Raw genomic sequence first — 57,671 nt, 5'->3', positions numbered from 1 at the left:
GCCCACCGGGGTCTTGCCCGCGGCCAGCACCTGGGCGTTCACCTGCCGGACGAACTCCGCGTACTCGTCCTCGGAGATCTTCTTCACCTCGTCGCCGCCGATGTGCAGGTACGGGCCGGGGGTGATCCGGGCCAGCTCGGTGATCACGTCCCGGGTGAAGGCGAGGACGGCGTCGCCGGTCGGGCAGAGCGTCGAGAAGCCGACCTCGATCCCGGTGTACGGCCAGGGGCGGGCACTGCGCTTGCAGTCCAGTTCGGGGTACGAGGCGAGGACGGCGTTGCTGTGGCCGGGCAGGTCGATCTCGGGGACGACGGTCAGGTAGCGCTCCTGCGCGTACCGGACGATCTCCTGGTAGTCGGCGGCGGTGTAGAAGCCTCCGGGGGTGCCGTCCACCTCGCTGACGGCGCCGACCCGGGTGAGGGCGGGCCGGGACGGCACCTCGATCCGCCAGCCCTGGTCGTCGGTCAGGTGCAGGTGCAGGTGGTTGACCTTGTAGAGGGCGAGCCGGTCGATGAACCCCTTGACCTCGGCGGGGGTGAAGAAGTGCCGGGCCACGTCGAGCATCGCGCCGCGGTAGGCGTAGCGCGGGCGGTCCTCGACGGTGACCGGCGCGACCGTCCAGTCGGTGCCGTCGGCGGCCCGGACCGGGGTCTCGATCTGCGGCGGGAGCAGTTGCCGGAGCGTCTGGGTGCCGCGGTAGAGGCCCTCGGGGGTGCGGGCGGCGATCCGGACGCCGGCGGTGCCGGCGGTCAGCCGGTACCCCTCGGCTCCGGTCTCGGCGGGGAGCGCGGGGTCGAGCACGAGACTGATGCCGTCGGCCGCGGCGGCGTCGGCGGCGGTCGTCGTCTCGACCGGGAAGCCGGTCGGGCGGCGCAGCGCCCCGGCGAGCTGCCCGGCGATCCGCCGCACCTCGGCCGTCTGCTCGGCCGGGGCGTCCGGGCCGGGGGTGACGGCGCGGACGACGGTGCGCTCGGTGAGCCGGTAGCCGGGGCCGGAGCCGGGGGTGGCGGAGAGCGGCACCGGGACGATCCGGTCGGCGGTGCGGGGGCCGGTGGGGACGGCGGCCGGCTCACCGCGGCCGCCGCCTCCCGGCCCGGCGTCGTCGCCGCCGCCGATCGCCCGCTGGACCCCGAAGCCGACTGCCGCGAGGAGCAGCACGGCTGCGAGGACGAGCAGTCTGCGGGCCCGGGCGGAGAGCCCGGCTGTTCGAATCGGCACGGCCGCTCCCGGTGTCGTCGCGCGGTCGACCGGCCCGCGTTCACGGCCGGTTCACCGGAATGGTCTCAACCAATTCCCCGCTTGTCCCGCGCTTCGTGCGAATTCGCTCCACCGCGGCGCCGCACCGACCGGCGCGGCTACGAGAACAGCACCGAGCGGACGTGCAGCCGCCGACCGGCCGAGGCGCCCGGGTCCAGCACCCTGTAGACGTCTCCGACGCAGCCGAACTCCAGGAAGGCGACGGCCGTCCCGTTGGTGTGGTTCACGGGCGAGAAGGCCGCGTCGGCCTCGGTGGCCCCCGGGAGGTCGACGCACTCCTCGGCCTTCGGATCGACCACCTCGCCGGAGTGCTCGACCCGGCCCTCCCGGTAGGTGTAGCGGAACACGCCGTCGGCGGCGTTGGCGGACACCGGGACGGCGATGACGAGCCCGATGGCGCTGGTGACGGCGAGCAGGGTGTTGCGGAGGCGCATGGCGGGTGGCCCTTTCAGGGCGGTACTCGGTGGTACCTGATGAATTGGTGCGAGATCACCCTATGAGGCGCAAAATCCGGCGAAACGATTCTTCCAATCCATCCTTTCGGGTGGTTTATGGCAAATTCCCGCGACCTTTCTTTCGATCGGGGCAATTCACCCCGGCGGCGCGGTGAAGTAGTAGCCGGAGTCGATCAGCACCGGCAGGTACGTCTTCAGCGCCGCCACCGTCTGCGAACGGTCCCCGCCGCCGTCGTGGTTGAGCACGATCGCCCCGGGCCGGACGTCGGTCAGGATCCGGTCGGTGATCACGCCCGTCCCGGGCCTGGCCCAGTCCCGGGGGTCCACCGACCACGCCATCGGCCGCATGCCCAGGTCGGCGCTCACCTTCAGCGACGTCGAGGACCAGTCGCCGCCGGGGGCGCGGAACCAGGTCGGCGCCTTGCCGGTGGTCCGGTGGAGCAGTTCGGAGGTGCGTTCCAGTTCCTCCCGCACCTTCGCCTCGGAGAGGCTGCGCAGGTCGGGGTGGGTCCAGGTGTGGTTGGCGATGTGGTGGCCCCGGGCGGCGATCTCCCGGACCAGCCCAGGGTGTTCGACCGCGTTCTCGCCGATCAGGAAGAAGGTGGCCCGGATCCCGTACTGCTCCAGCAGCGCCAGCACGGTCGGGGTGTGCCGGGGGTCGGGGCCGTCGTCGATGGTCAGCGCGACCACCCGCCGCTCGGCGTCCAGCTCGTACACGGGCCGGGTCTCGGCCACCGTCGGCTCCCGCGCGGCCGACGGCACCGACGGCGCTGCGGCGGAGGGCGGGGAGGAGGCGGTGGTCGGGGCGGGGGTGGCGGACGGCGACCGGGTGGCGGCCGGCGTGGAGGTCGGGGACGGGGAGGAGGACGGGGGTGGGGTGGCCGACGAGGGGGCGGCGTCCGGGCCGGGCGAGCCGCCGGCGGCCTCCGCACCGCCCGGCGCTCCCCCGCCCCCGCCCCCGCCCCCGTCCCCGTCCGACACCGGACCCCGGCAGCCGGCGACCCCGAGCAGCGACATCCCCGCCGCGACCAGCAGCAATCTTCGCGAAGTAATCTGACGATCAGACAGCATGACGAATGTCTCCCCCGTTCACCGGCCCGCCTCCCGGCGGCAACCCCGACGGGCTCGATCACCACTCCGACGGCCCAAACCGCAGCTCATCCGCCCTCCCCGTGACCGGAACCGAACCGGGCCCGCTAGTCTGACCTCTCCCAGTGTGATGATCTGTCTTCAGAGGACGTGGCCATGACGACGAGTCAGGACTTCGCCGACCAGCCCGACAACGACGCCGCCGAGCTCAGCCAGTGGGAGAAGTACGGGGTCGACACCACCGCCCCGCACTCCGCCCGCGTCTACGACTACTGGCTGGGCGGGAAGACCAACTTCCCGCCGGACCGCGCCATGGGCCAGGCCATCGAGCAGGCCGTGCCCAGCGTCAAGGCGATGGCCAAGGAGAACCGGGCCTTCCAGGGCCGCGCCGTCCGGTACCTCGCCGAACAGCAGGGCATCCGCCAGTTCCTCGACCTCGGCACCGGCATCCCGACCTCGCCGAACACCCACGAGATCGCCGAGGCGACCAGCCCCGGCACCCGTGTCGTGTACGTGGACAACGACCCGATCGTGCTGGCCCACGCCCGCGCGCTGATGGTCTCCACCCCGGCCAGCCGGACCACCTACATCCACGCCGACCTGGGCAAGCCGGCCGAGCTGCTGTCCGACCCGGCGCTCACCTCCACACTGGACCTCTCCCAGCCGGTCGGCCTGCTGATGATCGCCGTACTGATGCTGGTCGCCGACGAGGACGACCCGTGGGGCAAGGTCGCCGCCCTGCGCGACGCCCTCCCGGCCGGCAGCTTCCTCGCGCTCACCCACCCCACCCAGGACTTCGACCCGGAGGCCGTCGGCAAGGTCGCCGACGCCGCGCGGGCCGGCGGGATGACGCTCGTCCCGCGCACCAAGGAGGAGGTCTCCCGGTTCTTCGACGGCTGGGAGCTGGTCGAGCCGGGCGTCTCCCCCGTCATGGCCTGGCACCCGGACAACGGGCAGCCCGCCGACCCGTACGCCGCGTACTACTGGGGCGGCGTCGCCCGCAAGCTCTGAACGCCCGCTGCGACGGACGCCGCGCAGCTCTCGACACCGGCTGCTCCGAACACCGCGCAGCTTCGAACAGCGCGCAGTTCTGAACGCCCGCCCCCCGACGCCCGCGACCGGACGGGTCCGGCACGGCCCACCCGCCGCGCCGGACCCGTCCGTCCCCGCGCCGCCGGGCACCGACCGGACCCGGCCCGCCGCTCGCCGGGCAGGGCGGCCGCGGGGCGGGCCCGCGCCGCGTGACTACTTGAGCAGCCGGGAGAGCCGCCGGTCCGCCAGCGGCCGGCCGCCGGTCTGGCAGGTCGGGCAGTACTGGAACGAGGAGTCGGCGAGCGACACCTCCCGCACGGTGTCCCCGCAGACCGGGCACGGCAGGCCGGTCCGGCCGTGCACCCGCAGGCCGAGCTTCTTCTCCGCCTTCAGCTCGCCCGCCGCCAGCCCCCGCGAGCGCTCGACCGCCTCGCGCAGCGTCGAGCCCAGCGCCTCGTACAGGTGCGCCGTCTCCTCCTCCGACAGGCCGGACGCCAGCTTGTACGGGGACATCCGGGCCGCGTGCAGCACCTCGTCCGAGTAGGCGTTGCCGACGCCCGCCAGCACGCTCTGGTCCCGCAGCACACCCTTGATCCGGCGCCGCTCGCCGCGCAGCAGGTCGGCGAAGCGCTCCCGGGTGAACGCCGGGTCCAGCGGATCCGGTCCGAGCCGGGCCACCCCGGGGACCTCGGCCGGGTCCCGCACCACGTACACCGCGAGGCCCTTCCTGGTGCCCGCCTCGGTGAGGTCGAAGCCGTCCCCGTCCGGTCCCTCCAGCCGCACCCGCAGGGCGAGCGGGTTCCGCCCGCCCGGCCGCGGCGGCTCGGCGGGCAGGCTGTCCTTCCAGCGCAGCCAGCCCGCGCGGGCCAGGTGCACCACCAGGTGCAGGCCGTCGGCCTCGACGTCCAGGAACTTCCCGTGCCGCACGACCGGGCCCACCGTCCGGCCCTCCAGCGCCGTGACCGGCGGGTCGTACGTCTTCAGGGCGCTGATCGCCACCGGCTGCACCCGGGCGATCACGCGCCCGGTCAGCCGCTCGGACAGGAAGGCGGTGAGGGCCTCGACCTCGGGCAGCTCCGGCATGCGCCCAGTCTCGCGCAGCCGCCCGCCCTCCGCCCGCGTTGCCACCCCCGATGCCGCCCCGCCCGCGACGGTGCCGGTCGGCCGCCCGTGCCCCGGGGCTCTCTTTGCCGACCGGCCGCCCCCGGCGCAGGCTGGAGGGTGGACCGCGCACCACCGGCCGCACCGTCTCCGGCCGCATCGCCACCGGACGCACCGGCGCCGGCACCGGCCGCGCAACGCGGGCCGCACGACCGACGCACCACCCGCCGCACCACCGAGGAGGCTGCCCCGCCATGAGCACGCTGGAGGAACAGATCGACATCGACGCCCCCGTGCTCGCCGCCTGGGAGCAGCTGCACCGCGTCCACGACTACCCGCGCTTCGTGGACGGCGTCCGCAGCGCCCAGCCCCACGGCCGCAACCTCGCCCACCTGGGGGTGGAGATCTCCGGCACCGAACACGACGTCGAGACCGAGATCACCGACCGGGGACGGGGCCGGGTGATGGCCTGGCGGACCCTGGACGGCCTCGACCTGCACGGCGCCTTCGCCCTGCTGCCGCTCGACCGGGAGCACACCCGGCTCCAGGTCCGGATCGAGTACGACCCGGAGGCGGTGCACGATGCGTTCGGCGGGCCGCGCGGCTTCGCCCAGGCCGGGGCGATCGAGCGGGCCGTCCGCACCGACCTGGAGCTGTTCCGGGAGTTGGTGGAGGCCCGGATGGCGGCCGCCGCCCGGCCCGCCGAACCGGTCGTCGAGGCGCCCGGCATCGAAGACGTAAACGGCATATAAGTCCAGCTCAGGGCCGGTGGTGAGGATCTTCACAGGGAACGGCCGGACCACTCGTCCGGGTTTCAACCTGTGGCAGACTCGGATCCCATGCACACGTACACCGGCCCGGTCGGCCCGGCCTCCAGGACGCTCCGCGCGGCGGTCTTCGCCGCGCTGCTCGTCCTGCTCGCCGGGCTCGGGCAGGTGCTGGTCACCGGCCGCCCGCTGCCGGTGGGCACGCTGGCCCTGGCCGGCGGCGCCGTCTTCGCGGTGGCCTTCGCCCTGGCCGGCCGCGAGCGCGGCTACCCGGCGATCGCGGCGGTCTTCCTGCCGCTGCAGCTGGGCCTGAGCGCCCTGTTCGACCTCGCCCAGTCGACCTGCCCCTCGCTGCCGCCCGGCGCCGCCCGCGGCCTCGAACCGCTGCTCTGCGGCGGCGGCTCGCTCGGCGGGTTCCTGGTCGGCCACGGCCTCTCCCGGCCGACCAGCCTGCTGCTGCTCCTCCTCCTGCACTCGGCGATCGCGCTGGCCGCCGCGTTCTGGCTGCGCCGGGCCGACGCCGCGCTGAGCGGCCTGGCCGGCTCCGTGCGGATGCCGGGCGACTTCGCCCGGCGCTTCCTCGCCGCCGCGGCCCGCTGGGTGCTGCTGCTCGCCTCCCCGCTTCGGGCCCGCCCGGTCGCCCGGGTGCCGTTCCCGCGCGCCAGCCGGGCCCGGGTGCCCGCCGAGTCCGTCCTGCTCCGGCCCGCCGTCCGGCGCGGTCCCCCGGTGTCCGCGCCGGCCTGCTGAGCGACCCGTCCACACGGTCCTCCGCCGGTCGTCCCACCGCGCCCGCACGCACGCCACGAGCACCAGGACGACTTCCCCATGAGCACGAACCCGAAGACCCCGAAGACCCCGGGCAACGCCAAGAACGCCAAGAGCTCCACCAGGGCCGCCGCCCGCCGGGCCGCCACCGAGCGGATGCGCGAGGAGCGCGAGCGCGCCGAGCGGTCCGCCCGGATCCGCCGCCGCACCGTGGTCGGCGCCGCCTCCGCCGTCGTGCTGGCCCTCGCGGCCGGCGTGGCCTTCGCCGTCGGCGGCTCCTCCGGCTCCGGTGACACCGCGGCCTCCGGCCCGCTGGTCACCCCGGCCAACGTGGGCGCGGACGGCACCGTGATCACCTACGGCAAGGCCGACGCGCCGCACACCCTGGAGGTCTACGAGGACTTCCGCTGCCCGTACTGCGAGCAGCTGGAGACCACCACCGGCGCGACCATGCAGCAGCTCGCCGACGCGGGCACGTACAAGATCGAGTACCACCTGGCGACCTTCCTCGACCAGGGCCTCGGCGGCAAGGGCTCGCGGACCGCGCTGGCCGCCGCCGGCGCGGCGCTGAACGAGGGCGTGGACAAGTTCAAGCAGTTCCACGACGTGCTCTACGCCAACCAGCCGGACGAGCGGGACGACGCCTTCGCCGACGTCAACCACCTGCTCGACCTGGCCGGCCAGGTGCCGGGCCTGAAGACCGACGGCTTCGTCAAGGCGGTCCAGGACGGGACGTACGTGCCGTGGGCCGAGCAGGTGAACAAGGCCTTCGACAAGAGCGGCGTCACCGGCACCCCCACCGTCCGGCTGGACGGCAAGAAGCTCGACGTCTTCTCCGGCGGCGCACCCGCCACCCCCGAGCGCTTCACCGCGATGGTCAAGCAGGTGACCGGGTGACCTCCGCCGTCCCGGCCCCCGGCCCCGGCCCGACCCCCAGCCCCGGCCCCGCCCCCGCCCCCGAGCACGGCGCCGCCGCGCCCGCCCGCCGCGCCGGCATCGGCGCGAGCCGGCCGTTCGCCCTGCTGCTGGTGATCGGCGGGGTACTCGGCCTCTTCGCCTCCGCCGTCCTCACGCTGGACAAGATCCGGCTGCTGGAGGACCCGTCCTACGTCCCCAACTGCAACATCAACCCGATCATCAGCTGCGGCTCCATCATGCGCAGCGACCAGGCCGAGGCCTTCGGCTTCCCGAACTCGCTGCTCGGCCTGGCCGGCTTCGCCGTCGTCGTCGCGATCGGCGCGGGACTGCTGGCCGGGGCCTCCTACCGGCGCTGGTTCTGGCTGGGCCTGCAGGCCGGGACGGTGTTCGGCATCGGCTTCGTGAGCTGGCTGATGTACCAGGCGCTGTACCGGATCGGCGCGCTCTGCCCGTACTGCATGGTCGTCTGGGCGGCGATGATCCCGCTGTTCTGGTACACCACGCTGCACAACCTGCGCTCCGGCGTCATCCGGGTGCCGCGGGCCCTGCGCCCGGCGGTCCGCGAGGCGGGCCGCTACCACTGGGTGGTGCCGGCGCTCTGGTACGCGGTGATCGCCCTGCTGGTCCTCGCGCGCTTCTGGTACTACTGGCGCACGCTGATCTGAGCGGCGGGCCCGGCGCCCCGTACCGGACCGGGCGCCGGCGCGCACCGGACCGGCCGCCGCGCGCCGGACCCGGTCCCGGCCGCCTGACCCGGTCCCGGCCACCGGCCCTCCGGGGGCGGTGGCCGGTTCGCACGCGCCCGGCCCGGGCGGGCGGCGGCGTACGCGGTGCCGGACGCTTGGCCTGTCCGGTTCATGGGGGTGCACGGACCGGACTGGTCGGGGGCGGGGGCCAGAACATAGGCACGGTCCCCCGTTGTCCGGCCGCGCGCGGATCGGGAAGATCATGGTTGGGGGGCGGCGGCCCGCCCCCTGGTACGGCGCCGGCCGGACCGGCCCGGTGCGAGCGGCCTCCGGCCGACTCCCCCGCCACGCCGGCCACCGCGACCGACACCCGTTGGAGGAGTCCTTGGACGAGCAGCGGCGGACCACAGTGCGGTTCTCGACCCTCGGTCCCCTCCGGGTCACGGTCGCCGGACGACCGGTGCCGCTCGGGCCTCCCAAGCAGCGCCTCGTGCTGGCCATGCTCCTCTGCGCCCCCAACCGCCCCGTCTCGCTGGACCTGCTGACCGAGGCCGTGTGGCAGGACGAACCGCCGCGGACGGCCCGCAAGAACCTCCACGTCTACGTCTCCGCCCTGCGAAGACTCCTCGGCGACGAGGCCGGCGAGGGCGGCGACGGCGACCGCGCCCGGATCGTCCACGACTACGGCGGCTACCGCCTGCGGGTGGAGCGGCCGGAGTACGACGTCCTGCGGTTCCAGGACCTCGCCCAGGCCGGCCGGACCGCCGCGGCCGCCGGCGAACTCGACGCGTCGGCGGCCCTGTTCCGGCAGGCGGTGGACCTGTGGCAGGGCGACCCGTTCGCCGACCTGCACTGCTCCCCCACCGTCCGGGCCGAGGCCGCCCGGCTGGAGGAACGCTGCCTCAGCGGCTACGAGGACTGGGCCGAGACGGAACTGGAACGCGGCGGCGCCATCGCCGCGGTCGCGGAGGGCGTGGGCGAGCTGATCGAACGCCACCCCCTGCGCGAACGGCTGCTGGCGGCCCGGATGAACACCCTGCACGTGCTGGGCCGCCAGGCCGAGGCGCTGGCCGCCTACGACCGCTACCGGCAGCTGCTCGCCCGCGAGCTGGGCCTGTCGCCGAGCCCGGCCCTGGAGCGGCAGTACCGCCGCATCCTGGCCGCCCGCCGCGGCGGCCGGTCCGGACCGGCCGGAGGCCCCGCCCGGACCGTCCTCCCGCCCGACACCGCGGACTTCACCGGCCGCGCCGAGCAGCTGCGCGAGCTGCGGGAACTGCTCGCCGACGGCGGGCGGGTCGCCGCCCTGGTGGGGCCGGCCGGCATCGGGAAGACCACGCTGGCCGTCCGCATCGCCCACCTGCTCCAGGCCGACTTCCCGGAGGGCCGGCTGCTGGTGCGGTCGCGCACCGAGGACGGAACGCCCCGGCCGTGGCAGGAGGTGCTGGCCGACGTCGCACGGCTGGCCGGGATGGCCGCCGAGCAGTCCGCCGACGACCCCTGCCGGACGATCACCCGCTGGCACGCCTGGCTGGCCGACCGCAGGGTGCTGCTGATCCTCGACGACGTCCCGGACGAGACGGTCGCCCGCGCCCTGCTGCCGGCCGACGGCGACAGCGCCGCCGTGGTCACCTCGCGCGTCCGCCTCGCGGGCCTGGCACCCGTGCACCGGGTCGAACCGCCGCCCTACTCGCCGGCCGAGGCGCTGGAACTGCTCGGCCGGATCATCGGCCCGGACCGGCTGCGCAGCGACCTCGCGGCCGCGGAGGAGATCGTCGACGCGACCGGGATGCTGCCCCTCGCGGTGCGCGCGAGCGGGCTGAAGCTGGCCGTCCTGCGCCACCTCCCACTGCGCGAGTACGCGGCCCGGCTGGCCGACCCGGACGCCGTCCTCGACGAACTCGCCGCCGGCGACGTCGCCGTCCGTCCGCACCTCGCCCGCTGCTGGCGGGAGCTGACGCCGTCGGGCCGGGACGCCCTGCTGCTCCTCGGCCGGCTCCCGCTGGGTCGGCCGTTCACCCTCGCGGAGGCGGCGGCCGCGCTCCGCTGCGACGAGGGAGCCGCACTGCGGCAGCTGGAGGCCCTGATCGGCGCCGGCATGGTCACCTCCCCGGTGGACGAGGTGACCGCGCACCGGGCGGTCTACGCCATGCCCCGGCTGATCCACCTGTACGCGCGGGAGGGTGCCTACCAGCAGCCGCCGCGCCCCCGCGCGGGCCGCGCGGGCCCCGCCGACGGCGGGCGGGCCCCCCGGCGACGGATCCCGGTCCCGGTGACGGCCCGCCGCGCGCGCTAGCCGGCGGTCGCGGTCGGCGCGGCCCGGGTGCCGGCGGCGGCGCCGTCCCCTGTCCCGGGCCCCGCCCCGGTCGCCGCCCGGGGCTCCGGCCGGCGGTCGCTAGCCGGCGAGCCGGCGGTAGCGGCTGCCGTGGAAGACCAGCGGCGGGGCCTGCGGGTCGCCGCCCATGCCGTGCACCCGCAGCAGGACGATCCGGTGGTCGCCGGCGGCGACCTCGCGGTCGACCGAGCAGTCGAACCAGGCGCAGGCACCGTCGAGCAGGACGGCGCCCTCCCCGGTCCGGTGCCAGTCCAGCCCGGCGAACCGCTCGACTCCGCGCGCCGCCAGCTGCCGGCACACCCCCTCCTGGCCGCCGCCCAGCACGCTGACGCCGAGCCGGGAAGCGCGGCGCAGCCGCGGCCAGGTCGTCGAGGAGAGCCCGGCGCACACGGAGACCAGCGGCGGGTCCAGCGACACCGCGACGAAGGAGGAGGCGGTCATGCCGGCCGGCTCGCCGTCGACCAGCGCCGCCAGCACGGTCACGCCGGTCGGGAAGGCGCCGAAGAGGCGGCGCAGCGCGCGCGGGTCGGTGACCGGCGGCGCGGGGACGTCGACGCCGACGCCGGTGCCGGTACCGGTGTCGGCGTTCACGGCCGCACCGGTGCCGTGCGCGGCCCGTCCAGGCGGCGCAGGGCGCCGGCGAAGGCCGCCGCCGCGGCGGCGTGGTCGGACTCCGCGCGCGCGGTGTCCAGGATGAAGGTCCGGCATCCGGCGCCGAGGTAGCGGGCGAGTTCGGCCTCGACCTTCTCGTGGCTGCCCACGAGGTAGGGGCAGTAGGTCGCGTAGCTGAGGAACGGCCCCATCCAGTAGGGACTGTCCGGCCCGCCGGGGAACTCGTCGCTGGCGGAGAGCCGGGCGACCCACTCGGAGTCGGAGACGCTGCGCGCCAGCATCTGCGCGAGCCGGCCGGCCCGGCTCGCCGGGAAGCGCTCGTGGGCCGTGGTCCACGCCTCGTGGTCGGTGTCGCGGGCGATGATCCCGATCCGCACGCCGCCGCCCCCGAGTGCGCCGAGGTCCCCCTCGGTGCCGGGTCCCGCCGGCAGGGGGTAGCGGACGGGGACGGCGCCGAGCTCCCCGGCGGCCCGGCGTCCGGCCTCGGAGGAGCCCGACATGTAGAGCTCGGGCGCCAGCCCGGCGGGCAGCGCGGGGACCATCGGCAGGTTGCGGGCGCTGTAGTAGCGGCCCTCGAAGGTCACCGGACCGGCGCCGGACAGCAGCCGGACGACCAGTTGCGCGTACTCGGTGAGGCGCAGGTAGCGGTCGTCGTGCGGGGTCTCGTCGCAGAGGGCCGCGAGGTCGCCGACGACGCCGCCCGCCACCAGGTTGAGCGCGATCCGGCGCCCGTGGAGCACGCCGTAGCTCGCGATCTTCTTGGCGACCGCGTACGGGTGCGCGTAGACCGGCTGCACGGCGACCAGCGGGGCGAAGTCCTCGGTGGCGGTGAGGACTTCCTGCGCGACGACCCAGGGGTCGACGGTGTTGTTGTCGGAGTAGACGAGCGCGCCCCGGAAGCCGGCCGCCTCCGCCAGCCGGGCGGTCCGCCGGACCGTCCCGAGGTAGCCGTCCCGGTCCGCGGTCAGCGGCGGAACGGTCGCGAACAGCCGGAGTTCCGGCGTTTCCTCGGCCACAGGATCACCTCTCGTCGTCGGCCCGACGGGTCTCGGATTGACCCCCACAGTGGGTTGCCCCCCGGGGTGCGTCCAGGTAGTCGGCAGGCAACTTTGCTGCCTGCCCGCCGCGGCCCCGACTGCCGCCCGATTGCCTGTTCCCGCCCGTGGCGGCGCTCCTAGGCTGACCCGGCGTCACCCCCGGGCGCGAGTCGGGCGCCACACGAACGAACGGAGCGCGTCGTGAACGATCCGGTCCCCCTGTCGTACGGCCAGCTGTCGGTCTGGCGCGACGTCCGGCACCTGGAGCGGCACCGGTGGCACGAGGCGAACGTCCGGACGGTGTGGGTACCGCCCGGGGACGGGGCCGGGGTCACCGTCGCCGAGGTGGAGGACGCCGTCCGCGCGCTCGCCGCGCGCCACGAGTCGCTGCGGACCGTCTACGACCTGTCGGACCCGTTCGCGCCGACCCAGCGGGTGCTGCCGACCCTCGACCGGATCGACTCCGGCGCGGTCGAGTGCACCGCCGAGAGCTTCGACGAGGTGGCCGCCGCGCTGGCGGCCGAGCCCTTCGACCTGACCGCCGCACCGGCCTGGCGGTTCCGCGTCGCGACCGAGCACGGCCGGCCCCGCGCGGTGGTGGTGGTCAAGCACCACATCGTCGCGGACGGCTGGAGCATCGGCATCCTGACCTCCGAGTTCCAGGCCGCCCTGGAGCGGGGGAAGCCGGTGGACGGCCCGCCGCCGCCCACCCCCCGGGAGCTGGCGCTGTGGCAGCACGCCGCCGGCCGCGGGGCCCGCCGTGCGGCGCTGACCGGGTACTGGGAGCGGATCTTCGGCCTCTCCGCCGCGCAGCTCGGCGCACCGGGCGGCGGCGGAAGCGAAGGCGGTGGCGGCAGCGAAGGCGGCCGCAGCGGCGGCGGTGACGGCGCGAGCGGTGCGCAGGGCGGCTCCGCGCCGGGCGAGGCGCACCAGTACACGGTGCGCTCGCGGGAGGCCCACGCCGCCGCGCGGCGGCTCGCCGAGGAGCTCTCCGTGCCGCTGTCCAGCGTGGTGCTGGCCGCCTTCGCCCGGACCGTGGCGCTCGCAGCCGGCCCGGGCGACCTGGTCGGGCAGCTGATGTCCTCCAACCGCTTCGTCCCGCCGTGGAACGGCGTGGTCAGCTCCATGAACCAGTGGGCGACGGCCTCGTTCGACGCCGGCCCGGAGGCCTTCGGGCCGTACGCCGCACACGTCCACACCCGGAGCCTGACGGCCTTCCGGTACGGGATGTACGACGTGGACGAGGTCGACGCGCTGCGCGACACCGTCCGCCGCGGCCGCACGCCCCACCAGGCGACCTTCGCGTTCAACTTCCTGCCGGGCGAGGCGCCGCCGCCCTGTTCCGACCACGAGTCCGGGCCGATCCGTGAGGTCCCCTTCTCCCTGATCGGACACCCCTGCTACCTGCGCGTCACCAACGCGGGCGAGCAGTCGCTCGACCTGCGCCTGCGGACCATGGGCCTCTCCGACGCCCTGACCCTCGACCTCCTCCGGGGGACCGTCGCCCGGCTGGCGGGCTCCGCCCCCTGACCGGCCGTCACCGCCGCCCCCGCGTTCCCCGCCCGCCGTCCCTGGAGTCGCCCGTGCCCTCCGACCATGTCGTCGTCCTCCACCGGTGGACCGACTCCTACGCCGACTACGCCTCCTACCTGGACCACTCCGAGCACCGGGTCAGCTACGTCACGACCCCGCGTGCCCGGGCCGCGCTGCCGGCCTCGGCCGCCGCCGTCGCCGTCGTGCCGAGCACCGAGGACCGCGCCGCGGTGCGGGCCGCCGTCGACCGGCTGAGCGCCGAACACGGCGCGCCCGCACGGATCGTCGCGCTGCACGAGGTGGACCTCGACGTCGCCGCCGAACTCCGCGAGGAGCTGGGCGTGCCCGGCGAGACGCCCGCCCGGCTCCGGCCGTTCCGCGACAAGCTGGCGATGGCCCGGCGGCTCGCCGCGCAGGGCGTCCCGGTGCCGCCCACCGGGCCCGCCCCCGACCACCCGGCCGTCGCGGAGTTCGCCGGCCGGCACGGCTGGCCGGTTATCCTCAAACCGGTGCGCGGGACGGCGAGTTCGCACGTCTCCCGGCTCGACGGGCCGGCCGACCTGGCCGGGTACGTCTTCCCGCCGGGCGTCCCCCTGCTGGTGCAGTCGTACCTGCCGCACGGGATCCTGCACGTCGACGGGGTCGCCGCCGACGGCGACCTGCGGGTCTGGCGCGCCTCCCGCTACCTCAACACCTGCCTGGACTTCACCCGGGGGGACGCGCTCGGCTCGGTCGAGATCGACGACCCCGTGCTGCTCAAGGCCGTCGGCGAGTTCACCCGGCGCGCCGTCCTGGCGATGTCGGCCGACCCGTGGGTGTTCCACCTCGAACTGTTCGCCGCCGAGGACGGCTCCGAACCGGAGTTCCACGTCCTGGAGGTGGGCGCCCGGCCCGGCGGGGCGGAGGTCCCGTTCGTCTGGCGCGAGGTGCACGGCGTCGACCTGATGGCCGCCGCCGTCGACATCCAGCTCGGCCGCCCGTTGCCCGCCCTCCCGCTCCCGGCCGGTCCGGAGGAGGACGGCGGAGACGGCGAGTACGGCGGCTGGCTGCTGGTCCCGACCCCCGCCGAGCGCCCGTGCCGGGTCGTCGCCGCGACACCGCAGACCGGACTGGCGGACGGGCCGTACGCCGAGCGGCTCCCGGCGCCCGGCAGCCTCCTCGCCGACCTCCCCGGGTACGAGCACTCCGGTGCGCGGTTCCGCTTCCGCGGGCGCGGCACCGCCGAGGTTGAGCGGGCGATCACCCGCACGGCCGCCCGGCTCGACTACCGCTGCGAGCCGGTCGACCGGTCCCGCCCGCCCCACGTCGTCCTGATCGGCACCGGCGGCCGCGTCTACCGGGAGTACGCGCTCCGGGACGCGGCGGCGCACGGCCGGGTGTCCACCGTGAACGACGCCCCGGCCGACTGGGAACTGCCTTACCTGGAAGGCCACCTGGTCGCGGACACCGAGGACGTCGACGCGCTCACCCGGGCCGTCGCCGAGGCCCTGGCCGGGGACGCGGCACCGGCGGGCCTGCTCACCTGGAGCGAGGTGCTGCTGGAGCGGACCGCCGAGGCCGCCGAGCGGCTCGGACTCCCGCACATGACCCCGCAGGCCGTCCGCAACTGCCGTGACAAGCTCCGCACCCGGCAGCTGCTGGAGCGGGCCGGGCTGCCGTCCGCCCGCTACGCGGTCGCGCACGGCCTCGACGCGGCGCTCGCGGCCGCGGACCGGATCGGCTACCCGGTGGTGGTCAAACCGCGCGCCCTGGCGGGCAGCAGCGGCGTGGTGCTGGCCGGCTCGCCCGCCGAACTCGCCGCGCTGCACCGGCACGCCGACCGGGCCGCGTTCGCCGGCCTCGACCCGCTCGACGGCCTGCTGATCGAGGAGTACCTGGACGGCCCGGAGGTCAGCCTGGACTGCGTGGTCCTCGCCGGCGACGTGCACTGCGTCAACCTGGCGCGCAAGCGGATCGGCTACCCCCCGTTCTTCGAGGAGGTCGGGCACCTCGTCTCGCCGTGGCACCACGAGCCGTGGGCCGACGAGTTGACCGACCTCGTCACCCGGATCCACGCGGCACTCGGGGTCACGACCGGCGTGACCCACGCCGAACTGCGGCTCACCGCACGCGGACCGCGCCTGGTGGAGCTCAACGGGCGGCTCGGCGGCGACTACATCCCGCTGCTCGGCAGGCTCGCCACCGGCGTCGACCTCACCGCCGCCGCCATGGACACGGCACTCGGCCTGGCCCCCGACCTGCGGCCGACCCGGGACGACTGCGCCGAGGTGCGGTTCCTCTACCCCGGGCAGGACGGCACGGTGGCCCGGCTGGACGTCGCCGGAGCACGCGAAGTACCGGGCGTGGAACGGGTGGTGGCCCTGGCCGAGCCCGGGCAGCAACTGCTGCTCCCGCCCCGCGGCGTGGTGCCCCGGCTGGCCGCGGTCGTCGCGACCGGCCCCGACGCCGCCGCCTGCGATCGCGCCCTGACCGAAGCGCTGAACCGGATCGAAGCAACCATCACCCCCGCCGAGGAGGCGTGAACACGCACATGGACTCTCCCGACACCGCCCCCGAAATCTCTCCCGACACCACCGGCTCGCCCGAAGTCACCCACGTCGTGGTCGGGTTCAGCGTCGGACTGCTGAACCAGCTGGAGCGGGTCCTGCCCGCCGGCTCGGTCCTGGTGGTCGAGGAACCGGCGATCTGCGAGGCCCGGGACGTCGCCGGGCAGCTCCCCCGGTTCCGCTGCGCCGCCGGGTTCGTCGCGGCCCCCGTCCAGGACGGGGCGGTGCGGCTCGCGGACCACGTCGAGCGGCCCGCGGCCGTCCGCGCCGTCCTGCCCGCCCTGGAGTACACGGTCGTCCCGGCCGCCGAACTGGCCGAGGCGTGGGGGCTGCCGAACGGCGGGCCCGCGGCCGTGCGGCTGTTCCGCGACAAGGCCCTGCTGCGCGAGGCCACCCGGCCGGCCGGCGTCGCCCAGCCGGACTGGCAGCGGATCGACGGCCCCGAGGACGTCGCCCGCTTCCGCGACGCGCACGGCGGCGAGTGCGTCCTGAAGCCGACCCACCTCCAGGGCAGCCTCGGCGTCCAGCTCCTCGGCCCCGACGACGACATCGACGAGGCCTGGAAGCGGACGGAGGCGGCCGACCAGCCGCACCTGCGCACCCCGCACGCGGGCCCGGCCGGCTACGTGGTCGAGGAGTGGCTGCACGGCGGCGAGTTCAGCGTCGAGGCGCTGGTGCACGAGGGCCGCGTCGTGTTCCTCAACACCACCGAGACGCAGCTCTACCCCGGCCCGCACCCCGTCGAGCGCGGCCACATCGTGCCGGCCCCGGCCGGTGCGGCGGCGGAGCCGGCCATGCACGCGCTGGTCGCCGCGACCGGGTTCCGCACCGGCATCCTGCACGCCGAGTGGATCCTGCGCGACGGGGAACCGCACCTCCTCGAATGCGCCGCCCGGCTCCCCGGCGGCTACATCCCGTTCCTGATCGGGCTCGCCTACGGCAGCGACCTGTTCCGCGGCTACCTCGACGTACTGGAGGGGAAGGCGCCGGAGATGGCCGCGGCGCCGGTGCGGGGAGCGGCGGTCCGCTTCCTGGACGCGGCCCCCGGCGTGGTGCGCGAGGTCCGCGGCGTCGACGCCGCCTGGGCCTCGCCCGGGGTCGAGTACAGCTGGGTGTCCGTCGAGCCGGGCGGGACGGTGCCGCCGCTGACCGCTTCGGGGGCCCGGGTCGGCGAGATCGTGGCGTACGGCGCCGACCGGGAGGAGGCCGCGGCCAACGCCCTGGCCGCCGCGAGGGCGATCGAGATCGTCGTCGACCCGCTGCCGTAGCCCCGACGCGGCCACGGCAGCGACGCGGCCCACCAGCGACGCGGCCCGGCTCCGGCCGGGCCGCGTCCGCTTTCCCCGGAAAGCGGACCCCGAAATTCCTCCACCTGCCGGGTGGAGGAATTTTCTGTTCTCCGGCCGCACGGCGGGAATTCATGCCCGCAAGAGGGCGACACAAGCGGAATCGTTCCCGTCGGCGAGCGGACCGGACCTGCACCTGTCGGCCCCGTTGTCGACCCCGTTCGGAAGTTCGATCCGGAACAATGAATTCCACCGCGACCACCGTCAAGCTCCAACTCACCGACCTCTTCGGCTCGGTGGTGCTCGTCACCGACCCGGCCCTGACCACGCCCGTCCTCCTCGACGCCGACGAGTACGGCAACCCGGCCGCAGGCCAGGCGGCCACCCGCTACGGCTGGCTCGGCGCCAAGCAACGCTCCGCCGACACCCAGGACGGCATCGTCCTCATGGGCGTCCGCCTCTACAACCCCACCACCGGCCGCTTCCTCTCCGTCGACCCGGTACCTGGCGGTAGCGCCAACGCCTACGAGTACTCCTCTGGCGACCCGATCAACCAGTACGACCTCGACGGCCGGGTCTGCTGGTTCGGCAAGAATAAGAACGGTTCTTGCCGGAGTGCCCGTGGGGCACTGAGCCCGAGCAATCAGTGGAATGACGTGAAAAACCGATGGAACGAGACGAAGCGGGATTGGGGGGCCAACTGGAAGCACAAACTGGTAGACATGGGAGTCGGCGCTGTGTCTGCGATGGCGGTCGGCACCTGTGTCGCCACCGTCGCTTGTGGCGGAGCTATGGTGATGGTCGGAGGAGCTGCCATCTTCGCCGGTGGTCTGGTCGGGCACTATGCGGTGTCGTCGTCTGCGGAGCGGCGCCAAGGCGTCGGGCGGTGGGCGCCGTCGACCGCCATCGCCGTGGCCAAGGGGGGAGCTTGCGGCGCGCTGTGGGGCCGGGGCTGCGCGACGGGATTTGGCCTCGGAGCCTCGCCGAAGTGGGGCTTGAAAGCGACGATGGGCGGAGGGACGCCCCCACTGCTGTACAACACCCCGCGTACGGGAGAATCGATCATCGGTGTACGGGGTGCCGATGTAGCAGGTGCGCGCAGGGAGCTGTTCGATGCGGCACATCCGACATCCTCCGAGGCGATTGCCGGGAGAGTCGTGGTCCTGGGGACATCGGAGTCCGGAGGCCCGGGATGGGTTCCGGAGGGTTTCGCCGAGCGAACCGTCCAGGAGGAGGTACCGGTACTTCCGAAGCTCCTGGAGATCGGCTACCGCTCGGACCGCGGCTCGGCGGGGGACGTGGCCGACACGGAGAAAGCCGCCGCGGCAGTCCTCGAACCCGACCACTACTGGACCGTCAAAGGTGTACGTTCGGTTGAGCAGATCAGCGGGCAATTCAAGTGCAACGCCAGGCGGTAGCCCCTGATCCACCGGTCTGACCTCCGGTGCCTGCCGTCCGGACCTCGTGCGCTCGGGACCGTCGTAGCGCGGTGACGGAAAGGGCCGGCCATCGGCTCCACCGATTCGGGGTGGTGCGGCGAAGGAGCGACCGGGCGGGAGGTCACGAAAAGACCACCTGTGTCATGCGGACATGGTGGCTGGGGATCCGAGACCGCATACCCGCCTCCCCGTTGCTCTGGATCCGACCGACCGGCAGGCAGGGGGCGACGGTGGGACGGAAGCCACGACGGGCCGCAGGGACGCAGACCTTCACGGATCTGTTCCTTCACCCGAGTCGCCTCATCGGGCTGCTCACCGGAGACGCCGGGCATCGCGCCCGGGCGGACGTCGTAGCACTGAACGCCGGCGAGGCTCGCGAGGTCTCCGCATTCGTACGGGACGGCCACCGTTTTCGACGCGGTTCGCTGATTCTGGATCCTGACGAGACGCCGCCGGTGGTGTGGCGGCCGTTTCGGCTCCTCGGCGGATCCGGCGAGGACGTCTCCCTGGTTCCTCCGTTCCACGTCCGTGGGGCCGGGCCGGTCGCCGGTCCGGGAAGCCGAGCGATCGACGGAGGGGTGTTCCGTCTACTGTCCCTCCAGGCCGCCGATCGCCACTGGGAACTCGCCATCCCCGCCAAGGACCTTGCCCTGGTCCGTGCTGCGCTGCGCTGCGCGGGGACGGTGTCGGACACCGGCCTGAGAGCGGCTGACCGTGTGCGTGTCGGTCACTGGTGGAGCCCGATGCGTGAATCTGTCGATCGTCGTCCGTCCGAGTGGCCCGACATGGATGCCTTCCTCGCGCGCCGGGGCAGTCGGGTTGGACGAGGTCCCGAGGTCGCCGGCGCCGGGACTGGTGGAGCCGGGGCCGGCGCGTTGTGAGCACCGACCCCGGCCGTAGGTGGTGGCACGTCAGATATCCTCCGAGCGAAGGTCGTTGATCACATCCCGGAGCATCCTGGGGGTGCGGAACATGTCGACGACCTGGAAGTCGTCGGGGAAGACGATTTCGTAGAGCTGCTCGACCGCGATCGTCAGACCGACGCAGGAGGATGGCTTCAGGAGCCCAGTTGGAAGCAGACGACCTCGACGCCGGAACACGGGCTCGGGGAACGCCGCGACGCCTCGGCCCGACGAGGAAGGAGGTACCGGGAATCCCAGGCCTGACCAGTGGCACCGGCTCGAAGGCCTTGCCTGGCCGACGGCGCGAGGTCGCCGGGCAGGCAGAAGCCGCATTCAAGGGGGTGTGAATGAACACGGCGTACGGTCCGCTTCGATGCGCGGTGGACTTCGCGTGTCTCGACCTTCGCGACCAGGCCGGAAGGTCGCTGATATTCGATCAGAACGGCATTCAACATGGCACGGGGGAGGGTTTTCGCTGGGATGAGATAGGGTGGATCGAAATAGATTTCCAGGAAATCGGTTTCAAGTCCTCGGCACTGAACATCGCCATGTTCCTCCTTACTGTCGGTGGCGGCCTCACCTATCGTGCCCCCGGAACCACGGAGTCGTGGATCCGTGTGCGGCCGCTGCAAGGCCCGCCGCGGACGTGGAAGTTCGCCGTGCCGGACCGATCCCCAGACTGGTGGAGCCCGGCGGCTCTGTGTCGGTTCATTCGTCGCCTTGAGAGCACCGGCAGACGGGCTCATCTGGGTTCGCCCGCATTGGCGGCCAGCCTTGACGCACTTCACCGGCTGCCCCGATTCCCCTTCTGGAGGCGGAACCGCGCGGTGGACCGTCTCGTCGACTCCATTCCGACGCCGGGCCAGGCGACGTGACGGCTGCCGGCCCTCGGCGGCGTCCCCGAGGGCCGGTAGTAGGGCTGCTCAGCCGTGTTCGGAGGGTGGAATTCAGGACGACCAACGACGTCACCAGCACTGGAAGGCGGTTACCGGGACCTCCTTGCCTGACTGGCCTCGATCTTTCGTGACGGTCCGTCGGTTTCGCCTGGCGGGCCGATTCGGATTGTCGGGATGCTGGTGGGCGTTTCTGTGTCCGCCGGCCAAGTGCAACGCCGGGCCGTGGTCCCGGGGCTGCTTCTCCGTGGAGGGCGAGGCGGTGTGCGCCTTCGCCGCGCTCTTCCTCAACGGCCGGGGCCGGCGCCGACGTTGTGTCGGTGCCGGCCCCGGCTCGTGTGTGGTGGTCCGTCAGATACCGTTCGTACGCAGGCTGTTGACCGCCTCCCAGAGCATCCGGGGTGTCCGGAACATGTCGACGACCTGGAAGTCGTCGGGGAAGACGATGTCGTAGAGCTGCTCGACGGCGACCATCAGGCCGACGGTGGCCATCGAGTTGAGCCCGGCATCGGCGAGGGGGACGTCCGGTTCGAGCTCGCCCTCGAAGGAGGAGGCGGCGAGGACGTCACGCAGGAGGCCCTCGAAGCGGTCGTCCCACGGCAGTTCGTCCGTCCCGTCGGCGGTCGGCGTGGCGGACGGCTCGGGCAGGCGGTCCTCGTCGACCGTGCCGGACGCGGTCAGCGGCCACTCGTCGAGCACGACCAGCGCGTCCGGGATGAGGTGGCGGGGCAGCCTGCGCTCGGCGAGCGACCGGCGCACCTCGTCCGGGGTGAACTCCTCGGTCGCGGTGCGCGCGTAGCCGATCAGCCGTGGGCCGGCCGGGTCCTGGCGGACCACCACCCGGCAGTCCCGCACCGAGGGGTGCAGTCCGAGCAGTTCGGCGGTCCGGTGCGGGCTGCCGACCGGGCCGAGCGGCTCCAGCCGCCCGCTGCGGCCGAGCCGGGCCAGCCGGCCCGTGGGGTGGGGCGGGCTGCCGGGGGCAGGGGCGTCCGCGTCCGGGTCTTCGACGCAGAGCTCCCCCACCACGCCGACCGGCAGCCGGCGCAGCCGGTCGTCGGCGATCCGCAGGGCCAGGCCGCGCCCCGGCCTGCCGTCGAAGGCGACCGGGCCGATCAGCCCGTCACCGCCGAGGACGTCGATCACCCTGGCCCGGGAGCGCAGGCCGGCCGCCGGGGCGGGGCCGGCGTGGACGTCGCCGCCGAGGAGCACGGTGACCGGCCGCGGGGCGGGGTCGAGGACGCGTTCCGCGACCAGCGGGGTCGTCCACAGGTGCGTCACCTGCCCGCCCGCGATCAGCTCCCGCATCTCGGGGACCGACTCGGGCAGCGGGGCGGAGGTGAGGACGGCGCAGGCCCCGGAGGTGAGCGCGGCGAGCACTTCGACCAGCCCGGCGGAGGTCACCGGCGGCGCGGCGCAGAGCCAGGACGAGCCCCGGCCGGAGCCGGCGCCGCGCGCGTCGAGTTCGGCCCGGACGCGGTGCAGGGCGCGGGCGAGGGCGCGGTGCGTCACCGCCGTGTCGGGGGTGCCGGCCGTGCCGGGCAGGACGCAGGCGGTGTCCCCGGCGATCACCGAGGGCTGGGCGAGGACGGGCAGGACGGGTAGGGCAGGGCTGCCGGAGGCGTCCGGCGCGAGGCCGAAGGAGGCGCCGAGGCGCCAGACGGCGAGTACGGCGGCGACCGTGTCGGGCCCGCGTTCGGGGGCGACCGCGACCAGCGATCCCGGGCCGACGCCCCGGTCGCGCAGGCCCCGGGCGATCTCCTCGGCCCGGGCGTCGAGTTGCCGGTAGGCGGTGACCCGGTCGCCGTACCGGAGCGCGGGGGCGTCCGGGTGCTCGGCCAGGGCGCGGGCGAAGGCCTCGGTGACGGTCTCCGGGCGGCTGTCCGTCCGGTCCTTCGCGAGGCCCATCGTGAGGCCCTTGGTGAGGCCCTTGGTGAGGCCCTTCGTCAGGGCGTCGGCCGGGTCGCCGGCCGGGACGCCGGCCTGGGCACCGACCGGGTCCGTCGTGCGGTCCAGGACCCGTAGGCTCTCCCGCTCCCGGGCCGGCAGGCAGTCCGCCCGGGCGTCGCCCTCCGGGCCGAGGGCCATCCGCTCCAGGACCGTCCGGTAGAGGGCGGTGAGCCGGACGGCGGCGGCCCGGCTGAGCCGGTGGCTGGTCGTGTTGAGCTTGAGGATGCCCGAGATGGTGAAGACGTGCAGCGCGAACTCGTTGTCGTTGTCGTTGTACGTCGCGTCCTCGTCGATCAGGCTCTTGTCGACCTGGCGGAAGTCCAGGTAGTTGAAGAAGACGTCCAGCAGCCGGCCGCCGGGGCCGAACTCCTGCTGGATGACCTGCATCGGGAAGACCCGGTGCGGCCAGAGCCCGGTGAGGCCGTCGTAGACCGCCTTGACCAGCCCGCCCCAGGTGCGCGCCCCGGTCGGCATCGCGAACGGCAGCGTGTTGAGGTACATGCCGAGGACCCGGTCGGCGCCGAGGACCTCGGGCCGCGTGTCGCAGACCAGCCCGGTGTAGAAGTCCTCGGTCGCCGCGACCGCGCTCATCACCTTCATGTGGGCGGCCAGCAGCACCGCCTTCATGGAGGTGCCGGTCTCGCTCGCCAGCCGGCGCAGGTCGTCCTCCAGGTCGCGGAAGTCCAGCATGTGCTGGTACCGCTCGCGGGCGAGCGCCCGGTCGCCCTGCCAGGCGGTGGGCACGGCGGTGCCGGTCCGGCCCTCGACGACGCCGCGCCAGTAGGCGCGGTGCTCCTCCGACTCGCGGGCCGCCGCCTCGGCGGCGACGTGGTCCGCGTACCGGAAGGGCACCGGCTCGGGCTCGGCGGGGGTGCGGCCCGCGCGCAGCTCGTAGTAGCCGGTGAGGATCTCCATCAGCATCGTGTGGAAGCTGAAGCCCTCCAGGATGGGGTGGCACTCGGTGATGGTGATCCACCACTCCTTTGCGTCCTCGGCGCGGTGGCCGTGGACGCGGATCAGCGGAGCGGCGGCGGTGTCCATCGGGTTGCGGCGCTCGCCGGCCGCGTACTCCTCCAGGGCGGGCCGCCAGCCGCCCGGGCCGAGGACGCCGTGGTCGGTGACGCCGACGTCGATCCGGGCGGTGCGGTGGACCAGTTGGAGCGGCACCGAGTAGCGGTTCAGGTCGAAGCCGGTGCGCAGCACCTCGTGCCGGTCGACGACCAGTTGGGCGGCCTGCTGGAGGGCGGCGTGGTCGAGCGGCTCCTCGTCGCGGACCAGGTAGGAGGTGGTGTCCTGGTAGGTGTTGACGTCGGGCCGGGCCCGCAGCTCGATCAGCATGCCGAGCTGGGTCGCGGTGAGCGGGTAGGCGTCCACCGTGCCGGGCGGCAGGGCGGCGCGGTCCTCCGGGGACAGCTGGGCGAAGGGGGCGAGCGGGACGGGCAGGTCGGGCCCGGTGCCGGCGGTCTGCCCGGCGCACCACTCGGCCAGTTCCTCGATGCTCTGGTAGGCGAAGATGTCGGTGGCCGACACCTCCAGGCCCTCCGCGCGGAGCCGGCCGGAGAGGGCGACGGCGCGCAGCGAGTCCCCGCCGACGTCGAAGAAGTTGTCCTGCGGGCCGACGGCGTCGAGTTCCAGGACCTCGGCCCAGATCCGGTGCAGCGTCTCGGTGAGCGCGGCCGTGGAGCGGGTGACGCCCGGGGCCGGGGCCGGGACGTCGTCCTGTTCCGGGGCTGCGGCCCGGTCGGGGGCGCCGGGCTCCTCCCAGGACCGGGTGAGGGGTTCGCCGACGGCCGGGAGCGGCGCGAGCGGCGCCAGCGGGTCGCGGACCAGGGTGTCGAGCAGCGGCTCCCAGGCCGCGGCCCAGCCCTTGACGGTGGCCTCGTCGAGCACCGCTGCCGCGTACTCCAGCCGGACGACGAACCGCCCGTCGTCGACGGCGGCGACGTGCATGTTCAGGTCGAACTTGGCGTCGGGGGCGACGCCGGAGCCGGTCCGCTCGACCGTCAGGCCGGGCAGCCGGAAGCCGCCGTCCTCGCCGGCCGCCTCCATGTCGAAGGCGGCCTGGAACAGCGGGTTGCCGTCGAGGCCGCGGGCCGGGTTCACCTCGTCGACCACCCGCTTGAACGGCACGAAGCGGTGGTCGAAGGCGTCGAGCACGCCCTCGCGGATCCGGGCGACCACGTCGCTGAAGGTCTGTCCGGCGGTGTGCCGCGACCGGACGACGACCGTGTTGACGGTGTAGCCGAGGAGTCCGTCCAGGTCCGGCGTCCGGGTCGAGACGGGGAGCCCCACCGCGACGTCGTCGCTGCCGGTCAGCCGGGCGAGCATCACGTGGTAGGCCGCCAGCAGCACCATGAAGGGGGTGGCCCGGCCGGCCGAGGCGAGCGCGCGGATGCCGGCGGCGGTCTCCGGCGCGACCGTCAGCTCGACCAGGCCGCCGCGCCGGTCGGCGCGGGCCGGGCGCGGCCGGTCCAGCGGCAGCGGCAGGTCCCGGACGTCCTTGAGGGTGTCGCGCCAGTAGGACAGGTGCGGGCGGAGCGCGGTGTCCGTGGTCCGCGCCCGCTCCCGCACCGCGAAGTCGGCGTACTGGACGGACGGTTCGGCGAGCCCGGCGGGCGTCCCGGTGCTCTCCTCGCCGTAGAGCGCGGCGAGCTCCGCCACGATCACCTGGTAGGAGTCCTCGTCGGCGGCGATGTGGTGGATGTTGACGACCATCAGGTGGACGTCCGGCCGGACCGCGATCAGGGTGACGCGAACCGGCTGGTGCCGGGTCAGGTCGAAGGGCCGGCGCCGCTCCCACTCGGCGATCTGCCCGGCGCGCTCCTCGCGGTCGGCGGCCGGCTCCTCGGCCAGGTCGACGAGGCGCAGCGCGAACGGCCCGGGCGGGTCGACGACCTGGTGGGGCTCGTCGTCGATCTGCCCGTAGCGGGTGCGGAGGATCTCGTGGCGGGTCACCAGCCGTTCCCAGGCGCGGCGCAGCGCCTCGGTGTCCAGCGGCCCGGTGAGCCGGAGCGTCCAGGTCATCAGGTAGGCCCGGCTGGTGGGGGCGAGCTGGTGGAGCAGCCACATCTGCTGCTGGCCGGAGGAGAGCGGCAGCGGGCGGCTGCGGTCGGCCCGCTCGATCGTCCGCCGTCCCGGTGCCGGTGCGGCCGCCATCACGTGTCCTTCCCGTTCGAGTCGGCGTGCCGGTCGGACGCCTGCCGGTCGGCGGCGTCCTGGGCGTGGGTGTCCGGGGCGTGGGTGTCCGGGGCGTGGGTGTCCGGGGCGTCGGCGGACTCCCGGAGGAGTTCCTCGACCTCCCGGACGAGGTCGGTCACCGTGGGACGGTCGAAGAAGGCCCGCATGGACACCTCCACGCCGAAGGTGGTCTGGATGTTCCAGAGCAGGCGGGCGGCGAGCAGCGAGTTGCCGCCGTGGGTCATGAAGTCGTCGTCGGGGCCGACGTCCGGCAGTTCGAGCAGTTCTCGGACGAAGCCGAGGATCGTCTCCCGTCCGCCGGCCGCGGTGTCCGCGGCCGTCCCCGGCTCGGCCGCCGTCACCCCGGGTACCGCCGTCGCCTGCGCCGACTCCGTCATCTCCGTGCTCTCCGTGGTGTTCGTCGGGTCCGTGTCGTCCGTCCGGTCCGGACGGGACGGGAAGGTCGCGCCGACGGCCAGTCCCGGGTCGGCGGCGAACCGCTCGGCCAGGTCGCGCAGCCGCCCGGCGAGCTCGGCCGCCACCGCCTCGTCGTAGAGCGCGGAGGAGTACTCCAGTGCTCCCCCGTAGCTCCCGTCGGGGTACGGCCAGAGCGTGAGCGCGAGGTCCGTGCGGGACACCGTCCAGGCCTCGCCGAGCAGTTCGAGGTCACGGCGGCGCGGGACCTGGCCGATCGCCTCGTCGCCGGTCAGCGCGAAGAGGTTCTGGAACAGCGGGGTCCGGGAGAGGTCGCGGGCCGGGGCGACGGCCTCGGCGACGGCCTCGAAGGGGGCCGCGTGCCGGGCGAAGGCCTCCCGGCAGGTCTCCTCGACCACGGCCAGCGCCTCCTCGAAGGGCAGGTCCGGGGTGAGCCGGGGCCGCAGGACCACGGTGTTGAGGAAGAGGCCCACCACGCCGTGCAGTTCGGGGCGGACCCGCCCGGCGTGCGGCGAGCCGGTCCCGAAGTCCCACTGGTCGGCGGCCCGCGCGAGGGCGACCGTCCAGAGCGTCAGGAAGACCACGTACGGGGTCGCCCCGGTCCGGCGGCCGAGCGCGACCAGTGCCTCCACGGACGGCGCGGGAAGGTCGACGACCACCCCGGTACCGTCGATGCGGCGCTGCTCCGCGCGCTCGCGGGCGGTCGGGAGTTCCAGCGCGGGCAGGTCGGCCAGGGTCTCGCGCCAGTAGGCGAGCTGCTCCTCCAACAGGTCGTCGGTCAGCTGCGCCCGGAGCCAGGCGGCGGCGTCGACGTACCGCAGCGGCGGCTCGGGCAGGGCCGGCTCGCGGCCCTGCCCGAGTGCCGCGACCGTCTCGCGCAGCTCCTGTTCGAGCAGCCGGGAGGACCAGCCGTCGCCGATGATGTGGTGGCAGACCAGCAGCAGCAGCTGCTCCGGCCCGCCGTCGCGCAGCAGGGCGGCCCGGAACAGCGGTGCGGTCGCCAGGTCGAAGCCCTCGCCGAGCTGTTCGGCGACGAGTTCGGCGACCTGGTCGGGGGGCGTCTCGACGGTGCGCAGCTTGACCGGGGCGGCCGCCGCGGGCTCGACCACGGCGGCCAGGCCCCGGCCGTCCATCACGTAGCGGGTGCGCAGCACCTCGTGCCGCTCCACCAGCCGGGCGAGCGCGTCCTCGACCAGGTCGGCGGGCACCTCGGCGGGCAGCCAGACCAGGATCGGGAGGAGGTACTCGCGGCTCCGGGGGGCCATCCGGTCGAGGACCCAGAAACGTTCCTGCGCGTGCGAGAGCGGCAGCCGGGCGCCGGGCGCCAACGCCTCGATCGGCTGCGCGGCGGAGGCCCGGGAGAGCAGTCCGGCCTGCTGCCGCGCGGTCGACGCGTAGTGCAGGTCGCGCAGCTGCACGTCCAGCCCGGAGGCCCGGGTGAGCGCGGCGGCGAGCCGGGTGAGCATCAGCGAGTGGCCGCCGAGGCGGAAGAAGTCGTCGTCGAGGCCGATCCCGTCGGTGTCGAGCAGTTGCCGCCAGGCCGCCAGCACGATCCGCTCCTCGGCGGTGTGCGGTGCCGGGGCGACGGGCTCGGCGACGGGCTCGGCGGCGGGGTGGGTACCGGGGAGGGCGGCCGGGCGCGGGGCCGGCAGCGACCAGTCGGGTTCGGGCAGCCGGGCCCGGTCGGTCTTGCCGCTGCTGGTGCGGGGCAGCGCGTCGGTCTCGGTGACCAGCGCCGGGACGAGCGCGGGGGGCAGCCGGTCGCGCAGGTGGGCGACGAGGTCCGCGGCCGCGCCGCGCCGCGAGGTGACCACCCAGGCCGCGAGTCGCCGGGTGCCGTCGGGTCCGTCGACCGCCCGGACGGCGGCCTCGACCACCTCGGGGTGGCTCTCCAGGGCCGCCTCGACCTCGCCGGGCTCGATCCGGATGCCGTTGACCTTCACCTGGTCGTCGGCCCGGCCGGCGAACTCCAGGGCGCCGTCCGGGCGGCGGCGGACGAGGTCACCGGTGCGGAACATCCGGGCCCCGGGCGGGCCGGCGGCGTCCGGCAGGAAGCGTTCGGCGGTGCGGGCCGGGTCCCCGTGGTAGCCGCGGGCGACGCCGGGGCCGCACAGGTAGAGCTCGTACAGCGGTTCGCCGGGAGCGGCACCGCCGTCCTCCCCGCCCGGCTCACCGGCGTCATTCCGGTCCTGCTCAACGGCGCCCTGCTCACCGGCGCCCTGCTCAACGGCGCCCTGCTCACCGGCGCCGCCCTCCGGGGGGAGGAGCAGCACGCGGGCGTTGTCGATCGGCTCGCCGATCGGGACGGCCCCGGTGAGCTGCGCGCGGTCGTAGCGCTGCGCCAGGGCGTCGATGGAGCACTCGGTGGGCCCGTAGGTGTTCCAGATCTCCACGTCGACCTGGGCGAGCACGCGCCGGCAGAGTTCGGCGTGCAGCGGCTCGCCCGCCGAGCAGACGGTCCGCAGGGTCGTGCAGGAGGCGAGGTCGGGCTCGGCGGCCAGCAGGCGCAGCATCGTGGGGACGACCTGCACCACGGTGGCCCGCTGTTCGCGGATCGAGGCGACGAGTTCGGCGGGGTCGCGCCCCGCGTCGGGGCGGCCGAAGGTCACCGGGGCCCCGCAGACCAGCGGGCCGAAGATCTCCCAGCCGGCCGCGTCGAAGGTGAGCGGGGTCTTCTGCAGGACCCGGTCGTCCGCGCCGAGGCCGAGGGCCCGGACGCCCCAGCGCACCCGGTTGGCGATGCCCGCGTGGTCGACGACGACGCCCTTGGGCGCGCCGGTGGAGCCGGAGGTGAAGATCACGTAGGCGGCCCGCCGACCGGTGGCGGGCAGCGGCGGGGTGTCCGGGTCCCCGGTGGCGAGCAGGTCGTCCACCGGGTGGGCGGTGGTCGCCGGGGCGAGCCCGGCGGCCCGGTCGGCCCACGTCCGGTCGACGACCGTGAGGCTCGCCCCGGCCGCCTCGACGACCTGCCGCAGCCGGGCGGGCGGGGCGAAGGGGTCGAGCGGCAGGTAGCAGGCACCGGCCAGCCAGACACCGAGCAGCGTCTCGACCAGCCGCGGCCCGGGGGCCATCAGGACGGCGACGACCGACTCGGGTCCGGCGCCGAGCCCGGCGAGGGCGCCGGCGACCCGCCGGGCCGAGCGCTCCAGCTCGCGGTAGGTGAGCTTCTCCCCGGTCCCGGCGAGGACCGCGGGGGCGTCGGGGTGTTCCCGGGCGCGCTCCAGGAAGAGCTCCGGCAGCAGGCGGTTCATCGGCTACCTCGCCTCGCTCTGCGCGGCGGGCCGCCCGCCGCGGACGCTGAGCGGACGCAGGTCCGTCCAGACCGCGGTGATGTGGGCCAGGCACTGCCGCCGGTCGCCGGAGAAGCCGGCGGCCCGCCAGCCCTCCGGCGGCTCGCGGTCCGCGTCCCAGATCGAGTACTGCTCCTCCTGGTTGACCACTACTTGGTACGTCCTGTCCGCAGCCGTGTCGCTCACCGGATCCTGCTTTCCTGAGTGCTTCGGGTACGTGGGGTGGCGGGTCGCGGGCCGGTGGCGGCGGCGCGACTCCGCGCGGGTCAGAGGCCTGCCTGCAGCGCGCGGGTGTCGACCTTCCCGTTGGCGGTCAGCGGGATCCCGCCGACGACCCGGAACTCGGCGGGCACCATGTACGCGGGCAGGTCCCCGGCCAGGTCGGCCCGGACCAGGGCGACGTCGACGGCGGCGCCCTCGGCGGGCACCAGGAACGCGGCCAGCCGCGGGGCCCCGGAGGACCCGGGGACGGCGATCACCACGGCCTCGCCGATCTCGGGGCGCCGCTGCAGCACGGCGCGGATCTCGCCCGGCTCCACCCGGTACCCGCGGATCTTCACCTGGTGGTCGGTGCGGCCGAGGAACTCCAGCTCGCCCCGGCGCCAGCGGCCCCGGTCGCCGGTGCGGTACAGCCGTGCCCCCGGCGCCCCGTAGGGGTCGGGCACGAAGCGCTCGGCGGTGAGCGCGGGGGCTCCCAGGTATCCCCGGGCCACCCCGGCACCGCCGACGTAGACCTCGCCGGGGACGCCCTCGGGGACGGGTTCGAGCCGGTCGTCGAGGACGTACATCGTGGTGTTGGGGATGGGGCGGCCGAGCGGGACCAGGCCGTCGGCCGGCAGCTCCGTGATGATCTGCCCGGAGTTGCCGACGGTGATCTCGGTCGGGCCGTACTCGGTGGCGACCGGCGTGCCGCCGGGGCCGGCCAACTCGTGCCAGCGGCGGGCGAGTTCGGTCGGGAACGCGTCACCGGCGGCGATCACCAGCCCGGAGAGGCCGTGCGCCTCCTCGGGTTCGAGGTCGGTGCTCAGCAGGTTCAGGTGGCCCGGTGTCATCTTGATGAAGCTGTAGGGCGCGCCGTCGACGAGGAGCGCGCCGAGGTCGGCCGGGTCGAGCGGGTCGGGCAGCAGGTCCACCCGCTGCCCGACGACCAGCGGCGTGTAGAGGCTCGGGACGCCCAGGTCGAAGCCGATCGAGCTGAAGTGCGGCGAGCCGCCGGTGCCCCGGGCGGCGTACTCCAGGGCCGTCCAGAGCACGTAGTTGGCGAGGCCGGCGTGGTGCACCATGACGCCCTTGGGCGCGCCGGTCGACCCGGAGGTGTAGATGACGTACGCCAGGTCGGCCGGGCCGGAGGGGGTGTCGACGAGGTCCGGCGGCAGCTTGTCGATCACCGCGTGGTCCCGGTCCAGCAGGACGAACGCGCCGTCGTCGAGGCCTTCGGCACCTGCGCCGTCGGTGCCGTCGGGGCCGTCAAGGTCGGCCGCGGCAGGGCCGTCGGGGCGGTCGGTCCCCTCGGGGCCGGCGAACAGCGGGCGGTGCTCGGAGCGGGTGACCACCAGCGGACAGCCGGCGGCGGCGACCATCCCGCGCAGGCGCTGGGCGGGCAGGTCCGGGTCGAGCGGGAGGTAGGCCGCGCCGGTCTTCCAGACCCCGAGGAGGGTCGGCAGCAGGTCCGCCCCGTGCCGGAGGCAGACGCCGACCAGCATGCCGGGGCGCGCGCCGCGGGCGAGCAGGTGGCGGGCCACCCTGCTGGAGCGCAGGTCGAGTTCGCGGTAGCCGAGCGTCCTCCCGTCGGCCCGGACGGCGGGCGCGTCGGGTGTCCGGGCCGCCTGCCGCCGGAAGAGTTCGAGGACGCCGACGGGTTCGCGCGGGACGGTCCGGCCGAGCGCCCAGCGGCGCAGCACGGCGTGCCGTTCGCCGTCCGGCAGGACGGCGGCCACCGCGTCGCCCTCCGGCGCCGCGGCCATCGCCTCCAGGACCCGCCGGTACATCACGGCCAGCCGGTCCAGGTCGGCGGCGGACAGGTGGCCGTCGGCCCGCAGGACCAGGGTCCGGCCGTCGACGCCGACCCGCAGCCCGTGGCGGTGGGCCGGGTCGCCCGGCTCGTCCGGCTTGCCGAGGTCCGCCGCGTCGGCGGCGAACAGCACGTGGTCGGTGAGCGGGGCGGTCCCGTCCTCCGGCACGGCGGCCGGCGGCAGGGCACGGACGGCGGCCGCGACCAGGCCGACCAGGTCCCGCCAGGTCCGCGCGGCGCCCGGTCGCACGGTGAGGCTGCGCACGCCGGGGCCGCGCACCTCGGCACCCTCGCCCTCGCCCGCGCCGCCGCCCTCACCCTCGCCGCCCCAGAGCACGTCGGTGCTGAACTCGGCTTCCTCCACGAGGGAGTTGAGGACCTTCACGTGCGCCGCCGCCGGCACGGCGAGCGGGTCGGCGCCCGCCTCGGCGGCGAGCGCGTCCAGGGCCTCGGCCAGGTCGTCGAAGCGGACCTCGGCCCGGTGGGCCGTCGCCTCCGCCCGGTCCGCGCGCCACGCGCTGGGCAGCCTCAGGTCTCCGGCGCTCACGCCGCGTCCTCCCGTTCCAGCAGCCGCCGGGCGATCCGCCCGATCAGCGGGCCCGCGTCGTTCAGGATGTAGTGGCCCGCGTCCAGCAGGTGGAGGGTGAACTCGCGGCTCGTCTCGGTGCTCCACGCCGCCATCGACGGGGCGCTCACGAACTCGTCACGCCGGCCGCCGACGACGGTGACGGGCACCTCCAGCGGCGGCCCCTGGGTGTACTCCAGGGTCTCGACGACCTGGTAGTCGGCCCGGAGGATGCGCTCGAACATGGCCATCAGGTCCTGGTCTTCCAGGACCTGTTCGGCCATGCCGCCGTACTTGACGACCCGGGCCAGCAGCTCGGCGCGCGGCAGCCGGTGCAGCGGCGGGTCCTCGACCGTCCGCACCCGCGGCCCCTCGGCGGAGGAGACCACCAGCTCGGCCGGCGGGGGCGCGCCGACGGCGGCGAGCCGGCGCACCAGCTCGGTGGCCGGGACGCTGCCGGAGCAGTGGCCGACCACCACGTACGGCAGGTCGAGCAACGGCGCGAGCTGCGGCAGGAGTTCGTCGATCAGGGCGTGCCCGTCGGTGAGCAGCGCCTCCCGCACCCGGTTCTCGCGCCCGGGCGGCCGGACCGCGCAGAGGTCGGCCTCCGGCGGCAGGTGGTCGAGCCAGGGCTTGAACGCGGCGGCGCCGGCGCCGACGTGCGGGAAGCAGACGATTCGCAGCGCGGGCCGCTCGGGGGGCCTCAGCCGGGCGATCACCCGGTTCGCCGCTGCACTGGTGGTACCGCCGTTCATACGTCGAGCGCCTTCCTCATCGTGGCGGCCACCTGCGGGTCGCGGATGACGGCCAGGGGGGATTCGAGCCCGTGGTCGAGCCGGTGGACGCCCGGCGGCTCGGCCGCGTCCGCCCACGCCCGCTCGGCCGGATGCGGGTCCGTGCCGTCCAGGAACAGCACCGCCGGGCCGTCGTACGGCTCGTACGCGTAGGCCCGGACGGCCAGGTCGAGCCGGGCCCAGGCCAGTTGGAGCCGGGGGAGGTCCCCGGACCGGACCTCGTCGCCGTACCAGTCCTCCTCGCCGATCCGGTCGTGGATCTCGGCGAGGGTCTCGTCACCGGTGAGCCCGAACCGCCCGGCGAGCAGTGCCAGCCGCCGGCCGAGCAGTTCGTCGAGGGCGGCGGGCGGTTCGCCGGGCACCGGCCCGGCGGGCGGGCCGACCAGGGCCAGCAGCGCGACCTCGGCGCCCTCGCCGCGCAGCCGGCGGGCCAGTTCGAAGGCGACCACCGCGCCGTGGCCGAAGCCGGCCAGCCGGTAGGGCCCGTCCGGCCGGCGGTCCCGGAGGTCGGCGAGCAGCCGCTCCGCGACCTCCCCGACGCTCCCGAACGGCGGGACCGGGCCGTGGGCACCCGGGAGGGCGTAGCCGTGGGCGGCGCGGCCGGTCCACTGCGCGACCGCCGCGCGCTCGGCCGGGGCGTGCCGGTCCGAGTGCACGACGAACAGCGGCCCGGCCGGGTCGCCCTCGGCGATCGGCACCGGCCGGGTGTCCGCGGCGGTCCAGGCGGGTGCGGACACCGCGGCGGCGGCCGCGGGATCGAGGGCGAGGACACCGGGCGGGACGGCCGGTGTGCCGCGCGGTGCGGCGCCGCCCAGCGTCAGGTGCTCGGCCAGCCGGGCGGGCGTCGGGTGGCGCAGCGCCGCCGAACTCCGGAGCTTCAGGCCGCGTTCCCGGGCGGCGGCGACGATCGCGGTGATCGCCAGCGAGTCGCCGCCCAGGTCGAAGAAGTCGTCGTACGGCGAGACCCCGTGCCCGAAGTGCGCGCTCCACAGCTCGCACAGCAGGCGCTCGACGGCGCGGCAGCCGAGCGGGGCCGCGTCGCCGGCGCGGCCGTCACGGCGGGCGTCCGCCGGTGGGGGCGGAGGTATTCGGGTCCGAAAGTTCGGCTGCACGGCAAGGCTCCGTCTCCTGGATCGAGCTTGCCGGAAAGCTTGCTTTCCGCGCCCGCCCCAGGACAGGCATCCGGCAGGCAAGTTACCCGCCCCCAATTGCCGGTTGGCTGCCTGGAGACCGTGCGACGTGCCGGGAAAGAATCGCCGTCGGTCGCCGCACGGCGATTGTGCATTCCGCGGCGACTCTCATCCGAGAGGACAGGCCCCGGTCGCCTCAAGGGTATTCCGACGAGGAGAACCAGCGTGACCTCAACCATGGCGAGCACCAATACCGACCACCGCGGAGACACCTCCGTACTCGAACTCACCGGCGGCGAGCGGGCCGAACTGGAGGCGCTGGCGCAGCAGCTGGCGCACACCGGCCCGGGGCTGGTCGACGACCCCGGCTGGCAGGCCGCGGCCCGTACGGAGAGCTGCCGGCTGCCCGGCCGGCTGAGCCGTGCGGTCCGGACCTTCCGGCACGACGCGGGCGCCGCGGGAACCCTGACGATCAGCAACCTCCCGGTGTCCGCGGAGGCGTTGCCGCCCACCCCGACCGTGCCGGACTCGGTGGAGCGCCGGACCACGGTCCCGGCCGCCCTGGCCGTCCTGCTCGGCAGCGAGCTCGGGACGGTCATCGCCTACCGCGACGAGAAGTTCGGCGCACTCGTCCAGAACGTCGTCCCGGTGCCCGCGCTCGCGGGCTCCCAGAGCAACGGCGGCTCGGTGCAGCTGGAGTTCCACACCGAGAACGCCTTCCACCCCCACCGCCCCGACTACGTCGGGCTGTTGTGCCTGCGCCCCGCGCACGAGGACCAGGTCGGCACCCAGGTCGCCTCGATCCGGCACGCCCTGCCGCTGCTCGACGAGGAGGCCGGGGCGGTCCTGCGGGAGGCACGCTTCATGACCGAGGCGCCGCCCTCCTTCCACGCGGCGGGGCTCTCCAGCCCGCACCCCGTGCTCGGCGGCGCACCGGAGGACCCGGACATCTGCGTCGACTTCCACGCCACCCGGGCCCTGGACGAGCGCGCCGAGAAGTCCCTGGCGCAGCTGCGCGAAGCACTCGTCGAGGTCCGGTCCGACGTCGTGCTCCGCCCCGGGGACATGATCTTCGTGGACAACCGGCTGGTCGTCCACGGACGGGTCGCGTTCTCGCCCCGCTACGACGGCAACGACCGCTGGCTGCACCGCGTCTTCGTCCACCTGGACCACCGCCGCAGCCGCCGGCACCGGCCCGACAACGGGGCCGTGCTGACCTGACGGCACCGACGCCCGGGCGAGCCCGGGGGCCGTCGGGGCCGTCCCCGGCCGGTACCGGGCTCCCGCCGGGGACGGCCCGGAGCCCGCCACCGGCCGGGGCCGCACGGCCCACGGCACACGGAACACGGACCACGGCCCACCGCCGGACCGCCTCCGACCACGGCGAATAGCCGTTCCATACCGCCCCCATACCGCCTCCGAATCAGGCGTTCCTAGGTTCGGGACCGCCGACGGGACACCGGTCGCCGCTCTCCGGACCCACCCCGGCCGCACCACCGGCCGGGCCCGGGCGCGGCACCGGACGGCGCGGCGCCCCGCCGGTCTCCCTGACGACCGCCCGGGGCGCCGCACCGCCACGTCACCGTGACCCGTCGCACGCACAGCGCCCCTCAGTACCCGCAGCGCCCCGCAGTACCCGCATCACCCCCGTCGCGACCCGCAGCAGTCCGTACCGAACCGCGGCGACCCGTCGTGACCCACGGCGAGCCGTCGTGACCCGCCGCGGCGAGGGAGCCGCGGACCCGGCCTCGCACCCCCGGCCCCGGCCCCGCCGGGCTCCCGACCTGTTCGGCCCTCCTGAACCGGCTCCTCCGCCAGCCACGCGACCGTCGACAGACAGGAAGAGTGCTCACCCCATGGCCCTCCTGCGCATCCCCCTGAAACGAAGGCCCAGGCTCTCGCCGACCCTCCACGGGATCCTCAACCTCCTGCGCCTGCTGCCCCGGGTCAACCGGACCAAGGCGGTGCTGGGGGCGTTCGGCGTGCTGGTGGCCGCGGTGCTTCCGGTGGCGGTCGCCGTGGTGACCGGTCTGCTCATCGGTTCGATCGGCGCGACCCTCGACACCGGCCTCTCCTCCCCCGCCGGAAACCACACCTTCGTCCTGCTGGCCGTCTCCGGGGGGCTGGTCCTGCTCCAGCAGACCCTCGCGCCGCTGCTCACCGCGCTCGGCGAGACCCTGGGACGCGAGGTCGACCGGGAGCTGCAGCAGCGGGTCATGGCGGCCGTGGGGCGGCCGGAGGGCACCGCCCACCTGACCGACCCGCACGTCCTGGACACCCTGCGGGTCGTCCGCGGCCTCGGGATGGCCGAGACCGACCGGCCGAGCCAGGCGGTGGCCGCCCTCATGGTGGTGCTGCCGGCCTGGCTGCGCGCCGTGGCCGCGGCGGTCGCGCTGCTGGCCTTCCAGTGGTGGGTGGGCCTGATGTGGCTGGTGACCTGGCCGCTGGTCGTGCACTTCATGCAGCGCGAGTACTTCCGGGTCGGCCGGGTCGGCTTCGGCCGCAGCGCCCTGCTGCGCCAGGCCGAGTACCTGCGGGACCTCGTGCTCACCCGGCCCGCCGCCAAGGAGGTCCGGCTCTGGGGCCTGCTGGACTGGCTGCTCGAACGGTTCGCCGCGTCCTGGCAGGAGGCGACCGAACCGGTCTGGCGCGAGCGCAAGCCGCGCCCGCGCGTGGTGCTCGGCGCCACCGGCACGATCGCGCTCGTCAACCTGCTCTCGTACGGCGTGCTGGCGTGGGCCGCGGTGCACCACCACATCGGCCTCGGCAGCGTCGCCGTCTTCACCCAGGCCCTGGCGCTGGCCAACAACTACACGGCGTTCGACGACAACAACGCCTACCTCTCGTTCGCCGGGGCCGCCGTCCCCCAGGTCCTGGGTCTGGACGAGCGGCTCTCCGGCTCCCCCGACGCCGCCGAGCCGCGGCGCGCGGAGCTGCCCGCCGCCTTCCCCGCCGACCGGATCAGCTTCTCCGGGGTCCGGTTCCGCTACCCCGGGACGGAACGGGAGGCGCTGCGCGGGGTCGACCTCGACATCGCCGCCGGCCGCTCGCTGGCCATCGTGGGCGACAACGGCGCCGGGAAGAGCTCGCTGGTCAAGCTGCTCTGCGGGCTGCACACGCCGACCGGGGGCAGCATCCGGATCGACGGGCAGGAACTGACGGAGCTGGACACCGCGGTCTGGCGCAGCCGGATCGGCGTGCTGTTCCAGGACTACGCCCGCTACCACCTGACGGCGGCGGAGAACATCGGCATGGGGGCGCCGCGGTACGCCGGCGACCGGGACCGGCTGCGCGCGGCCGCGGAGCGCGCGGGTGCGCTCGCCCTGATCGAGGGGCTCCCGAACGGCTGGGACACCGTGCTCTCGCCCGAGTACACCGGGGGCACCGACCTCTCCGGCGGGCAGTGGCAGCGGATCGCCCTGGCCCGGGCCATGTTCGCCGTCGACGCCGGCGCCCGCGTGCTGATCCTGGACGAGCCGACCGCGGCGCTCGACGTCCGGGCCGAGGCGGAGATCTACGAGCGGTTCCTCGAACTCACCGCCGGGCTGACCACGATCCTGATCTCGCACCGCTTCTCCACCGTCCGGTGCGCGGAGCGGATCATCGTCCTCGACGACGGGGTCGTCGCCGAGGACGGCACCCACGAGGAACTCCTGGCCCGGCGCGGCCGCTACGCGGCGATGTTCGACATCCAGGCGGCCCGCTTCGCCGACCCCGAACAGGGCGCGGAGACGGGCATCGAACTCCGGACCGCAGCGGAGGCGGGACATGCGTAAGTCATTCCAGGCGTTCCGGGAGCTGATGCGGATCGGATTCGGCGCGGCCCCGTGGCACGCGGCGATGCAGTTCCTCACCGGCATCGTCTTCGAGATCTCCGTCCCGATCGGCGGCCTCGGCGCCAAGATGATCGTGGACGCGGCGGTCTCCGAGGACGTCGGGCTGGGGCTCGGCGCGGCCGTGATGCTCGGCATCACCGTCGCGGCCGCCCTGACCTCGGTCTTCTACTACGTGCACTGCCTCTTCACCGTCCAGGAGCGCGCCACGGCCGTGGCCAGCCGGCGGCTGATGCGGCTGATCGGCGGGGCCGAGGGCCTGGCCCACTACGAGTACCCCGAGTACCTCGACCAGGTGCAGCGGATCCGGGAGCAGCAGTTCCAGCTGTCCGGCATGGTGAACGCGACCGCCGGCGTGCTGCGGGTCGGGGCGACCCTGACCGTCACCGCGATCCTGCTGGCGGGCGTCGACCCGCTGCTGCTCTGCCTCCCCGTGCTCACCGTGGTGTCGTTCTGGCTCGGCAAGCGGAGCCGCGACCTGACGGTCCGGGCGCAGGAGGCGACCAGCGAGCGCGAGCGGCTGCGGGCCCACCTGTTCGAGCTGGGCACCTCCACGAACGCGGCCGGCGAGCTGCGCGTCTACGGCCTGACGGGCCTGCTGGGCGGGCGCCACCACCGGACCTCGGGGGCCGTCGTCGGCGAGCGCAACCGGGCCACCTGGAAGGGCGCCGGCCTGCAGTCGCTGGACGCGCTGATCTCCGCGGCCGGGTACATCGGCGCCGTCTCGCTCGCCCTGGTCCTCGCGGTCCGCGGCCACGCCACGGCCGGCGACGTCGTGCTGGTGCTCGGCCTGGCCGCCCAGCTGAGCGCCACCGTCGGCACGGCGGTGCGGTACGGCACCTACTTCCTGGTGGTGCTCCGGGTCGGCCAGCGCCTGGTCTGGCTCCAGGACTACGTGGCCGGCGAGCGGCGCTCCCCCGCCGAGCCGACCCCGCTGCCGGCCACCCTGGGCCGCGGCATCGAGCTGCAGGACGTCGGCTTCGCCTACCCGGGCTCGGAGCAGGGCCGCGGCGTGCTCGACGGGGTCAGCCTGCGGCTGCCGCCGGGCGCGGTGGTCGCCCTGGTCGGGGACAACGGCGCGGGAAAGACGACGCTGATCAAACTGCTGTGCGGCTTCTACCGGCCCGGCTCCGGGCGGATCCTGGTGGACGGCGTGGACCTCGCCGACTGCGACACCGCCGAGTGGCGGGCGCGGTGCGCGGCCGCGTTCCAGGACTACGCCAAGCTGGAGTTCCCCGTCCTGGAGACGGTCGGGGTCGGCGACCTGCCGCGGATCGGGGACCGGCAGGCCGTGGGCGCGGCACTGGAACGGGCCGACGCCACGGGCGTCGTCGAGGGCCTGCCGCAGGGGCTGGACACCCGGCTCGGCACCCGCTGGGACGGCGGGGCGGAGCTGTCCGGCGGCCAGTGGCAGCGGCTCGCGCTGGGCCGCGGGCTGATGCGGACCGAGCCGCTGATCGCCGTGTTCGACGAGCCGACCGCCGCGCTGGACGCCCACACCGAGAACGCGCTGTTCGAACGCTTCGCCGCCGCCGCACGGGCCGGCCGGCAGCGGAGCACCGTCACCCTCCTGGTCTCCCACCGGTTCTCGACCGTGGGCATGGCCGACCTGATCATCGTGCTCGACGGCGGAAAGGTCAGGGAACAGGGCAGCCACCGGGAGCTGATGGACCGGGGCGGGCTCTACGCCGAGCTGTTCGAACTTCAATCCCGGGGGTACCGATGACACTCGAATACACCCACGAACGCACGCTGCTGGGCGGCCCGCTCCCGGCGTGGGACTCCCGGCTGATCGCGGCGCTGCGGATCCAGCGCGGCTGGACCCAGGAGGAGCTCGCGGAGTACTCCGGCCTGAGCGTGCGCACCATCAGGAACCTGGAGCTCGGCCGGGTGCAGAACCCGCGCCGCTCCTCGGTGGACCTGCTGGTGAACGCGCTCGGCGTGGCCGACGAACAGCGGACGGGCACCGAGGGCCAGGACCACGCCGGGTGGCGGGGCATGCCGGGGTCGAACCCGGCCCCGGTCGGCAGCCCCTCGGTGCAGCAGCAGCTCGCGAACACGGTCCGGGCCAACCGGCTGACCACGTTCCTCGGACCGGGCGGGGTCGGCAAGACCCGGATGGCGCTGAGCGTGGCCGCCCAGGTCGGCCACTTCTTCCGGGACGGCGTGGAGGTCGTCGAACTCGGCGACATCAGGGCCGAGCGCGCCGGCGAGGCGCAGACCGCCGAGGTCCTGTCCCGGGTGCGCCGGCAGCTGTCCCGGGGTCGCCCGACGGGCCGCGGCGGTGCCCCCGTCCCCGCCGGGAGCGGGGGCGGGGGCGGGGGCAGCGCGGCCGGGATCGAGGCGGAGACCAGTGTGCTGCTCGTCCTGGACAACGCCGAGCACATCCCGGCCGGCGTCATGGCGGCCACCCGGGAGCTCCAGACCGCCTTCCCCGCCGTGCACATCCTGATCACGGCGCGCCGCCGGCTCACCGAACGGCTCGGCGCCAACCGGGAGATCCAGCCGCTGCCGCTGGAGCAGGCGCCCGGCGAGCCGCTCTCCGCCGCGCCGGCCGTGGAACTGTTCCTGCGACACGTCGGGACGGAGTCCCGGGCCGCCGCGGAGCTGGAGAAGGACCTCCCGCTCATCGCCGAGCTGTGCCGGCGGCTCGGCGGCCTGCCGCGCTACATCGAGTTCGCCGCCGAGTGCCTGCGGGCCGTCCCGATCCGGCTGATGCTCTCGTACGGGCCCACGCCGGAGATGCTCTGGTCCAACGACCACGCGCTGCTGCGCCACCAGCGGTCGGTGACCGACTCCATCCGGTGGAGCATCGACCTGCTCAGCGACGACCACCGGGTCCTGCTGGAGCGGATCGCGGCCCTGCCCGCGCGCCGGTTCGTCCTCGACGAGGTCACCGCCGAGTACGACCGGCTGGGGCGCGGCACCTCACCGAACCCGCTCACCCTGGTCTCGGACCTGCTGGACACCTCGCTGCTGCTGCCCGAGCCGGTCCTCCACTACCACTACCGGCTGGCCCCCTTCGTCGCCGAGGTGCTGCAGCGCGGCGGGCGGGCCTGAGCCCTCCCCCGGGCCCGACCTGTTCTCCCCCGGGCCTGCCCTCCTCCCTCGGGCCCGGCCTCCCTCCCCCCGGGCCCGACCGCTGTCCGGACCCGGCCTCCGCCCGGGCCGGACCTCTGCCCGGGCGCCACACCCTCGGGGCCGGCCCGCTTCGGGACCGGTCTCTCCCCGGGCCCTCCTCGGGGAGCCCGGATCCGCAGGAGCCCGAATGCTGCACCGGGGCCCGGTGGTTCCGGCGGTACGCCGCCGGAACCACCGGGCCCCGTTCGGTACCGGCTCAGCCGAAGTCGGGCCAGTCGTCGAGGTTGTCGCCGTGCGCGTGGATCAGCGCGGAGATGGTGCGCTCCAGGCCGAAGGCCATGCAGGAGCTGTGCGCCGGGCCCTCCCCCGCGAAGTCGATCGCGAACCGCTCGCCCAGGTGCTCCTTGTGGCAGTTGGCGGAGGCGATCGCGGTGCCCGGGTCGGTGTCGTGGACCGGGGCGTGGAACTCGTACTTGAGGTTCTGCTGGAGCTGGCTGGAGCGCATGAACCGGTCGCCGGGGCCGAAGAACGGGTCGCTGGCGGCCTGGACGGAGACCTTCAGACCGAGCCGCGCGAACAGCGCCTCGCAGCGGGCGATCCAGGCGTCCCGCCACTCCCAGGCCTCGTCCTGGCCGGCGACCACGACGAACTCCCGCATCCGGAACGCCCGGAAGCGGCCGTACTCGCTGGTCGCCTCGTGGCGGTAGCAGTGGCCGACGGCGTCGAAGAAGCGCGCCTCCTCGATGGTGCCGTCCGCGATCTGCGGGTAGACGCTGTAGCAGACGGCCGGCGCCAGCACCACGTCGGTCTCCGACCGCTCGCCGGGCGCCGGGGCCGCGGCGGCCCGGCCCTCGGGGGCCTCGCCGACCCGCAGGGCGTGCACGGTGCCCAGCAGCTGCGGGAAGTTCTCGGCGTACTCGGCGCGGTCGATGTTCGCGCGCGGGACGACCGGCGCGTACCAGGCCGGGCCCGGCGAGGCGGAGGGGTCGACGGCGGTCAGCTCCGCCTGGAGCCGGGTCAGCACCGACTCGAACTTCGCGGTGAAGCCCAGCAGTCCGGGTATCCCGGTGGGCAGCACCCAGCCGGCCGCGGTCAGCTGCTCCAGCCGGCCCGGTGCTCCGCCGTCCGGGTCGTCGGTGCCGGGTGCGCCGAGCCCGTGCCCGGCGGTCGTGGTTGCCATCGTGAGAGTCACGCTCCTCTGGGAATGCGCGGAATGCGGGGTGGTGTGCGGAATGCGGGGTGGCGTGGTGCGAGGCGCTACGGGGTGACCCGGGGTGCCAGGTGGTGCGGGAGCCCGGAGCGGTACGGGGAGTCCGGGGCGGTACGGGGAGTCCGGGGCGGCGCCGCGCCTACCAGCCGGCCTTGCCGGCGATCACCTCGTAGGCGCGGTCCAGGCCGGCCATCAGCTCGGGGATCTCGTTCACGTGGAGGGCGACGCCGAAGGCCTTCTCCAGCTCGACGGTGAACTCGACGGCGAGCAGGGAGTCGATGCCCAGGTCGGCCTCGAAGGAGTCGGCCGCCTCGACCGCCTCGGGTGCCACGGAGAACACCGCGACGGCGACGTCACGGATCTGCGCGACGCGTTCGGCACGTCCGGTGCCGGTGCTCGTGCTCTTCATCGTTCCACTCTCGCTTCCGGGGGTCGGTGACTGCTGCTGCCGGTCCTCGGGCCGGCCGCGCAGCTCGCGCAGGGCGGTCGGGAGGGTGCCGGCGACGGCCGAGCGCAGCAGGGCCAGGTAGTCCTCGGCCAGCTGCCGGGCGGTGCGCTCGGTGAACAGGGAGGTGTTGTACTTGAGCTTCGCCTGCACGGTGGCGGCCCGTCGGGTCACCTGGAGGGTCAGCTCGAACTGGCCCTGCTGCTGCGGCAGGTAGTACTCCGCGCCGCGGAGCCCGGCGTGCTCGACGTACCGGCCCGGTTCGAGCGCGGCCGCGATCGGGTCCGCCTCGTCGGGCTCGTTGAGGACGAACAGGACCGGGACGAGCCCGGGCCGGCCGGGGTCGCGCGGCAGGTCGGCGAGCCGGGGCAGCAGGGCGAACGGGTAGTCGCGGTGCATCAGGCCCCGCCACAGCCCGGCGACGGTGCCGCGCAGGACGGCGTCGAAGGAGTCGTCGGGGTCGAGCCGCGCCCTCAGCGGGAGGGTGTTGACGAAGTAGCCGATCGCCTCCCGCAGTTCCTCGCCGTGCCGCTGGGTCACCGGGTAGCCGAGGAGGAAGTCGGTCTGCCCGCCGAACCGGTAGAGGAGGACCTCGAAGACCGAGACCAGGAAGGCGAACGCGGTCACGTTCCGCGCCGCCACCGCCTCGCCCAGGCCGGCCACCAGGTCGGGCGGCAGGACGAGGTCGGTCTCCGCGCCCTCGGACCGGTAGACGGCGGGTCTCGGCCGGTCGGCGGGCAGCGCCGCGTGCCGGGCCACGCCGTCGAGTTCGCGCTGCCAGTACGCCTTCGCCCGGTCCGCCCGCGGCGACTCCAGGTACGCGCGCTGGCGCCGCGCGAACTCCTCGAACGCGGCGCCGTCGTCCTGTCCGGTGTGTCCGGTGCCCGCCGTGAGGGCCGCGTAGTGCGAGAGGATCTCACGGCAGATCAGCAGCTGGGAGACGTTGTCGGCGACGATGTGGTGGGCCGCGGTCAGCAGGACGTCGGGGCCGCCGCGGGGGCGCAGCAGGGCGGCCCGGACCGGTGGCTCGCGGTCGAGCCGGAACGGGCGGCGTGCCAGTTCCCGTGCGAAGTCCCGCAGTTCCTCCCCTTCGAGGTCGAGGTCGTGCACCTCCAGGAGGGCGGCCGCCCGCGCGGCCGCTCCGGGGTGGCGGCGGACCCGGCCGACCGCGTCGCTGCGGAACACCGAGTCGAGCAGGCGGTGGCCCGAGACCGTCGCGCGGACGGCCGACTCCAGGACCGCGGCGTCCACCGGGAAGTCCAGGCTCAGGGCCGCGGTGACGTTGTAGGCGGCGCTGTCCGGTTCGAGATTCTGGATCAGCCAGAGCGCTTCCTGGCCGAGGGTCAGCTCTCCGCCGGCCGCGAGCGTGGAATTCCTCGGAATCATGGCTCAAGTACGGCACGGTCCCGCGGTGCGCGACAAGGAATCGGAACGGCAACTTTCCTGCCTGTCGGAAGCTGCCGGGCAGTTGCCTGTCCCGCCATCGGGGCGGCTCCTACGCTTTGGTCGTGCTGCCCGTGGTGAACGGGCCGCCCGCAGCGGCGGGAAATGGGCGACAGGCGAATTCACCGGCCGGCCTTGAATTATCCGATTGGGGGTTGACGAGCATTGATCTATGAAAACGCGTACGAGATGATCCAGGACAATGTCTTCCTGCATCTCGCCGGCGCGGCCGAGAACATCGATCTCCATCTGAAGATAGAGGGTCTCAATCCCGCCGGGTCGATCAAGCTGAAGACCGCGCTGAGCATGGTCGAGGACGCCGAACGGCGCGGGGTCGTCCGGGCCGGGTGCAGCCTCATCGAGTCCTCCTCCGGCAGCCTCGGCATCGCCCTGGCGATGGTGTCCGCCGCCAAGGGGTACCGCTTCCTCTGCGTCACCGACCCCAACACCCCGTCGCTGAGCGTCGAGATCATCCGGGCCCTCGGGGCCGAGGTGGTCGAGGTCGACCGGCCGGACCCCGGCGGCGGCTACCTGGGCGGCCGGATCGCCTACATCCACGAGCGGCTGGCGGTGGACCCGGGGCTCGTCTGGCTCAACCAGTACGCGAACCCGGCGAACTGGGCCGTCCACGACCGGTGCACGGCCGCGGCGATCACCGCCGAGATCCCGGACGTCGACTACCTGTTCGTCGGCACCGGCACCTCCGGCACCCTGATGGGCTGCATCCAGCACTTCCGGCTGCACTCGCCGGGCACCCGGATCATCGCGGTGGACGCGGTCGGCTCGGTCAACTTCGACGGCCCCTCCGCGCCGCGCCACATTCCCGGGATCGGAACGAGCCGCCGGCCGGAGATCCTCCGCCCGGAGCTCGTCGACGACGTGGTCCTGGTCTCCGAGGCGGAGACCGTCCGGACCTGCCGCTGGCTGGCCAGGCGGTACGGGCTGTTCGGCGGCGGTTCGACCGGCTCGGTGGTGCGGGCGGTGCTGCGGCGGGCGCCCGGGCTGCCCGAGGGCTCGCGCGTGGTGGCGATCTCGCCGGACCTCGGCGACCGCTACGCGCGCACCATCTACGACGACGCCTGGGTGACCGCCAGGTACGGGCCGGACTGCCTCGACGACCCGGCCGACGACCTGTCCGAGCTGACGACGGTGAGGAACTGACCGATGTTCACCTTCCAGGTGATGGGCGGGAAGAGCATCCGCGCCATCATCGAGACGTCCCGACCGGAGATCTTCGCCCGGGTCCGGGAGACCTACCTGGCGCACCACCGCGGCGCGACGATCAACCCGAACAGCTACTTCCTGCGGTTCCCCGAGAAGCCCGAGGCGCGGATCATCGCGCTCCCGGCGGCGCTGCGCGCGGAAACCGGCGCCGACGCCGGTGCGAACGCGGGCGCGGGCACCGCGGCCGGCGGCGTGGCCGGCATCAAGTGGATCGGCAGCTTCCCCGGCAACGTCGCGCACAACGTCCCGCGCGCCTCGGCCGTCCTGCTGCTCAACGACCTGGAGACCGGCTACCCCTTCGCCTGCCTGGAGGCGGCGCAGATCAGCGCGGCCCGCACCGCGGCCTCGGCGGTGCTCGGGGCCGAGCAGCTGCACGGCTCCCGCACCGCCGGCCGGCTCGCGGTCGTCGGCGCGGGCGTCATCTCCCGCAACGTCCTGGAGTTCTTCCACGCACTCGGCTGGTCCTTCGACCGCGTCGCGGTCCACGACCGGGTCGAGGAGTACGCGCGGAAGTCGGCCGGCCACGCCGGGGCGCTCGGCTACCGGGCCTCCGTGCACGCCACCCTCGCCGAGGCCGTGGACGGCGCCGACGTGGTCGTCCTGGCGACGACCGCCGGCACCCCGTACATCGTCGAGCCGGGTGCCTTCGCCGCCGGCCAGACCGTACTCAACATCTCGCTGCGCGACATCGGCCCCGAGCTGATCGCCGCCTCGCACAACGTCGTCGACGACGTCGAGCACTGCCTCAACGCCGGAACCTCGCCGCACCTGGCGGTGGAGAAGTTCGGGCACCGCGACTTCATCGACGGCACGATCGCCCAACTCGTCCTCGGCGAGCTGCCGCTGGGCCCGGACAAGCCGCGGATCTTCTCGCCGTTCGGGCTCGGCGTGCTCGACCTCGCGGTCGGCCACGAGGTCCTGCGGATCGGCCGGGAGGGCGGGCAGGTCCAGGACGTGCCGGACTTCTTCGCCGAGGTCGAACGATGGTGAGCGACGGCGGCCGCGCGCCCCGAACGGAGGTTGGACCATGACGAAGCACACCGCCAGGCACCTGATCTCGCTCGACGACCTGTCCGACGCGGACCTGCGGGCGGTCGTCGACCGCGGCGCGGAGTTCTCCCGCCGGGCGGCGTCCGGGGAGGGCGTCGGGAACACCGCGCTCGCCGGCCGCGTCGTCGGCGTCTACTTCCGCAAGACCTCGACCCGCACCCGTACGGCGTTCTCGGCCGGCGCGCTGCGGCTCGGCGCCGGGCTGGTCACCTACGGCCCGGACGACCTGCAGCTCAACACCGGGGAGACCACCGAGGACACCGGCCGGGTGATGTCGCGGATGCTCGACGTCCTGGTGGCCCGCACCGCCGGCGACCCCGCCGAGATGCGCGCCTGGGCGGACCAGAGCCGGATGTCGGTCGTCAACGCGATGAGCGCCGACGAGCACCCGACCCAGGGGCTGACCGACCTCACCACGCTCGCCGTGCAGTTCGGCGCGGTGGACGGGCTGAGCGTGCTGTACGTCGGCGAGGGGAACAACTCCGCCGCGGCGCTCGCCCTGGGGCTGAGCCGCCACCGGGGCGTCCGGCTGGAACTGCGCACCCCGCCCGGCTACGGCCTGTCCGGCGCCGTGCTCGGACGCGCCCGGGAGCTGGCCGCCGGGCACGGCTCCACGGTGACCGAGCGGCACGACCTCGACGACGTGCCGGCGGACTTCGACGCCGTCTACACCACGCGCTGGCAGACCACCGGGACCAGCAAGCCCGACCCGGACTGGCGGCGGCTGTTCGCGCCCTTCCAGGTGACGGCGGAGCTGCTGGCGCGCTCGCCCGGGGCCGTGTTCCTGCACGACCTGCCGGCCCACCGCGGCGAGGAGGTCACCGCCGAGGTGCTGGACGGCCCGGTGAGCATCGCCTTCCAGCAGGCCGAGAACAAGCTCCACAGCGCGATGGCCGTCCTGGAGTGGTGCCGTGACGCCGGCTGAGGACCGCCCGGCGGCGGGCCGGGGCGTCAACCGGCGGGCCGGGGCACCGGCGGCCCGCCCGCGGAAGGGAGGGCGGCGTGCTCTACCTGCGTAAGGTCGTCCCCTTCATCCCGGAGCACAGCGCAGCCGTCGCGGACCTGCGCGAGTCGCTGGCCGTCTCCGAGTCCGAGATCCGGCTGCTCACCAGGTTCCTGGGGCTGGAGCGGATCGTCACCGCCGAGGGGCTGTCGACCCTGGACATGCTGCTGGCCGTCGGACAGGAGGTGCTGGACGGCGAGGACCGCTCGCTGGTCCGCCACCTGGTCCACGCCCACACCGTCCAGCACCTCGCCCCGCCCGGCCTGCGCTGGATGGACGTGCTGCGCGAGAAGCTCGGCCTCGGCGGGGCGGGCGCGTTCTCGATGTCCCACCAGGGCTGCGTGATCTCCCTCGCCGCGCTGCCGGTCGTCGAGGCCCTGCTCGCGGCCGAGCCGGCCGGGAGCACGGCGCTGCTCCTGATCGGCGAGAAGGCGCTCTCCCCGGTGATGCAGCACATCCCGGGGACGTCCGTCCTCGGGGACGCCACCGCCGGGGTGCTGGCCGCGCTGGACGGGCCGGGGGACGCGGTGCTGAGCGTGGCGCACCGCACCCTCGGCGAGTTCCACCAGGCCGGGAACATGGACGACGAGCTCCAGCGGCTCTACCGCCTGGCCTACACGCCCACCCTGGCCGAGATCATGGTCGAGGCGGTGGAGGCCGCCGGCCTCGGCCTCGACGACATCGACCTCGTCCTGCCGCACAACGTGAACCGGTACTCGTGGAGCACCACGGCGCGGATCCTGGGCCTCCCGCTGGAGCGGATCTACCTGGAGAACGTCCCGAAGACGGGGCACTGCTTCTGCGCGGACCCCTTCATGAACCTCTCGACGGCGCGCGCCGAGAACGCGGTGCGCCCGGGCGAGACCGTGCTCATGGTCTCCGCCGGCCAGGGCGGGACCTTCGCCGCCGCGGTCGTCGGGACCGCTGCCAGAGAGGAGTGACATGACTGCCGCACACGACCCGGCACCGGCCGGCGGCTTCACCGCCCGGCTGAAGGGCGCGCTGGTCGGGGATCCGACCGCCCGCTTCGTGTACCTGAACAACTTCGAGGTCGAACGCGTCTGGGGCCGGGGCGAGCCCAGGCTGCCCGGCACCGGCCTGTCGTTCTCCTCGGCGACGGTCAACCGGATCGAGGAGGTCGGCGTCCTGCTCGCCGACGAGCACGACGTGGTGGTGCTGAAGGAGGCCGTCGACCCGGGGTTCGCCGCCTACCTGAGCGCCCTGGGCGCCGCCGACGGCACCCACCTGACGGTGGACCGGAACCGGCCGGAGCGGTCGGTCACCGAGGACGCGCTGGACTCGCCCCGGCTGCTGGAGGCCCTGCGGGCGCTCGCCGACGGCCGCACCTACCTGATGCCGCTGGGCATCTCCGAGGAGGAGGAACGGCTGGCGCTGGCCGCCGGCCTGCCGCTGGCCGGACCGGGCGCGGACGTCTGCAAGCACGTCAACGGCAAGGTGTTCAGCCGCGAGCTGGTGGACGCCTCCGGGCTGACCGCCGTCCCCGGCTCGGTCTGCCGGACCCTGCCCGAGCTGGAGGAGGCGCTCGACACCCACCTGGTCGGGGCCGGCTCCCGGGTGGTGGTCAAGGAGTCGCTCGGCGTCTCCGGGCGCGGCATGGTCGTGCTCGACGAGCCGCGGCGGGCCGAGCAGTTGCTGCGGATGCTCGCCCGCCGGGCGGGGACGGACCGGCGCGTCTCGGTGGTCGTGGAGCGCTGGATCGAGAAGCAGGCCGACCTCAACTACCAGTTCGTCGTCGGCCGGGACGGCGAGGTCCGGTTCGAGACCGTGAAGACCGCGCTGACCGAGAACGGCGTCCACCGCGGGCACCTGTTCCCGCCCGCGCTGCGGCCCGACCAGGTCGAGGAGCTGCGGACGGCCGCCGAGGTGATCGGCAAGCAGCTGGCGGCGGCCGGGTACTTCGGGCTGGCCGGCGTGGACACGCTGCTCGCCGCGGACGGCACGCTCTACCCCTGCCTGGAGATCAACGCCCGGTTCAACATGGCGACCTACCAGAACCGGCTCGCCGAACGCCTGATCCGGGACGGGCAGTCCGCCCTCGCCACCACCTTCGACCTGCAGCCGTCCCGGGTGCACGGCTTCGACGAGGTGCGCGCCGCGCTCGGCGGGCTGCTGCTCGACGGCACGGACCACGCCGGCGGCGGCCCGCGCGGCGTACTGATCAACAACTTCGCGACCCTGAACGCGACGGTCCTGGCCGGCGGCGAGCCCTACGGCCGCCTCTACGCGGTCTGCGTCGGCGACGACGAGCAGGACGTGCGGCGGACGCGGGAGCGGGCCGAGACCCTGCTGAACGAGATGGTGGCCAAACCGTGAGCGAGGAGCGAGCCGTGGGCGAAGAGATCGACTGGAGCGGCATCGCCGCCGAGTACGGAACCCCGACGTACGTGTACGACGGGGACTGGCTGGCCGCCAACCTCGCCGCCCTGCGCGCGGCGCTGCACCCCTCGCTGGAGGTGTTCTTCTCACTCAAGTCCAACCCCAACCGGGGCGTCTACGACGTCCTGCACTCGGCCGGCGCCCGCGCCGAGGTCTCCTCGCTCGCCGAACTGCGGCTGGTGCTGGAGGCCGGGACCGACCCGTTCGACGTGGTCTTCCTGGGCCCCGGCAAGAGCGAGCAGGAGATCGACGCCTGCGTCGCGGCCGGGATCTACGCGATCGTCTGCGAGTCCTTCGCCGAACTCGACCTGATCGACCGGGCGGCGCAGCTGCACGGCGTGCGCCAGCGGGTGATGCTCCGCGTCAACCCGGCCTACGCCATCGCCGGGTCGCGGCTCACGATGGGCGGCAAGCCGCGCCAGTTCGGCATCGACGAGGCCGAGGTCCTGGCCGCCGGCCCGGCCCTGGCCGAGTACCGGCACGCCGACGTGGCCGGCGTCCAGGTCTACCTGGGCACGCGCATCCTCGACGCCGAGGTGGTCGTCAAGAACACCACCTACATCCTGGACCTCGCCGAGCGGATCGCCGGGGCCACCGGGATCCGGCTGGACGCGGTGGACATCGGCGGCGGCCTGGGCGCGGCCTACTTCGAGGGCGAGCACGAACTCGACGCGGCCGCGCTCGCGAAGGACCTCAACCCGCTGCTGGACCGGTTCGCCTCGGCGCACCCGGACACCCGGCTGATCATGGAGTCCGGCCGGTACCTGACCGCGCTGGGCGGCACCTACCTGATGCGGGTGCGCTACACCAAGCAGTCCATGGGCGAGAACTTCGCGGTCGCGGACGGCGGCACCCACCACCACATGGCCGCCGTGGGCATCGGGTCGTTCGTGAAGCGCAACTTCCCGATCGGGCTGCTCGCCCGCGCGGCCGACCCGTCCGACGAGACCGACGAGACCGACGGGAGCCGGGAGAGCGGCGAGACCGGACCGTGGAACATCGCGGGCCCGCTGTGCACACCGAACGACACCATCGCCAAGGCCGTGGCCCTGCCCGAGCTACGGCCGGGCGACCTCATCGGGGTGCTGAAGTCGGGCGCGTACGGGCCCTCCGCCTCGCCGGTGTACTTCCTCAGCCACGGCTACCCGGCCGAGGTCGTGGTGCTGCGCGGCCGCTCGTACCTGGTGCGCCGGCGGGACTCGGTCGAGGACATCCTCACCAAGCAGGAGTCCCACCCCGAGCTGCGCGAGGCCGGCCGGCTCGGCTGACTCCGCACCGGAACGCCCCCACGTCATCCCTGTCGCACCCACACCGAAGAAACCCCACGAAGGAGCTGAGACGATCTTGACCACCGACGGCATCACGACGACCGACGCACTGCGGGACGCACTCTCCGAGGTCCTGAAGAAGGAACTGCCCGAACTCACCCCGGAGACCCGGCTCTTCAGCGACCTGGCACTCGACTCCACCAGCGTGATCGAGCTGCTGATGGCCCTGGAGGACACCCTGGGCCTGCAGATCGACCCGGACGAGCTGACCCCGGAGGTATTCGAGACGGTCGGCGCGCTGACCGGCTACATCGACGCGAACCTGTCCGCCGGGCACGAGCCGGCGCACTGACCGATGCCCGAGACGACGTGGGGCGGGCCACGCACGGCCGCCCGCCCGGACGGCCCCGGGACGCTGCGGCTGAGCCGGCCGACCGCCCGGACCTTCCCCGGGCGGCGGCCGGCCGGGCTGGCCGGGACGGAGCTGAGGTTCATGACGGACTTCCTCGCCGCGTTCGGTGAGGAGCCCGACCACGAGCACTACGCCCGGGGCGGCGGCAACACCTTCATCGACATGGCGCGCGAGCTGCTCGACGGCCTGGAGCGCCCGCTGCCCCCGTTGGACAGGCTCGTGCTCGCCTACCACCTGCCCGACCTGAGCGTCGTCGAGGTGGCGGGCTGCTACCTGGCCGAGCGGTGCCCGGGCCGGCCCGAGGTGTTCTCGGTGGCCGGGCAGGGCGTGGGGGCGCCGTTCACGGCCCTGCGGATCCTGAACGGCCTCCGGCTGACCGGCGGCCTGGCGGAGGGCGCCGTGCTCGCCCTGGACCAGTCCACCCTCCCCTACGCCGACCCCGACGTCCGGCCGGGCGGGGACTCCGCGGTGCTGATCCACACGGCCGGCACGGCGGACGGCACGGCGGAGGACGCGGCCGACGACCCGGCCGACTGCGCGGAGCTCGACTTCGTGACCGAGCAGAGCGCCGACCCGAACGCGGCACTGCACGGGCTCGCCCGGCGGCTGCCGGGGGCCAGGATCGTGGCCGGCCGGACGCTCGCCGACCGGCTGGACCCGGCGCTGCGGGCCGGGTACGACCTGGTCGTAGGGCCGGACGACCGCCTCTGCACCAGCGCGTGGGCGGCGCTCGCCGAGCACTGGACGCCGGAGCGGTACACCGTGGTCGCCGACTACGACCCGCACTCCGGCCGGCTGTTCCAGGCCGGCCTGCGCCCGGGGGCCGCCTCGTGACCGGGGTCTCGGACGACCTGTGGCGCTACCGGGACCTCGGCCGGGAGGGCGGTCTGGCCGCCGGCCTGGCCGCGGTGCTCGACGGCCTCGACCCGGCGGCCACCGCCCCGGGCGGCGTCGCCGTCCTGCCCGCGGACACACCGGCCGCCAGAGCGGACGGACCCGGCGGGCACGGCGGAACCAGTGGGACCGGCGGCACCGGCGGCGCCGAGGTGCTCCCCCACCCGTTCGCGGCCCTCGACGGGCTGGCCCTGGTCCGCTTCGCGGCGGGCACCGCGGGGGCCGGGCCCGGCCCCGGGCTGACCGGCCGCACCGCCGCCGCCCTGACCGCCGTGCGGATCGGCGTGCTGTCCGGCCTGCTCGACGCGGCCGTGGAGCGGCTGTCGGCCCGGCGCTTCGGCGGCGTCCCGCTGATCGACCACCAGTTCGTCGGCGGCTCGCTGGCCGACGTCGCCACCGAGACCGAGCTCGCGTGGGCCGCGGCCGTCCGCGAGGCCGCCGCCGCGGAGTCCGCCCCGGCCGGGGCCGCCTGGGCCCGGCACGAGCGGCTGACCGAGGCCGGCTGGGCCGCCACCCGCCTGTTCGGTGCCGAGGGCTACCTCACCGACCACCCGGCGCGCAGCCTCCACCTGTCCGCGCTCACGGCGGATCTCTGGCTGGCCCGGCCGAGTACCGCGGAAGGAGTCCGATGACCGTGGTCGAGCTCGACGAACGACTCAGGGCGCTGCGCGGCGCCGCCGCCGAGACGGCGGTCGAGCTGCGCGAGCACGCGCTGGCGCTCGACGCGGCCCCGTACGACACCGGGCCGCACCTGGGGACGGCCGCCTTCGACCTGATCCGCCGGTGCACCACCCCGGAGCGGTTCGGCGGTGCCCCGCTGCGCGTCGGCCGCTTCGGCTACTCCACCGGCTCGTCCCTGGACACCCTCGTCTGGATGGTCGAACTCGCCCACGGCGACGCCGGGATGGTGCTGGCAGCCCCGGGCCCCAGCCTCACCGGGATCCTGGTCGACCAGCTCGGCGACGACGAGCAGCAGGAGTGGTTCCACCGCACCGTGGCCGACGGCGCCACCTGGGCGTTCTTCGCGGTGACCGAACCGGGCCGGGGCAGTGACGCCGCCGGCATGGAGACCGCGCTGGAACGCGAGGCCCCCGGCCTGTACCGGCTGCACGGGACGAAGAAGTACATCGGCAACGGTGCCCGCGGCGCGGTCGGCGTGGTCTTCGCCCGGACCGGCAGCGGGCCGCTGTCCATCCGCGCCGCGCTGGTGGAGGCCTCCGACCCCGGCTTCGACGGGCGGGAGCTGCCCACGCTGGGCCTGCGCGGCGCGGCGCTCGGCGAGATCCGGCTCACCGGCGTCGCCGTGCCGGAGGAGCGCCTGCTGGCCCGGCACCTGCCGCCGACCCGGCGCGGCCTGTGGGGGGCGGTCCGCGTGTTCAACACGGTCCGGCCCCAGGTGGCCGCGCTCGCCGTCGGCACCGGGCTGGCCTGCGTGGACCTGGTGCGCGCCGAGCGTCCGGGCGCACCGGGCCTCGACGCGGTCGCGGCCCGGCTGGAGGCCTGCCGCGACCTGGTCTACCGGGCCGGGGCCGCCCTGGACCGGGACCGGGACGACGGCCTGCTCTCCAGCCAGGCCAAGATCGCCGCGGTGGCGGCCGCCCGCGAGGCCGCCCGCTGGGCGGTCCGCTCGCTCGGCCCGGCGGCCCTCGCCGACCACCCGCTGCTGGAGAAGTGGACCCGCGACGTGGGCGCGTTCGAGTTCATGGAGGGCACCACGGACATCCAGCGCCTGCACGTCGCGCGTTCGCTGGTCCGCGGCGGCGGCCGGAAGGACGGGCGGGCGTGAGAGTCGGCATCGACCTGCTGGAGATCGCCCGGTTCGCCCGGATCGCCGCCCACCCCGGCGGCCGGCGGATGGTGTTCTCCGCGACGGAGCTCGCCCACGCGGACGGGCTCGCCGCCCCGCGCCGCGAGGAGTACCTGGCCGGCCGGTTCTGCGCCAAGGAGGCCACCGCGAAGGTGCTCGGCCGCGGGCTCGGCCAGGGGCTGGGCTGGCGCGAGATCGAGGTGCTCGCCGACGCCCACGGGGCGCCGGAGGTCCGGCTCAGCGGAGGCGCCAGGAACGTCGCCGCACAGGCCGGGATCGACCGGATCGACCTGTCGCTCAGCCACCAGGGCGGCCTGGTGGTCTGCGTGGCGATCGCCCTTGCTGCGGGCGGGACCGGCACCGCAGCGCACTGACGCACCCGCGGGCCGGCGGCTCACCCGGCCGGCGCGCGGGCCCGACTCGGAGGGAACGACCGATGGACCTCAGCCTCTTCTTCTTCGCCGACACGGCCACCACCGGCGACCGGTACCGCCTGCTGCTGGAGAGCGCCCGCTTCGCCGACACCCACGGCTTCCGCGCCGTGTGGACCCCCGAGCGGCACTTCCACCAGCTCGGCGGGCAGTTCCCGAACCCCTCGCTGACGGGGGCCGCGCTGGCCGCCGTCACCGAGCGGGTGGCGATCCGGGCCGGCAGTGTGGTGGCCCCGCTGCACCACCCGATCCGGATCGCCGAGGAGTGGTCCGTCGTCGACAACCTCTCCGGCGGGCGCGCGGGCGTCTCGTTCGCCTCCGGGTGGCACGTCCGGGACTTCGTGCTGCAGCCGGAGAACTTCAAGGACCGCAAGGACATCATGGTCGAGACCGCCCGGGCGGTGCAGCGGCTCTGGCGGGGCGAGGAGGTCGAGTTCGAGGGCGTGGAGGGCGAACGGCGCCCCGTCCGGCTCCACCCGCGCCCGGTCCAGCCGGAGCTGCCGGTCTGGATCACGGCCGCCGGCTCCCCGCAGACCTTCCGGATCGCGGGGCGGCTGGGCGCGGGCGTGCTGACCCACCAGCTGGGGCAGGAGCACGACGCGCTGGAGCGCAACATCGCCACCTACCGGGAGGGCCTGGCCGAGGAGCAGCACGACCCGGCCCGCAGCCACGTCGTGCTGATGCTGCACACCCTGCTCGGCGAGGACCGCGAGCGGGTGCGCGGGCTGGTCCGCGAGCCGCTCACCGACTTCCTGCGCACCTCGATGGACCTCCAGTCGACGGGCCCCGGCGCCCAGGCGGCGGACGGCTTCTCGCTGGACCGGATGCCCTCCCGGGACCGGGAGTTCCTCCTGGAACGGTCCTTCGAGCGCCTCTTCACCAACGCGGGGCTGTTCGGCACGGTCGACGACGGCGTCGAGGTGGTCCGCCGGCTGGAGGAGATGGGCGTGGACGAGATCGCGTGCCTCATCGACTTCGGCGTGGACGAGGACGAGGTCCTCGACTCGCTCCGGTACCTCGCCGAGCTCCGTGCCCGGGTCGACGGCCCGCACTGACCGCGCCGACCGCGTCCGACGGGCCGTCCGGCCCGCCGCGGCGGCGGGGGGGCCGGGGCGCCGTCCCGGGCACGCGTCAGGCGGCGCCGTCCGTGAACTCGTACGCCGCCACCTCGGCCAGCAGCTCCGCCCGCCGCGGCTCCGGCAGGAAGGCGGCGCGGAAGGAGTTGGCGGCCAGCAGCCGCAGGGTCTCCCGGCCGAGGTCGAGGGCCTCGTCCAGGGCCCGGAAGTTGTCCCCGACGTAGCCGCCGAAGTAGGCGGGGTCGTCGGAGTTGACGGTGGCCAGCAGCCCGGCGTCGAGGATCGCCGGGAGGGGGTGGTCGGCGAGCGTGTCGACGCAGCGGAGGCGCACGTTGGAGAGCGGGCACAGGGTGAGCGGGACCTGCTCGCGGACGAGGCGCTCGACCAGCTCCGGGTCCTCCAGGCAGCGCAGGCCGTGGTCGATCCGCTCGACGCCGAGGACGTCCAGGGCCTCGGTGATGTACGCGGGCGGGCCCTCCTCGCCGGCGTGGGCGACCCGGTGCAGGCCGGCCTCGGCGGCGAGCCGGTAGACCTCGCGGAACTTGGCGGGCGGGTGGCCGACCTCGGCGGAGTCCAGCCCTATGCCGGTGATCCGCCCGCCGAACCACGGGCGGGCGGCCTCGAAGGTCTCCAGCGCCGACTCGGCGGACTCGTCGCGCAGGAAGCACATGATCAGCCCGGTGCTGATGCCGTGCCGCTCGGCGCTGCGGTCCAGCGCCCGCCCGAGGCCGTCCACCACCACGGCGAGCGGGACGCCGCGGGCGGTGTGCGCCTGCGGGTCGAAGAAGATCTCCGCGTGCCGGACGCCCTGGGCGGCGGCCCGGGCCAGGTAGGCCTCGGCGAGGTCGGCGAAGTCCTCCTCGGTCCGCAGCACGGCCATCAGCGCGTAGTACAGGTCGAGGAAGGACTGCAGGTCGCTGAACGCGTAGGCCCGGCGCAGCTCCTCGCTGTCCGCGTAGGGCAGGGTGACACCGTTGCGGGCGGCGAGCGCGAAGGCGAGTTCGGGCTCCAGGGTGCCTTCGATGTGCAGGTGGAGTTCGGCCTTAGGGAGGGGCATCGGTGCCTGTCCGGAGAGAGCGGTAAGGATACGAAGGTCAATCCTACGATCCGCCCGGACCGGCGGGGAGGTCGCGGACCGTCCGGATCGGCGAGGCGAGCAGGACGCCGCCGCAGAGCACCAGCAGCGAGGTCATGATCCACATCGTCGCCCGCAGCCCGAGCGCCGCGCCGAGCGCGCCCCCGGCCAGTGCGCCGAGCGGGATGGTCGCGTGGTTGGCCACCTGCGCGGTCGCCACCACCCGGGAGAGCAGCGCCGGCGGCGGGTAGGACTGCCGGAAGCTGCCGGACACCACGTTGGCCGACACCACCCCGGCCACCGTCACCGCCGAGCCGAGCGCGTACGGCACCATGCCCGCGCCCGGCCCTGCGGCGGGCAGCAGCAGTCCGAAGGGCGTCGCGACCGACAGGACGATCAGCATCCCGCGCGCCGTCCCGAACCGCCGCCCGAGCGGGCGCGCCAGCGCGGCGCCGAGCACCCCGCCGCACGCACCGGCGGCCGCGAGCCAGCCGACCGCCGCCGGGGCCGCCCCCACGTCGCGGAGCAGGAACAGCACGGCGACCGCCTGGTAGCCCGCCAGCGCGAAGTTGGCCGTCGCGCCGTACCGCAGCAGCGCCCGCAGGTACGGGTCGCGGCGGACGAAGGCGAGGCCCTCCCGGACCTGCCCGCCCAGCGGGCCGGCCGGCGCGGACCGCCCGCCCGCCGCTTCCGGCCCCCGGCCGCGCCGGATCAGCACCAGCAGAGCGGCGGCGACCAGGAAGCTCACCGCGTCGACGAGCAGCCCGGCGGCCGCGCCGAAGACCTGGACGGTGAGCCCGGCCAGACCCGGACCGGCCACCTGGGCGGCCGAGGCGCTGCCCTGGAGCTTGGCGTTGCCCTCGGTCAGCTCGTCCGGCCGGACCAGCTCCGGCAGGTAGGCCTGGTACGCGGCGCCGAAGAAGACCGCCGCGGTGCCCGCGAGCAGGGCGACCACCAGCAGCTGGGCCAGGGTCAGCACCCCCAGCCACGCGGCCGCCGGCACGGACGCGTACAGCACGGCCG

The 57,671-nt window shown here is 74.7% G+C and carries 43 protein-coding genes (2 of these 43 running past the window's edge); 27 read left to right on the top strand and 16 right to left on the bottom strand.

Features of this window, described 5'->3' with window-relative positions:
* The 3 genes from AC067J_RS15605 to AC067J_RS15595 all read right to left on the bottom strand — a co-directional run.
* Window positions 1-1,218, bottom strand: the 5' portion of a protein-coding gene (locus AC067J_RS15605) for a family 20 glycosylhydrolase (protein WP_478299394.1). It extends 480 nt beyond the left edge of the window; 1,218 of the gene's 1,698 nt are visible here — the first part of the coding sequence; its start codon is at window positions 1,216-1,218; its stop codon lies off the left edge, out of view.
* Between the two features lie 137 nt (window positions 1,219-1,355).
* Window positions 1,356-1,691 (bottom strand): hypothetical protein, encoded by a 336-nt coding sequence (locus AC067J_RS15600; RefSeq protein ID WP_478299392.1) that lies wholly within the window; start codon window positions 1,689-1,691, stop codon window positions 1,356-1,358.
* 156 nt (window positions 1,692-1,847) lie between these two features.
* On the bottom strand, window positions 1,848-2,750 hold the full coding sequence (locus AC067J_RS15595; protein ID WP_478299390.1) for a polysaccharide deacetylase family protein: 903 nt from the start codon (window positions 2,748-2,750) through the stop codon (window positions 1,848-1,850).
* A gap of 207 nt (window positions 2,751-2,957) precedes the next feature.
* On the opposite strand from AC067J_RS15595, the gene AC067J_RS15590 reads away from it, so the two are divergent.
* The gene (locus AC067J_RS15590) at window positions 2,958-3,812 is read left to right on the top strand and encodes an SAM-dependent methyltransferase (protein ID WP_478299388.1); all 855 of its coding nucleotides are present in this window, start codon (window positions 2,958-2,960) and stop codon (window positions 3,810-3,812) included.
* A 234-nt stretch (window positions 3,813-4,046) separates the two neighbouring features.
* On the opposite strand, the gene AC067J_RS15585 is transcribed toward AC067J_RS15590, so the two are convergent.
* A complete protein-coding gene (locus tag AC067J_RS15585) occupies window positions 4,047-4,916 on the bottom strand; it encodes an Fpg/Nei family DNA glycosylase (RefSeq protein WP_478299386.1) in 870 nt (289 codons plus the stop codon).
* Between the two features lie 272 nt (window positions 4,917-5,188).
* Between AC067J_RS15585 and AC067J_RS15580 the strand changes: the two genes are divergently transcribed.
* The 5 genes from AC067J_RS15580 (at window position 5,189) to AC067J_RS15560 (ending at window position 10,363) form a co-directional block, all read left to right on the top strand.
* Window positions 5,189-5,686: an SRPBCC family protein gene (locus tag AC067J_RS15580; RefSeq protein WP_478299384.1), complete on the top strand. Its 498-nt coding sequence runs from the start codon at window positions 5,189-5,191 to the stop codon at window positions 5,684-5,686.
* An 87-nt stretch (window positions 5,687-5,773) separates the two neighbouring features.
* Window positions 5,774-6,448, top strand: a complete 675-nt coding sequence (locus AC067J_RS15575; protein ID WP_478299382.1) for a hypothetical protein — start codon at window positions 5,774-5,776, stop codon at window positions 6,446-6,448.
* Window positions 6,449-6,526: 78 nt separating this feature from the next.
* Window positions 6,527-7,363, top strand: a complete 837-nt coding sequence (locus AC067J_RS15570; RefSeq protein WP_478299380.1) for a DsbA family protein — start codon at window positions 6,527-6,529, stop codon at window positions 7,361-7,363.
* 98 nt (window positions 7,364-7,461) lie between these two features.
* On the top strand, window positions 7,462-8,049 hold the full coding sequence (locus AC067J_RS15565) for a vitamin K epoxide reductase family protein (RefSeq protein ID WP_478299548.1): 588 nt from the start codon (window positions 7,462-7,464) through the stop codon (window positions 8,047-8,049).
* A 406-nt stretch (window positions 8,050-8,455) separates the two neighbouring features.
* Window positions 8,456-10,363, top strand: coding sequence for an AfsR/SARP family transcriptional regulator (locus tag AC067J_RS15560; RefSeq protein WP_478299378.1), 1,908 nt, complete (start codon window positions 8,456-8,458; stop codon window positions 10,361-10,363).
* A gap of 99 nt (window positions 10,364-10,462) precedes the next feature.
* Here AC067J_RS15560 and AC067J_RS15555 read toward each other — a convergent pair whose 3' ends face one another.
* Window positions 10,463-10,993, bottom strand: coding sequence for a flavin reductase family protein (locus tag AC067J_RS15555; protein ID WP_478299376.1), 531 nt, complete (start codon window positions 10,991-10,993; stop codon window positions 10,463-10,465).
* Window positions 10,990-12,030: an LLM class flavin-dependent oxidoreductase gene (locus AC067J_RS15550; protein ID WP_478299374.1), complete on the bottom strand. Its 1,041-nt coding sequence runs from the start codon at window positions 12,028-12,030 to the stop codon at window positions 10,990-10,992. The genes AC067J_RS15555 and AC067J_RS15550 overlap by 4 nt, the downstream gene beginning before the upstream one ends.
* Before the next feature lie 222 nt (window positions 12,031-12,252).
* On the opposite strand from AC067J_RS15550, the gene AC067J_RS15545 reads away from it, so the two are divergent.
* The 5 genes from AC067J_RS15545 (at window position 12,253) to AC067J_RS15525 (ending at window position 20,632) form a co-directional block, all read left to right on the top strand.
* A complete protein-coding gene (locus tag AC067J_RS15545; protein ID WP_478299372.1) occupies window positions 12,253-13,581 on the top strand; it encodes a condensation domain-containing protein in 1,329 nt (442 codons plus the stop codon).
* A 53-nt stretch (window positions 13,582-13,634) separates the two neighbouring features.
* A complete protein-coding gene (locus AC067J_RS15540; RefSeq protein ID WP_478299370.1) occupies window positions 13,635-16,106 on the top strand; it encodes an ATP-grasp domain-containing protein in 2,472 nt (823 codons plus the stop codon).
* Window positions 16,107-16,114: 8 nt separating this feature from the next.
* On the top strand, window positions 16,115-17,398 hold the full coding sequence (locus tag AC067J_RS15535) for an ATP-grasp domain-containing protein (RefSeq protein ID WP_478299368.1): 1,284 nt from the start codon (window positions 16,115-16,117) through the stop codon (window positions 17,396-17,398).
* Window positions 17,399-17,658: 260 nt separating this feature from the next.
* Complete coding sequence (locus AC067J_RS15530) at window positions 17,659-18,834, top strand: RHS repeat-associated core domain-containing protein (RefSeq protein WP_478299366.1); 1,176 nt, start codon at window positions 17,659-17,661, stop codon at window positions 18,832-18,834.
* Window positions 18,835-20,104: 1,270 nt separating this feature from the next.
* A complete protein-coding gene (locus AC067J_RS15525; RefSeq protein WP_478299364.1) occupies window positions 20,105-20,632 on the top strand; it encodes a hypothetical protein in 528 nt (175 codons plus the stop codon).
* A gap of 369 nt (window positions 20,633-21,001) precedes the next feature.
* Here AC067J_RS15525 and AC067J_RS15520 read toward each other — a convergent pair whose 3' ends face one another.
* The 6 genes from AC067J_RS15520 to AC067J_RS15495 all read right to left on the bottom strand — a co-directional run bounded on the left by AC067J_RS15520 (window position 21,002) and on the right by AC067J_RS15495 (window position 33,981).
* Window positions 21,002-25,753, bottom strand: a complete 4,752-nt coding sequence (locus AC067J_RS15520; RefSeq protein ID WP_478299362.1) for a condensation domain-containing protein — start codon at window positions 25,751-25,753, stop codon at window positions 21,002-21,004.
* Complete coding sequence (locus AC067J_RS15515) at window positions 25,753-29,460, bottom strand: acyl carrier protein (RefSeq protein WP_478299360.1); 3,708 nt, start codon at window positions 29,458-29,460, stop codon at window positions 25,753-25,755. Before AC067J_RS15515 ends, AC067J_RS15520 begins: the two co-directional genes overlap by 1 nt.
* 3 nt (window positions 29,461-29,463) lie before the next feature.
* Window positions 29,464-29,685, bottom strand: a complete 222-nt coding sequence (locus AC067J_RS15510; RefSeq protein WP_478299358.1) for an MbtH family protein — start codon at window positions 29,683-29,685, stop codon at window positions 29,464-29,466.
* Window positions 29,686-29,765: 80 nt separating this feature from the next.
* Window positions 29,766-32,057, bottom strand: a complete 2,292-nt coding sequence (locus AC067J_RS15505) for an amino acid adenylation domain-containing protein (protein ID WP_478299356.1) — start codon at window positions 32,055-32,057, stop codon at window positions 29,766-29,768.
* Window positions 32,054-32,830, bottom strand: a complete 777-nt coding sequence (locus tag AC067J_RS15500) for a thioesterase II family protein (RefSeq protein ID WP_478299354.1) — start codon at window positions 32,828-32,830, stop codon at window positions 32,054-32,056. The genes AC067J_RS15505 and AC067J_RS15500 overlap by 4 nt, the downstream gene beginning before the upstream one ends.
* A complete protein-coding gene (locus tag AC067J_RS15495; protein ID WP_478299352.1) occupies window positions 32,827-33,981 on the bottom strand; it encodes a thioesterase domain-containing protein in 1,155 nt (384 codons plus the stop codon). The genes AC067J_RS15500 and AC067J_RS15495 overlap by 4 nt, the downstream gene beginning before the upstream one ends.
* A 243-nt stretch (window positions 33,982-34,224) precedes the next feature.
* Here AC067J_RS15495 and AC067J_RS15490 point away from each other — a divergent pair, with 243 nt between their 5' ends.
* From AC067J_RS15490 to AC067J_RS15475, 4 genes are all read left to right on the top strand, one after another.
* Window positions 34,225-35,220 (top strand): TauD/TfdA family dioxygenase, encoded by a 996-nt coding sequence (locus AC067J_RS15490; RefSeq protein ID WP_478299350.1) that lies wholly within the window; start codon window positions 34,225-34,227, stop codon window positions 35,218-35,220.
* A gap of 635 nt (window positions 35,221-35,855) precedes the next feature.
* Complete coding sequence (locus AC067J_RS15485; RefSeq protein ID WP_478299349.1) at window positions 35,856-37,775, top strand: ABC transporter ATP-binding protein; 1,920 nt, start codon at window positions 35,856-35,858, stop codon at window positions 37,773-37,775.
* The gene (locus AC067J_RS15480) at window positions 37,768-39,558 is read left to right on the top strand and encodes an ABC transporter ATP-binding protein (protein WP_478299347.1); all 1,791 of its coding nucleotides are present in this window, start codon (window positions 37,768-37,770) and stop codon (window positions 39,556-39,558) included. The genes AC067J_RS15485 and AC067J_RS15480 overlap by 8 nt, the downstream gene beginning before the upstream one ends.
* A complete protein-coding gene (locus tag AC067J_RS15475) occupies window positions 39,555-40,892 on the top strand; it encodes a helix-turn-helix domain-containing protein (RefSeq protein WP_478299345.1) in 1,338 nt (445 codons plus the stop codon). Before AC067J_RS15480 ends, AC067J_RS15475 begins: the two co-directional genes overlap by 4 nt.
* A gap of 277 nt (window positions 40,893-41,169) precedes the next feature.
* Here the strand turns inward: AC067J_RS15475 and AC067J_RS15470 are convergent, their stop codons facing one another.
* Window positions 41,170-42,093 (bottom strand): aminoacyl--tRNA ligase-related protein, encoded by a 924-nt coding sequence (locus AC067J_RS15470; RefSeq protein WP_478299343.1) that lies wholly within the window; start codon window positions 42,091-42,093, stop codon window positions 41,170-41,172.
* A gap of 169 nt (window positions 42,094-42,262) precedes the next feature.
* Window positions 42,263-43,954, bottom strand: a complete 1,692-nt coding sequence (locus AC067J_RS15465; RefSeq protein WP_478299341.1) for a condensation domain-containing protein — start codon at window positions 43,952-43,954, stop codon at window positions 42,263-42,265.
* Between the two features lie 246 nt (window positions 43,955-44,200).
* On the opposite strand from AC067J_RS15465, the gene sbnA reads away from it, so the two are divergent.
* From sbnA to AC067J_RS15405, 12 genes are all read left to right on the top strand, one after another.
* Window positions 44,201-45,172 carry a 2,3-diaminopropionate biosynthesis protein SbnA gene (sbnA, locus tag AC067J_RS15460; RefSeq protein ID WP_478299340.1) on the top strand — a complete coding sequence of 324 codons (972 nt, stop codon included), beginning with the start codon at window positions 44,201-44,203 and terminating at the stop codon, window positions 45,170-45,172.
* A 3-nt stretch (window positions 45,173-45,175) separates the two neighbouring features.
* Complete coding sequence (gene sbnB, locus AC067J_RS15455) at window positions 45,176-46,225, top strand: 2,3-diaminopropionate biosynthesis protein SbnB (RefSeq protein WP_478299338.1); 1,050 nt, start codon at window positions 45,176-45,178, stop codon at window positions 46,223-46,225.
* 37 nt (window positions 46,226-46,262) lie between these two features.
* Window positions 46,263-47,210 (top strand): ornithine carbamoyltransferase, encoded by a 948-nt coding sequence (locus tag AC067J_RS15450; RefSeq protein ID WP_478299336.1) that lies wholly within the window; start codon window positions 46,263-46,265, stop codon window positions 47,208-47,210.
* 77 nt (window positions 47,211-47,287) lie between these two features.
* Window positions 47,288-48,229, top strand: coding sequence for a 3-oxoacyl-[acyl-carrier-protein] synthase III C-terminal domain-containing protein (locus AC067J_RS15445; protein WP_478299334.1), 942 nt, complete (start codon window positions 47,288-47,290; stop codon window positions 48,227-48,229).
* A 1-nt stretch (window position 48,230) separates the two neighbouring features.
* A complete protein-coding gene (locus AC067J_RS15440) occupies window positions 48,231-49,622 on the top strand; it encodes a preATP grasp domain-containing protein (RefSeq protein ID WP_478299332.1) in 1,392 nt (463 codons plus the stop codon).
* Between the two features lie 14 nt (window positions 49,623-49,636).
* Window positions 49,637-50,953, top strand: a complete 1,317-nt coding sequence (locus AC067J_RS15435) for a type III PLP-dependent enzyme domain-containing protein (RefSeq protein ID WP_478299330.1) — start codon at window positions 49,637-49,639, stop codon at window positions 50,951-50,953.
* A 76-nt stretch (window positions 50,954-51,029) separates the two neighbouring features.
* Entirely contained in the window at window positions 51,030-51,305 is a 276-nt protein-coding gene (locus tag AC067J_RS15430) for an acyl carrier protein (protein ID WP_478299328.1), read from the top strand.
* Window positions 51,306-51,308: 3 nt separating this feature from the next.
* On the top strand, window positions 51,309-52,199 hold the full coding sequence (locus tag AC067J_RS15425) for a hypothetical protein (RefSeq protein WP_478299326.1): 891 nt from the start codon (window positions 51,309-51,311) through the stop codon (window positions 52,197-52,199).
* Complete coding sequence (locus AC067J_RS15420) at window positions 52,196-52,891, top strand: acyl-CoA dehydrogenase family protein (RefSeq protein ID WP_478299324.1); 696 nt, start codon at window positions 52,196-52,198, stop codon at window positions 52,889-52,891. Before AC067J_RS15425 ends, AC067J_RS15420 begins: the two co-directional genes overlap by 4 nt.
* Window positions 52,888-54,045 carry an acyl-CoA dehydrogenase family protein gene (locus tag AC067J_RS15415; protein WP_478299323.1) on the top strand — a complete coding sequence of 386 codons (1,158 nt, stop codon included), beginning with the start codon at window positions 52,888-52,890 and terminating at the stop codon, window positions 54,043-54,045. The genes AC067J_RS15420 and AC067J_RS15415 overlap by 4 nt, the downstream gene beginning before the upstream one ends.
* Entirely contained in the window at window positions 54,042-54,440 is a 399-nt protein-coding gene (gene acpS / locus AC067J_RS15410) for a holo-ACP synthase (RefSeq protein WP_478299322.1), read from the top strand. The genes AC067J_RS15415 and acpS overlap by 4 nt, the downstream gene beginning before the upstream one ends.
* Window positions 54,441-54,502: 62 nt before the next feature.
* A complete protein-coding gene (locus AC067J_RS15405; protein WP_478299320.1) occupies window positions 54,503-55,552 on the top strand; it encodes a MupA/Atu3671 family FMN-dependent luciferase-like monooxygenase in 1,050 nt (349 codons plus the stop codon).
* 76 nt (window positions 55,553-55,628) lie between these two features.
* On the opposite strand, the gene AC067J_RS15400 is transcribed toward AC067J_RS15405, so the two are convergent.
* Both AC067J_RS15400 and AC067J_RS15395 read right to left on the bottom strand, forming a co-directional pair.
* Window positions 55,629-56,630: an adenosine deaminase gene (locus AC067J_RS15400; RefSeq protein WP_478299318.1), complete on the bottom strand. Its 1,002-nt coding sequence runs from the start codon at window positions 56,628-56,630 to the stop codon at window positions 55,629-55,631.
* Between the two features lie 43 nt (window positions 56,631-56,673).
* Window positions 56,674-57,671, bottom strand: the 3' portion of a protein-coding gene (locus tag AC067J_RS15395; protein ID WP_478299316.1) for an MFS transporter. It continues 388 nt past the right edge of the window; 998 of the gene's 1,386 nt are visible here — the last part of the coding sequence; its start codon lies beyond the right edge, outside the window — the gene reads right to left on this strand; it ends in the stop codon at window positions 56,674-56,676.

It is taken from the genome of Kitasatospora sp. NPDC042419 (assembly GCF_056437345.1).
Note: the sequence above shows the minus strand (reverse complement) of the source record. Positions and strands in the feature narration are given on the sequence as shown.

Excerpts from the sequence above, each read along its gene's own strand:
- AC067J_RS15525 (WP_478299364.1), top strand. The coding sequence starts at position 20,105 with ATGAACACGGCGTACGGTCCGCTTCGATGCGCGGTGGACTTCGCGTGT.
- AC067J_RS15415 (WP_478299323.1), top strand. The coding sequence starts at position 52,888 with ATGACCGTGGTCGAGCTCGACGAACGACTCAGGGCGCTGCGCGGCGCC.
- sbnB (WP_478299338.1), top strand. The coding sequence starts at position 45,176 with ATGTTCACCTTCCAGGTGATGGGCGGGAAGAGCATCCGCGCCATCATC.
- AC067J_RS15535 (WP_478299368.1), top strand. The coding sequence starts at position 16,115 with ATGGACTCTCCCGACACCGCCCCCGAAATCTCTCCCGACACCACCGGC.
- AC067J_RS15440 (WP_478299332.1), top strand. The coding sequence starts at position 48,231 with ATGACTGCCGCACACGACCCGGCACCGGCCGGCGGCTTCACCGCCCGG.
- AC067J_RS15450 (WP_478299336.1), top strand. The coding sequence starts at position 46,263 with ATGACGAAGCACACCGCCAGGCACCTGATCTCGCTCGACGACCTGTCC.
- AC067J_RS15575 (WP_478299382.1), top strand. The coding sequence starts at position 5,774 with ATGCACACGTACACCGGCCCGGTCGGCCCGGCCTCCAGGACGCTCCGC.
- AC067J_RS15515 (WP_478299360.1), bottom strand. The coding sequence starts at position 29,460 with ATGAACCGCCTGCTGCCGGAGCTCTTCCTGGAGCGCGCCCGGGAACAC.
- AC067J_RS15590 (WP_478299388.1), top strand. The coding sequence starts at position 2,958 with ATGACGACGAGTCAGGACTTCGCCGACCAGCCCGACAACGACGCCGCC.
- AC067J_RS15480 (WP_478299347.1), top strand. The coding sequence starts at position 37,768 with ATGCGTAAGTCATTCCAGGCGTTCCGGGAGCTGATGCGGATCGGATTC.
- AC067J_RS15470 (WP_478299343.1), bottom strand. The coding sequence starts at position 42,093 with ATGGCAACCACGACCGCCGGGCACGGGCTCGGCGCACCCGGCACCGAC.
- AC067J_RS15520 (WP_478299362.1), bottom strand. The coding sequence starts at position 25,753 with ATGGCGGCCGCACCGGCACCGGGACGGCGGACGATCGAGCGGGCCGAC.
- AC067J_RS15570 (WP_478299380.1), top strand. The coding sequence starts at position 6,527 with ATGAGCACGAACCCGAAGACCCCGAAGACCCCGGGCAACGCCAAGAAC.
- AC067J_RS15585 (WP_478299386.1), bottom strand. The coding sequence starts at position 4,916 with ATGCCGGAGCTGCCCGAGGTCGAGGCCCTCACCGCCTTCCTGTCCGAG.
- AC067J_RS15465 (WP_478299341.1), bottom strand. The coding sequence starts at position 43,954 with ATGATTCCGAGGAATTCCACGCTCGCGGCCGGCGGAGAGCTGACCCTC.
- AC067J_RS15530 (WP_478299366.1), top strand. The coding sequence starts at position 17,659 with ATGAATTCCACCGCGACCACCGTCAAGCTCCAACTCACCGACCTCTTC.
- AC067J_RS15485 (WP_478299349.1), top strand. The coding sequence starts at position 35,856 with ATGGCCCTCCTGCGCATCCCCCTGAAACGAAGGCCCAGGCTCTCGCCG.
- AC067J_RS15425 (WP_478299326.1), top strand. The coding sequence starts at position 51,309 with ATGCCCGAGACGACGTGGGGCGGGCCACGCACGGCCGCCCGCCCGGAC.
- sbnA (WP_478299340.1), top strand. The coding sequence starts at position 44,201 with ATGATCCAGGACAATGTCTTCCTGCATCTCGCCGGCGCGGCCGAGAAC.
- AC067J_RS15475 (WP_478299345.1), top strand. The coding sequence starts at position 39,555 with ATGACACTCGAATACACCCACGAACGCACGCTGCTGGGCGGCCCGCTC.
- AC067J_RS15580 (WP_478299384.1), top strand. The coding sequence starts at position 5,189 with ATGAGCACGCTGGAGGAACAGATCGACATCGACGCCCCCGTGCTCGCC.
- AC067J_RS15500 (WP_478299354.1), bottom strand. The coding sequence starts at position 32,830 with ATGAACGGCGGTACCACCAGTGCAGCGGCGAACCGGGTGATCGCCCGG.
- AC067J_RS15400 (WP_478299318.1), bottom strand. The coding sequence starts at position 56,630 with ATGCCCCTCCCTAAGGCCGAACTCCACCTGCACATCGAAGGCACCCTG.
- AC067J_RS15405 (WP_478299320.1), top strand. The coding sequence starts at position 54,503 with ATGGACCTCAGCCTCTTCTTCTTCGCCGACACGGCCACCACCGGCGAC.
- AC067J_RS15600 (WP_478299392.1), bottom strand. The coding sequence starts at position 1,691 with ATGCGCCTCCGCAACACCCTGCTCGCCGTCACCAGCGCCATCGGGCTC.